Source organism: Dyella sp. NPDC103356 (genome assembly GCF_055584465.1).
In genome coordinates, this window is the sequence record NZ_JBVJLZ010000006.1 from 173015 (window position 1) to 230685 (window position 57671).

Consider the following 57671-nt stretch of genomic DNA (forward strand, 5'->3'; position numbering starts at 1 on the left):
ATCCATCGCCGCGGAGACGATTGGAATATTGAGCCGGAGGTTACGGGTCAAACGGGTGGAAGTGTCTACGTCGCGGGGAAGGACGGCCGAATGGGCCGGTACGAGGTAGACGTCGTCGTAGGTGAGAGCCTCGGCGAGGATGCGCATGCGAAAAGTCCCGCTGCAAAGAGAGGATTATACGCGCCATCCCGATGGTGCGCCACACCATCGGTGCCAGGCTGCGTCAATCCGTCCGCGCTTCGGCAGCCTCGAGGGTATTTTCCATCAGCGTAGCCACGGTCATCGGGCCGACGCCGCCGGGAACGGGCGTGATCCAGCTGGCGCGCTCGGCGGCGGGCTCGAATTCCACATCGCCGATCAGGCGGCCATCGTCCAGCCGGTTGATGCCGACGTCGATCACCACCGCACCGGGCTTGATCCATTCGCCCTTGACCAGACCGGGGCGGCCGACGGCGACGATCACGATATCCGCCTGCCGGACAAACCCTTCCAGATCCTGGGTGAATTTGTGGCAGGTGGTGGTGGTGCAGCCGGCAATGAGCAGTTCCAGCACCAGCGGTCGACCGACATGGTTGGACACGCCCACAACCACGGCATGCTGGCCGCGCACCGGCCGATCGGTATGCCCCAGCAAGGTCATCACCCCTTTGGGGGTACACGGGCGCAGACCGAAGCGGCGCAACGCCAGGCGACCGAGGTTGACGGCCTGGAAACCGTCCACGTCCTTGTTGGGGTCGATGCGGTCGACCAGCGCGTCTTCGTCGATATGGTCGGGCAGCGGCGACTGCACCAGGATGCCGTGCACCGCCGGGTCGGCATTGAGCCGGTCGATCAGGGCGAAGAGTTCTTCCTGGCTGGTACTGGCCGGCAGGTCGAAGTCGAAGGAGCGGAACCCGACCTGATGGCAGGCCTTGCGCTTGTTGCGCACATAGACCGACGAACTGGCGTCGCTGCCGACCAGCACCACGGCCAGCCCCGGCTCGGCCAGCCCCTTGGCTTTGCGCTCGGCTACACGCTTGGCAATGCGGTCCAGCAGTTCCTGGGCTATCCGCTTACCGTCGAGGATGCGAGCGCTCATGGCATTTTCCTTATCCTGCAAAGCGCGACATTATCCTGACTCGACCTTGGCCGCACAAACGATGTCGGCTATTTACCAACAAGAGTCATCATGGCCACTGTTTCCGTACCCGTCCCCACCCCGTTGCATGCACCGCCGCTGCTGTTACGTCCCTGGCAGGACGACGATGCGCCGGCACTGTACGAAGCCATTCGCGAGTCGATCGAGAGCGTCGGGCGCTTCATGCCCTGGTGCCATCCCGAGTACCGCCTGGACGAAGCCCAGGCATGGACGGCCCATTGCCGCGCCAGCTGGCTCGAAGGCAGCATGCACGACTTTGCGATCCTGACGACGGAAGGCCGCCTGCTCGGTGCGGTCGGGCTCAACCAGCTCGACTATCGCAATTTTCGCGCGAACCTGGGCTACTGGATCCGCGATTCGGCCCGCGGCCAGGGCTATACGGCACTGGCTGCACGCACGGTGGCGGCGTTTGGCTTCGGGTCGCTTGCGCTACAGCGCATCGAAATTGTTGCCGCCGTGGACAACCTGGCCAGCCAGCGATGCGCCGAGAAGATCGGCGGTCAACGCGAAGGGATCGCACGTCGGCGAATCTGGATGCACGACGAGGCGCACAACGCCGTGGTCTACGGACTCGTTCCCGACGACCTGATTCAGCCGGCCGCGGCGCACCAGCGCACGATATCTTCGTAGCCTTCGAAGATTGCCTGCGGTCCGCAGCCCGGGCATTCCGGATCGCGACGCAAGCGGGTTTCGCGAAAACGCATGCCCAGGGCATCGAACGACAACAAGCGTCCGACCAGGGGTTCGCCGAGCGCCAGGATCAGTTTGAATGCCTCGGTTGCCTGTAGCAGACCGACAATGCCTGGCAGCACGCCAAGCACGCCCGCCTCGCTGCAATTGGGCGCATCGGCTGCGGCGGGTGGCTCGGGGAACAGGCAGCGATAGCACGGCGAATCGGCACGGCGTGGATCGAATACGCTGACCTGGCCGGTGAAGCGTTCGACTGCGCCGTAGATCATCGGCATTTTCAGACGCTGGACGGCGGCGGCAATCAGGTACCGCGCGGGAAAGTTGTCCGCGCCATCGATGACCAGATCGTGGCCTTGCAGCAGACGTTCGACACTATCGGCCTGCAGGCGCTCGCTATGCAGATGCACTTTGACGCGCGGGTTGAGCGCTGCCAGCGTCAGTTGTGCCGACTCGGTTTTCAGCATGCCCACGCGCGCGTCGGCATGGATGACCTGGCGATGCAGATTGGAACGCTCGACGCGGTCGTCGTCGATCAACGTGATTTCGCCCACACCAGCCGCTGCCAGGTAAAGCGCCGCGGGAGCACCCAGGCCACCGGCGCCTAGCAGCGCGACTTTCGCCTTGCCGAGCTTGGACTGCCCTGCTTCGCCCACCTGCGGCAAACGCAGTTGGCGGGCATAGCGCTCGGCCGCGTCGCTATCGATCGTGCCGGCCGTGACCGGCAAGCCCTCGGTTTTCCAGCGCGTGAAACCACCGGCGATCGAGGCAACCTTGGCGTAGCCCATGCGTTGCAGGGCTTCGGCTGCCAGCAGCGAGCGTTGTCCACTGCCGCAGATCAGCAGGATCGGTCGATCACGATCGGCCTCCTGCTGTTCGATGCGCAATTCGAGAAAGCCGCGTGAGATGCCCAGCGCGCCGGTGGCGATACCACTGGCGCGTTCATCGTCTTCGCGTACGTCGATCAGCAGAGCCCCATGCGCTTGGCGCCCCAAGGCTTGGGCAGGGGTGATTTCTTCGACTTGCTGACGGAGGGCGGCAAGCCAGCTGTCGCGATTGAGGGCGTCGGTCATGGGCTTAGTTTACGCCGTTGATCGAAGAGCGCCTGGCGCCAGCGCTTACTTGCGCTTCTTCATCTCGCGAATCATGCGCTGGCGCTTGCGCATCTGACCTTCCGTCAGCACGTTCTTCTTGCCGGCATACGGATTCTCGCCATCGCGGAAGCTGATGCGGATCGGCGTGCCTTCCAGCTTGAAACGCTGGCGGAAGAAGTTTTCCAGATAGCGCCGATACGCCGGTGCAATGTGCTTGGTGCGGCTACCGTGAATGACGATGGTCGGCGGATTGCTGCCACCCGGATGCGCAAAACGCAGTTTGGGCGCATGACCGCGCACCAACGGCGGCTGATAGCCTTCGTAGGCGCGCTCGAGCGTCTTGGTCAACTCGGACGAGCCCAACTCCTTGGTCGCCGCAGCATGCGCACGCACCACGGCGCGCATCAGTTCGCGCAAACCCGAACCATGCAAAGCAGAAATGAATACGCGCTTGGACCACTCGACGAACTGCAGACGGCGCTCTAATGCACGCTCGCACTGTTCGCGCTGATACGCATCCATGCCGTCCCACTTGTTGACGGCAATGACGAGCGCCCTGCCCTCATCGATGGCATGGCCGATCAGGGTGAGATCCTGGTCCGCAAGATTTTCGCGCGCATCGACCATTACCACGACTACTTGCGCGGCGGCCATCGATTGCAGCGTCTTGATCACGCTGAACTTCTCTACCGCTTCCTCGACGCGCGCCTTGCGGCGCACGCCGGCGGTATCGATCAGGGTGTAACGTTTGCCGTCGCGCTCGACCGGCACGCGAATCGGATCGCGCGTCGTGCCGGCGACATCGGAAACGATCAGGCGATCTTCGCCGAGCAGGCGGTTGATCAAGGTCGACTTGCCGGCATTCGGACGACCGACGATGGCGACGCGAATACTGCCGTCTTCGCCTTCGACCGCTTCTTCCAACTCCGGCGGCAGCAGCGGCAATGTTGCCGCGATCAGGTCTTCCGTACCGCGGTTATGCGCAGCGGACAAAGGCAACGTAGTGCCAATGCCAAAGACCGAGAACTCGGCCAGCGAGGTCTCGATATCCAGGCCATCGGTCTTGTTGACCGCGGCAATGATCGGCTTGCCGCTGCGGCGCAGCTCGTCGAGGATGCTGCGATCCTGCGGCAGCAAGCCGTCGCGCGCGTCTACCACGAACACGAGCACGTTCGCCTCGGCGATGGCCAGGCGAACTTGTTGCGCAGTCAGACCTTCGAGACCTTCTTCGGTACCGGACAAACCACCGGTATCCACCACCACGAAGGGCCTCTCGCCAGTACGGCAGATACCGTAGTGGCGATCGCGGGTGACGCCTGGCATATCAGCTACCAGGGCATCACGGCTGCGCGTCAGCGCGTTGAACAGGGTCGATTTACCGACGTTGGGGCGACCGACCAGAGCGACGACGGGCAGCATGGGAATTCATCGGCCTCGGGGGATCAATGTCCGCCGAGACGATAGGCGCCAATACGGCCCTTCACGTCTTCGACGTACACGATATCGCCCACGACCAGCGGCTGAGCGCGGATGGCCTTCTTGGACAGGCGCTCGCGAGCGGCCAATGCACCGTCGCCGGTCTGCAGCCAGTGCACGTAGCCCTCCATATCGCCAGCGACGATATAGTCGGCCTGCACGGCCGGCGCAGTCAGCCAGCGGTACTTGAGCTTGTCGTTCTTCCAGATGTCGGCGCCACCGCTCTTGTCGAAACTCCACACCTGCGAGTCGTCGCCGACGCCGTAAAGCGCGTTGCCTTTGACGTCGATCGAGGTGAAGGTGGAGAACGGGCGCGACCACAATGGGCGACCGCTGGGGCCGTCTACGGCCACCAGGTTGCCGTGAAACGCGGCGCCATACAGCGTGTTGCCGTCGATCAGGATGGCACCGTCGGCATCGTTCAGGCGGTCGATTTCGGTACGGCCTTCACCGCTGGCGAGCGACTGCTCCCACAGCTTGTCGCCGTTATCCATGCGCAGCGCCACCAGCTTGCCGGCATCGCTACCGAAGAACACCACGCCGTTGGCGCCCAGCAGCGGGCCGTTGCCGCGCAGGCTGAGCAGCGGCACGGTGCTCTGGTCGTAGGCCCAGCGACGCTCGCCGGTACCGCTGTCGAAGCCATACAGGCGGCCGTCACCGGTACGGGCAACCACCAGGTTGCCGACGATGGTCGGCGCGGTCAGCACTTCGGAATTGATCGTGGCCGACCAGCGCTCGCTGCCGTCCTTTGCATTCAGGCCATAGACGTGACCGTCGAGGGTGCCCACGACCAGCAGGTCGCCGGAAACCGCCGGACCGCCGGCATAGTACGAATCGTAGCGCTGCTTCTTGGTGTCGCCCCAGCCGAACCAGCCATGCTGGCGCGAGCTCTTGCTCCAGAGGGTCTTGCCGGTCTGCGCGTCGAACGCGGCCAGATGACCATCCGTGCTGGCGGCGTAAAGCACGCCATCGGCATAGGCAGGACGCAGGCGCAGGCCGCTGTCGCCCGCTCCCTTGCCGACGCTGCTGCGCCACAGGCGCGTGACCTGCACGGACGCCTTGAAGCCCTTTTCAAGCGGTGTGGGCGGCTGAACGTTCTCTTTCTTGAAAGAGTGGCAGCCAGCGAGCGCTACCAAAGACGTCAGCGCGATCAGCAAAAAACGACGGTTCATGCACCCTGCTTCCCGGCCACTGCCAGATCATCGATTTTGTTCTGCAACAAGGCACCGCCCTGTGGCGCGTTTTGACCCAGGATCGCTTTGGCGGCCTCATAGGCCTTGCGCGCTTCCTCGGGGTGACCAAGCTTGACCTGCGCATCGCCGCGTAGTTCCTGGCTGATGCCTTCGTAGCTCTTTGCGGGCATGCGACCCAGGGTGGCGATGGCGTCATCGGCCTTGCCCTGCGCCAGCTGCACCTGTGCGGTACGGAACTGCATCAGCGCCTTCAACTGCGCGTCGCCGGCGTATTTTTCGGCATCGCCGAGCGCGGCCACGGCCTTGTCTAGCTGATTGGCCTGCACCAGGCGCTGCGCACGCTCGCTGGCGGCAAAGCTGGCGTAGGCGGTATCGCTATAGTCCTTGAGCAGGCTATCGGTCAGCGTTTCGGCCAGATCGTTCTTTTTGGTCAGCACCGCCATCTGCATCTGCTGATAAAGCTCGGAGGCCTGCTCCTGGTGGCCGACGCGATGCGCGCGCCACTGCTGCCAACCGAAGATGCCCACCAGGCCGATGGCAATACCGACGATGATCGACAAGCCGTTCTGGCGCAGCCACTTCTGTACGCGTTCGCTCTGTTCGTAATCGTCGTACGCTTCAAATGCCATGCTTAAAGTTCACCGTTGAAAAGACCACGCAGGACCAGCGCCGGCAGACAGCGCCTATTGCGGAAAAAGTCGAGCCTCGCCCGGCGGAAGGCCGGCGGGCGGACAATGCCCAAGCATAACGTAACTTGCCCCCGGCCGCGTAGCCGGCGGGCAAGCGGGAGCCGATCAGAAGTTGGCGGGACTGGCCTTGCCGTCCTGCACTTCGATGCGGAAATGCGCCACATTGGCGCGGCGATAGCTGTCCAGCGGCATCGGCTGGCCATCGAGCGTCACCTGCGCGCCGTTGGCATTGCCGATACGCACATCCAGCGGCTGATCGCTCTGGTAGGTCTTGCTGGTGCCCGCACGCAGCAGGCCGTATTCGAGCTTTGAGCCATCCTTGCGGATGATCTCCACCCAGCTGTCGCTGGGCAGGCTCAGCACGAGGCTGTGCGCACCGGAACCGGCGACCTGCGGCGCGGCGATCTCCGGCTTGGCGGTCGCGTTGTCGTTACTCAGGTTCGGGAACGGCGCCATGGATGCCAACAGCGGCTGCTGGTCGTCCTGGCGCTGAGGCTGCGCTGCCGCCGCCGGCGTGGTTGCCGTGCTGCTGGATGCGGGATTGGCCGACGCCAGAGTGGACGCCGTCGTGATGGCGCTGCTACCCGATGCGGTCGGCAGCACCTGCTCCTGCTGCGCCACCGGCGTTGCATCGAGCGGGGCCAGATGGCTGACATCGCGATCGAACGCCCCGCGCATGCCCAGCCAGATCGCCGGCACGGCGATCACGCCGGTCAACACCACGTAGGTCGCCGCGCGAAGGTAGTTTTCAAGCAGATAGCGCGAATGCGAAATGCCGCCGGTCGCCACCAGCGTCGGCTGGACCTGGCTCGGCTTCAGGCGCTGGATTTCAGCCTGGATCGCCGATTCTTCGACACCTACGTGCTGACCGTATTTGGTCAGGTAGCCGGCCAGATAAACCTGATAGTCGATGCCGCTGTAATCGCCGCTTTCGAGTTGGCGAACAACCCGAATAGGCAGACGCAGCGTGTGAGCGCAAGCTTCTACGCTCAGGCCACGTGCTTCGCGGGCCGCGCGCAGGCGTGCACCAAAGGATTCAGTCGCTTCATGCGTCGTCGATGTGCCCACGCCCGTCGCGGACGTGTTGAACAGATCAATGTCGCCCTGAGCGTGTTCGGCCGGTTGTGACGGATTGGAAGTCATGGGCTAGCAGTAGTATCGAGGGCACGCGCCTGTTCCGAGTCCGGGAACTGGGTCTGAAGTCGCCTGCTGTAATTAAGGGCCGCATCCCTGTTGCCCAGGCGGGATTCGATGTCGTGACCGAGCTTGAGTGCCTGCGGGCTGCTGCTGGATGGCCCAAGGGCATCGTAGCGCTGCATGAAAGCACGTGCACGGAACGCATCGTTACGCTGGTAAAGCATGTTGGCGAGCTGATAGAGCGCCTCGCCATTGTTCGGATCGATCGCCAATGCCTTGCGGAAAGACTCTTCCGCACCGGCAACATCGCCATTGCGCGATTGACAGCTACCGGCGTTCGTCCAGGCCAGCGATGGCGTCTGGTAGAACGGATCGGCAACGGCTTTCTGGAAATACGGCATGGCTTCGGCCGTGCGACCGGAGTTGCACAGGAACACACCCAGATTGTTGTTCGGACCGCCACGAGCCGGATCGATTTCCAGCGCCTTGCGGTAGTGCAGCTCGGCGTTGGGTTGATCCTTGATGCGCTCGTAAACCACGGCGATGACGGTTTGCGCCGGCTCGTAGTTGGGGTTGTACTTGAGCGCCTTGTTGAGCTGCTCCAACGCGCCCTGCAGATCGTTGTTCTGCATGTACTGCTGGCCGAGTTGGGTCAGGATGCGCGCCCCGTCCTCGTTCTTGTTGGACTTGGTTTCACGCAAACGGCTTTCGGGTGTGTCAGGGCCGGTCGTCACGCAACCGGCAAGCGCCAGCATCAGTCCTACGGACAGAGCCGCACGATCAAGCCGCATGGGCGGACCCCTCATCCAGACGCTTGCGGAATTCGGCCTGGCGACGCGTGCGATCGAGCACCTGCCCCTTCAACTGACCGCAAGCCGCATCGATGTCGTCGCCGCGCGTGCGACGCAGCATCGTCAGGATGCCGGCATTGAGCAACTGGGTCTGGAAAGCGCGAATGACTTCGACGTCCGAACGCTCGAAACGCGTGCCGGGAAATGGATTGAAGGGAATCAGGTTGACCTTGCAGTTGGGCAGGCGACGCATCAGCTTGATCAACTGGCGTGCATGCTCGGGCTGGTCGTTGATGCCCTTCATCAAGGTGTATTCGAAGGTGATCGACGTACGCGGCTTGCGTGCCAGCCAACGCAGACAGGAAGCCACGAGTTCGGCGATCGGGTACCGCTTGTTGAGCGGCACCAGTTCAGTGCGCAGTTCGTCGTTGGCCGCGTGCAGCGACACCGCCAGCGAGACATCGATGGATTCGGACAGCTTGTCGATCATCGGCACCAGGCCCGCGGTCGACAGGGTCACGCGCTTGGACGCCAGGCCAAAGCCGAAGTCGTCGCGCATCAGGCTCATCGCCTTGACCACGTTGTCGAAGTTCAGCAGCGGCTCGCCCATGCCCATCATCACCACATTGGTGATGCGACGGTTCTGATGCGTGACATTGCCCAGGTGCTTGGCCGCCACCCACATCTGACCGATGATCTCGGACGTGGCGAGGTTGCGGTTGAAGCCCTGCGTCGCGGTAGAACAGAACTGGCAGTTGAGGCCGCAGCCAACCTGCGAGGACACGCACAGCGTGCCGCGCGTGGGCTCGGGAATATAGACCGCTTCGACGGCATTGCCGCCGTCCATGCCCAACAGCCATTTGTGCGTGCCGTCGGCCGCGCCCTTGTCGAACATCGTCTTGGGCGGCCCGACATAGCAGGTCGCTTCGAGCTTGGCTCGAAGCGCCTTGCCTACATCGGTCATGTTTTCGAAGTTGTCTTCCAGGCGGTGGTAGATCCACTTCATCACCTGATCGGCGCGATACGGCTTCTCGCCGATACCGGCGAAGAAATCGCGCAGGCCCTGTCGATCGAAATCGAGCAGATTGACCTTGTCGTTGGGGGTGACTTCTACCTGGTTCACTTGCGTCATGACCTCAGCGCGAAAAGACTTCCGTCTCGGCGAAGAAATAAGCGATTTCGACCTTGGCCGTCTCGGCCGCGTCCGAACCGTGCACCGCATTGGCGTCGATCGAATCGGCGAAATCGGCGCGGATCGTACCCGGCGCAGCGTCCTTCGGATTGGTCGCACCCATCAGCTCACGATGCTTCAGGATCGCGTTCTCGCCTTCCAACGCCTGGATGATCACCGGACCGGAGATCATGAACTCGACCAACGCATTGAAGAACGGACGCTCGCGATGCACCGCGTAGAAGCCTTCGGCTTCACGACGCGACAGATGCTTCATCTTCGCAGCCACGACCTTCAGGCCGGCCTTTTCGAAGCGTGCGTAGATTTCACCGATCACGTTCTTGGCAACGGCGTCGGGCTTGATAATGGAAAGGGTGCGCTCCAGCGCCATAGTCGATCTGCTCCGGGAAACGGTTTTTGAGTTTTTGTGCTTGGGCGGTGCCGACCCCCCGGCCGGCGGATTTTGGCCAAATCCGTCAAGAAATATGGATTTAGCGCGGGAAAGTCTGACAGATTCTAGCGGATACGCAAGTTGTACACATACGAGGGCACATGCTCTGTATGAAAGGTCTCAAACAAACGTTTGACGGAAGCGTTCGACCGATATAATCTTAAACGATCGTTTGACTCCTACCGCCCAGGCCAGAACGTGCAGACATCACAGCAATCGACCAAAGAACGCATCCTCAGTGCCGCCGAAGTGTTGTTTGCAAGGCACGGATTCGACGGCGCTTCGCTGCGCCAACTCACCGCCGCCGCCGGGGTCAACCTCGCCGCGGTCAATTACCACTTCGGCTCGAAGGACCGCCTCGTCGAAGAGGTCTTCCGGCGCCGACTGGACGAGCTCAACAGCCGCCGCCTGAAGGCGCTGTCGCGCATTTCCGGCGACCCCGGCACGACCCTCGAAGACGTGCTGGCTGCCTTTATCAAGCCCGCACTGGAGCTCTCGCACGATGGCAGCGGCACGCTGTTCATGCGCGTGCTGGCCCGCGCCTTCGCCGAGCACGACGACACCCTGCGCAAGTTCCTGTCGGAGAACTACGGCCATGTCATGCGCCAGTTCACCGCCGAATTCGCCCGCCTGCTCCCGCACCTGAGCAAGGAAGAGCTCTATTGGCGCGTCGACCTTGTCACCGGCGCCCTCACCCACGCCATGTCGGGCTTCGGCATGATCCAGCGCAAGAGCGATGTCACCGAAACGGTCCATCGTGAGCAGACTGCCGCCCATCTGATTCGTTTTGCCGCCGCCGGCCTCAGCCATCCCTGAGTCGAGCCAGGCACCCGTCTTTAACGCAAGCACCTTCAGTGTCCGTACTTCGTCGGAGATCCCAATGACTGCTCCATCTTCATCAACGTCCGCCCTACGAATTCGCAAAGCCGCGGTACTCGGCGCCGGTGTCATGGGCGCGCAGATTGCCGCGCACCTGACCAACGCCGGTGTCGAAACCGTGCTGTTCGACCTGCCCGCCAAGGAAGGGCCCAAGAGCGGTATCGCCCTGAAGGCGATCGAGAACCTCAAGAAGTTGTCGCCTGCCCCGCTCGCCGAGAAGAACCTGGCCGCCGCGATCATCCCGGCCAACTATGACGAGGACATGGAACATCTGAAGGATGTCGACCTGGTGATCGAAGCGATCGCCGAACGGATGGACTGGAAGCTGGATCTCTATACGAAGATCGCGCCGCATCTGTCCAAGACCGCGATCATCGCGTCCAACACCTCGGGCCTGTCGATCAACGGCCTGGCCGAAGCGCTGCCCGAAGACATGCGCCATCGTTTCAGCGGCGTGCATTTCTTCAATCCGCCGCGCTACATGCATCTGGTCGAGCTGATCCCGACCAAGCTGACCGACAAGAACGTATTGGACGGCCTCGAAGCCTTCCTCACCACCACCGTCGGCAAGGGCGTGGTCATCGCCAAGGACACGCCGAACTTCATCGGCAACCGCATCGGCGTGTTCTCGATGCTGTCGACGATGTATCACACCGAACAGTTCAAGCTCGGCTTCGACACCGTCGATGCGCTGACTGGTCCGGCCGTGGGCCGTCCCAAGAGTGCGACCTACCGCACCGCCGACGTCGTCGGCCTGGACACCATGGCGCACGTGATCAAGACCATGGCCGATACGCTGGCCGACGATCCGTGGCACGAGTTCTTCAAGGCACCGGCATGGCTGCAGGGCCTGATCGAGCAAGGTGCGCTCGGCCAGAAGACCGGCGCCGGTTTCTATCGCAAGGCGGGCAAGGACATCGTGGTGCTCGATGTCGCCAAGAAAGACTACCGCCCCTCCGAGCAGAAAGCCTCGGACGAAGTGACCGCCATCCTCGCCATCAAGGACCCGGCCGAGAAGTTCGGCAAGCTGCGCGCGTCCAGCGATGCGCAAGCACAGTTCTTGTGGGCGACGTTCCGTGACCTGTTCCACTACACCGCCTATCACCTGGCCGATATTGCCGACACCGCACGCGATGTCGATTTCGCCATTCGCTGGGGTTACGGCTGGAAGCTCGGTCCGTTCGAAACCTGGCAGGCCGCCGGCTGGCAGCAGGTGGCCAAGTGGATCGAGGAAGACATCGCCGCCGGCAAGACCATGAGCAAGGCACCGCTGCCCAAGTGGGTGACCGACGGCCGCACTGGCGTGCACGGCAAGAGCGGCTCGTACTCGGCCAGCGCCAACGCCGACAAGCCGCGTTCGCAGCATCCGGTGTACCAGCGCCAGCTGTTCCCCGATCCGATCCTCGGCGAGAAATTCGATCAGGGCACGACCGTGTGGGAAAACGACGGCGTTCGTTTGTGGACGCTGGGCGATGACGGCATCGGCATCATCTCGTTCAAGACCAAGATGAACACGGTCAACGATTTCGTGCTCGACGGTATCCAGCATGCGATCGGCATTGCCGAGGAAAAGCTCAAGGGCGTGGTGATCTGGCAGACCGGCGAGCCGTTCTCGGCCGGTGCCGATCTGAAGGGCGCGCTGGGCTTGCTGCAGGCTGGCAAGTTCGACGACTTCGACAAGATGGTCGCCAACTTCCAGCGCACCAGCATGCGCATCAAGCATTCGCTGGTGCCGGTCGTGTCGGCCGTGCGCGGCCTTGCCCTCGGTGGCGGCTGCGAATTCCAGATGCATTCGGCGCGCACCGTTGCCGCACTGGAAAGCTATATCGGTCTGGTTGAAGCCGGCGTCGGCCTGCTGCCGGCCGGCGGTGGTCTGCATGAGCTGGCCGTACGCGCCGCACAGCAGAATCCGAGCGACCCGTTCGAAGCCTTGAAGAAGGTGTTCGAAACCATCGCGATGGCCAAGGTGGCTGGCAGCGCGCTGGAAGCGAAGGAGATGGGCCTGATGCGCGACAGCGACGTGGTCGTGTTCAATGCCTATGAGCTGCTCTACGTCGCCAAGAAGGTCGCGGCCTCACTGGCCGAAAGCGGCTATCGCCCGCCGTTGCCGGCACGTGCGATTCCGGTCGCCGGCGATGTCGGCACGGCCACGTTCAAGGCGTCGCTGGCAAACATGCAGGCCGGTTACTTCGCGTCGGAGCACGACGTGGAGATCGCCTCGCGCATTGCCGACACCTTGTGCGGCGGTGTGATCGAGCGCGGCTCGCTGGTGGACGAGGAATGGCTGCTGGCGCTGGAGCGCAAGCATTTCGTCGAACTGGCGAAAACGGAAAAGACCCAGGCACGCATCGCGCACACGATGACGACCGGCAAGCCGCTGCGTAACTAAAAGCTCGTCGCTCCTGCTGACGCGGGAGCCCAGCGACTTCGTATTACTGCAAAGACACTGGATTCCGGCCCACACCGGGATGACGAACAAAAAACCTAGCGCGTCGCAGCCTCGAAGCGCGACGCAACGGAGCAAATCCATGAGCAAGCAAGTGCAAGACGCTTATATCGTTGCCGCCACCCGTACACCCGTCGGCAAAGCACCGCGCGGTGTCTTCCGCAACACCCGCCCGGACGACATGCTCGCCCACGTGATCCGTGCCGTGATGGCACAGGCACCGGGTATCGATCCGCACGAAATCGGCGATGCCATCATCGGCTGCGCCATGCCCGAAGCCGAGCAAGGCATGAACGTGGCGCGCATCGGCGTGCTGCTGGCGGGCCTGCCGGACACTGTGCCGGGTGTCACCATCAATCGCTTCTGTTCGTCGGGCGTGCAGGCCATCGCGATGGCCGCCGATCGCATTCGCCTGGGCGAAGCGGACCTGATGATTGCCGGCGGCACCGAAAGCATGAGCATGGTGCCGATGATGGGCCATAAGGTCGCGATGAACCCGGCGATCTTCAACAACGAGAACATCGGCATCGCCTACGGCATGGGCATCACCGCCGAAAACGTCGCCAAGCAGTGGAAGGTCAGCCGCGAAGAACAGGACACCTTCTCCGCAGCCAGCCACGACAAGGCCCTGGCCGCGATCAAGGCCGGCGAATTCAAGGACGAAATCACGCCGTTCAAGCTCGACGATCACTACCCGGATCTGAAGTCGCGCGGCATCAAGACCGATAGCCGCGTGATCGATACCGACGAAGGTCCGCGTCCGGGCAGCACGGTCGAAGTGCTGGGCAAGCTCAAGCCGGTATTCCGCAATGGTCAGTTCGGCGGTTCGGTGACCGCGGGTAATTCGTCGCAGACCTCCGACGGCGCCGGTGCCTTGCTGCTGGCCAGCGAAGCGGCGATCAAGAAGTACAACCTGCAGCCGCTGGCGCGCTTTGTCGGCTTCTCGGTTGCCGGCGTCAAGCCGGAGATCATGGGTATCGGCCCGAAGGAAGCGATTCCGAAGGCGCTCAAGCAGTGCGGCATGACCCAGGATCAATTGGACTGGATCGAGCTCAACGAAGCGTTTGCCGCGCAGTCGCTGGCGGTGATCAAGGACCTGGGCCTGGATCCCTCCAAGGTCAACCCGCTCGGTGGTGCGATCGCACTTGGCCACCCGCTCGGCGCGACCGGTGCGATCCGTGCCGCCACGCTGATCCACGGTCTGCGTCGCCGCAAGCAGAAGTACGGCATGGTGACGATGTGCATCGGTACCGGCATGGGCGCGGCGGGGATCTTCGAAGCGCTTTGATCCTTCGTTAGACGATGCTTCAAGTCCAGCGGCGGTGCGCAAGCATCGCCGCTTTTTATTGCGTCGCGTTTGGGCGCGTGCTTTGACATTTCTGGAAGATGTCATCGTTCAAAATAACCGCCTTGCCGTTTGTCCAAGGAGCTATTCCGTGTCGTCCATGCAAGCCATCGAAATAAGCCAGCCCGGTCCGCCGGAGAACCTTCGTCTGACGACGCGGCCTCGTCCGCAACCTGGCAAAGGCGAGGTGTTGATCAAGGTGGCGGCATCCGGTGTGAATCGTCCGGATGTCTTTCAACGACAAGGCGCCTACCCGCCCCCACCCGGTGCCTCGGACTTGCCTGGCCTCGAAGTCGCCGGCGTCATCGTCGAGGGCGATACCGATCACGACAATCCGTTTGGGCTGAAGATCGGCGACGAGGTCTGTGCATTGCTTGCCGGCGGTGGTTATGCGGAATATGTCGTTGCACCGCTTCCACAATGTCTTCCGGTGCCACAAGGCTTTTCGGCGATCGAGGCGGCGGCCTTGCCGGAGAACTACTTTACGGTGTGGAGCAATGTCTTCGACCGTGGACGCCTGGGACAGGGCGAAGGCGGCGAGCATGAAAGCCTGTTGGTGCAAGGCGGCTCCAGCGGCATCGGTGTTACTGCGATCCAGCTTGCGCATGCGTTCGGGCATCGTGTGTTTGCTACGGCCGGCAGCGAAGAGAAATGCCGTGCCTGCGAAAAGCTGGGTGCCGAGAAAGCGATCAACTACAAGTCCGATGACTTCGTCAGCGCGATCCATGCATTGACCGACGGCCGTGGTGTCGACGTGATCCTGGATATGGTGGCCGGCGACTATGTGCCGCGCGAACTCGATGTACTGGCCGAAGGCGGCCGGTTGGTGGCCATCGCAACGCTGGGCGGCAACAAGGCGAATATCGATATCGCCAAGATCATGCGTCGGCGCATCACGATTACTGGCTCGACCTTGCGACCGCGTCCGGTGGCATTCAAAGGTGGCATTGCGCGTAGTTTGTACGAAAAGGTTTGGCCGCTACTCGCTGCAGGCACGGTTCGCCCGGTGATCCATCAAGTGTTTCCCGCCGCGCAGGCGGCGGATGCGCATGCCTTGATGGAGAGCAGCTCGCATATCGGGAAGATCATGCTGCGTTGGTAACTCGCGCCTATAAAAATCCTTCCTAGCCGTCATCCCGGCGTAGGCCGGGATCAAGTGGCGTCGATTTCAGGTTTTCGCGATAGAGCAGAGGCTTGTTGTCCCTCGCGATAACCCATCACAAAGTCACTGGATCCCGGCCTGCGCCGGGATGACGACTAGGGTGTTCGAGGTTCCTCACGTCCCACGAAAGCTCCGTCGATAAGAAGCCGGCGACGTGGCAAACGCCGCAACAAAATGCTGCCGCAGCGATACGGTGGAACCAAAACCGCTCGACTCCGCGATACGGTCCACGGTTTGATCGGTGGTCTCCAGCAACCGCTGCGCATGCGCCAGGCGCTGCGACAGCAGCCATTGCGTCACACTCGTTCCCGTCGTGCGCTTGAAACGCCGGGTAAAGGTACGCCGGCTCATGGCGGCACGGTCGGCCAGTGCATCCAGGCAAAGCGGTTCACGCAGATTCGCCAGCGCCCACTCCAGGGTGCTGTTCAGGCGGTCGGCATGATCCATCTTCGGTACGGGTTGTTCGATGTATTGCGCTTGCCCGCCATGACGATGCGGCGCCACCACCATGCGTCGAGCGACTCGATTGGCCACCTCGGCGCCATGGTCGCGACGCAATAGATACAGACAACAATCGATCGCCGCGGCGGTACCGGCCGAGGTGATGATGTCGCCATCGTCCACGTACAGCACATCGCGCTTCAACAGCACCTGCGGATAGCGCTCGGCAAAATCCTCCATCCACACCCAATGCGTCGACGCGCTGCGTCCGTCGAGCAGCCCGGCTTCGGCCAGTACAAATGCCCCCAGGCACAAACCCACGATGCGTGCGCCACGCGCATGGGCTGCCTGCAGCGCATCGAGCAAGGCTTGCGGCGGACGCTCTGTCGGATCGCGCCAGGCCGGGACAATGATCGTGTCAGCGTCAGCCAGCCGTTCCAGGCCATGCGGCGCATCGATCGAAAACCCCGCCAAGGTCTGCAGAGGCCCAGGTTCGGCTGCGCAGACCACCAGCTCGTAGCGCGGCGCACCCAGCCGGGCCAGATCCTCGCCAAACACCATGCAGGGCACGGCCAGATGGAACGGGCTGATCTGGTGGTAGGCGATCACCGCCACCGTGTTTTGTGGGCGCTCAGGGGACATGGCCCGATTCTATCACTGAGTGTCCTGCGAGCCACTTCTGGGCGCTCCGCGATCGGCGAACAATGCACACCAAGCCGCCAGCTCGGCGGCATGGGCTTCTCAGTACATATCAACTTGTGCTCGCAAACCTTTGATTAAGGAAATCAATATGAAAAACGCTTTGTTCGCTTCATTGGCCGCCATGACGGTCACCGGCCCGGTTTCCGCAGCAACCAACGATCACCCCACCCTGCGCGCCATCGGCGGTGCCACTGCACCGACGTCGCTCGACGCCAGGACAACGGCCCTGCTGGTGATCGACTTCCAGAATGAGTATTTCTCGGGCAAGTTGCCGGTTCCCGATGGCCGCAAGGCGCTCGACCAGGCCAGGAAGCTGGTGGGCTTCGCCGACCAGCACGGCATCGACGTGATCCACGTGCGTCACATCACGCCGGCCGGCTCTCCGATCTTTGCCGAAGGCAGTAACGGCGCCGAGATTGTCGATGGCATCAAGCCGGGCGAGAGGCACACTCTGCTGACCAAGAACCAGGTGAGCGTGTTCGCCAGCACGGACATCGATGCACGCCTGCGCGCCAAGGGCATCAAGACCCTGATCATCTCCGGCTTGATGACCCATGCCTGCGTTGCCGGCGCAGCGCGTGACGCGGTACCGCTGGGCTACAACGTGATCGTCGCGTCCGACGCGGTGGCTACGCGTCCGATCAACGCGTTCGACGGCAAGGGCGTGGTCTCCGCGCAGGATCTCCATCGCGCGGCGCTGACGGAAATCTCCGACGCGTTCGCCACGGTGGAACCGACCGGCGACATTCTCGCCCTGCCGGTGAACTAAGGCCGGCTACGCCAGACGAGCTCCGTTGGGAACGCCGCGTTCAACCGTCGTCACCACGATGCCTTCGTCGGTATGAAAACCGGTCAGCAAAAACTGGGAACGGAACGGACCGATCTGCTTTTCGGGAAAGTTGATCACCCCGACGATCTGTCGTCCAAGCAGATCGTCGGGCTTGTAGATGCCGGCGATCTGCGCGCTGGTTTTCTTTTCGCCATACGGGCCGAAATCCACCCACACTTTCAATGCCGGCTTGCGTGCCTCGGGGAACGGTTCCACGCGCACCACGGTGCCGGCCACGATCAATACCTTTTCGAAATCGCCCCAGCTGATGGAATCGACTTCTTGTGCGATAACGTTGCTCATCCTTCCAGTCTCGTCTTGAACCAGTCTTTGCCCTGCTGCCACCAATAGCCGGCCTGCGCCGCCAGGTAACCGATGGGGCGATAGGTATTGTCCAGGCCGTAGTGCGCGAACGGTTTCCACGCCTCGCTGCCTTCGGCCAGCGCAGCCGCCAGCAGCTCGCCAGCGGCACAGGTCGGTGCCAGGCCGTGACCGCCAAAGGCCTGCGCCCACCATAGGCCATCGCCACGCGTGCCGATCTGCGGCATCTGATGACGTGCATAGCTCATCAGACCCGACCAAGCATAGTCGACGCGTGTACCTTTGAGCGACGGGAACACGCGCAGCAGATCGTTCATCAACAACCGCTGCACCCCTCGCGCGGAACGATCGCGCACCGAGATGCGTCCACCCCACAACAAACGCGAGTCCGACAGCGGCCGGTAGTAGTCGAACGCAAACCGCGAGTCGTAGATGGCAGCGCGTGTGCGAAGGATGTCGCCCATCCGCTCGCCCAAGGGCTCGGTAACCATCACGTATGTAGCAATCGGCAGGATGGCGCGATCGATCTGCCGATGCAGGCCGCCGAGATAACCGCCGCAGGCCAGCACGACCTGGTCGGCCAGGACTTCTCCATGCGCCGCACTGACGCACCAGCGTGCGCCCTCGCGCCGCACACGCCACACATCGGTTTCTTCATGAATGCGCACACCCTGCTCGCTCGCCGCCTTGGCCAGACCAATGGCGAAATTGAGCGGATGCAGATGCAGCGCGTTGCGCTCGTACAGGCCGTCGAAATAACGTTCGCTGCGTACCAGCTCGCGCAACCGGTCGCGTTCGAGCCAGGTCCAGTCCACGCCATAGTGTTCGGCCAGCAACTGCTGCCGTTGGCGCAAGACACCCGGATCGCGGAACCAGTTCGCCCAGATGACGCCTTCATCGACCACGTCGCACGCGATGGCGTAGCGCCGGGTCAGCTGCCGGATACGTTCTACTGCATCGGTCGTGCGCTGGAACATGGCTCGCGCCAGCTCCGCGCCATGTGCATCGAGCAGGGCCTGTTCGCCCAACGAATAGCCGGCGAATACGAAACCGCCGTTGCGACCCGACGCGCCAAACCCGACCTGCTCGCGCTCCAGCAGAACCACATCGTGCACGCCACGCTCGGCCAGTCCCAATGCCGTATGCAGCCCGGCGAAACCGCCCCCGATGATGACCACCTTGGCTTCGCTACGGCCTTGCAACGGCGCGTACGCGGGATACGCGTTGGCCGTGGCGCGGTAGTAGGAAGCGGGGGACGTGTTTTTCATTCGTGTCTGGGATGCGTGGTGTAACGATAAGGTTGGAAGGATAGCGGCAAGAGCGCCCCCTCACCCCAACCCTCTCCCCCGGCAAGCCAAGGGAGAGGGAGCTAAAGCCGGCACGTTTCGATCTTGCCTCAAGTTGCTCCCTCTCCCCTGGCTTGCCGGGGGAGAGGGCTGGGGTGAGGGGGGCTCTTACTCCACCAAACTCACACCAAGCGCCCGCTGATCGCTCTGCCCCCGATCATCTACCACACGCACCGAATAATTCCCCGCCCCCGGCGCATCCCAGAACAGCAACTCACCGGGCGCGCTATGCCCGATATAGGCATCGTTGACGAACCAATAAAGCTGACGCACGGCCGCATCGCCATTGGCACTGAAACCGATGCGATCGTCGCCCTGCTTTTTCAGCCGCATGGTGTAGATGCTTCCACGCAAGGGCGAGGTGATTCTTGGCGGCTCTCCTTCGGCCGCGCCGCCATCGATACAGGCATCGTTCTGCGGCGGCTTCCGTCGCGGCATGCCCGCCTGCACGAAAACCCGTTGCAATTCCGACGGCCAGTATTCATAGACTTCGATATGCGTGCGCTTGCCTGCATAGGGCGGGCACGCCGGCTTGCCCGTCGCATCGTCGATCACCACCGGCCTGTGTACCTGACTGACACGAATCGGCGACTTGCCGGGGATGAACCAGGTGTAGCCCTTTTGCGGACACCACTGGTTGGGCAGATCGCCGCTGGCCAGACAGATCTGCTCGCGTTTCAGATTGGCCGGCATGTGGTGGATGGGCTCGGACATGCCCGGCCATTGCGCACGCATCGCGTCGACGATCTGAAAGAACAAGGGTGCCGCAGCTTCCACGCCGACAAAGGCCGGATTGCCGCTGCCGTCGAAATTGCCGACCCACACGATCAATACATAAGGACCAAAACTGCCAGACGTCCAGGCATCTCGAAACGCCCATGACGTGCCTGTTTTCCAGTAGACAGGCACACGCGATGGATTCGCACCGGACGCCTCGTCCGGGCGCGGGTTCTGCCGCAGCATGTCCATCACCATGAAGCTGGCTTCTTCACTGATCAGTCGCGTGCCGGTGGAGGCTGGATCGGAAGCAAGCCAGCGCAGCGGCTTCAGCTCGCCGCGGTTGGCCAGCATCGCGTAGAGACCCGCCTCTTCCTGCATGGTCACCTCGCCACCACCGAGCACCAGCGCCAGCCCATAGTGTTTTTCGCTGGCCATGCGGCTGATGCCGGCCCCACGCAGGAACTGATACAGGCTGGGCTGCTGCAGCTGCGACGCGACCCAGACAGCGGGAATGTTGCGACTGCGAATCAAGGCATCGGTTGCGGTGATCGGCCCTAGGAAATGGCCGTCGAAATTTTCCGGCGTATACGGGCCGAACGAGGTCGGCACGTCGCGCAATACTGTCTGCGGATGCAGCACGCCCTGGTCGAAGCCCAACGCGTAGATGAAAGGTTTCAAGGTCGAGCCAGGCGAACGCTTGGCCTGTGTCCCGTTGACCTGCCCCTGGATGCCCGCGTCGGCATAGTTGGCCGAACCGACCAATGCCTTGACGCTCATATCGCGCGTATCGACCAGGATGGCTGCTGCGTTACGTATGCCTTGCGCATCGCCACGCTGGACAAAATGAGCGACCTGGCGCTCCAGCGTATGCTGCATATCCAGGTCCAGCGTCATGGCGATGCGGCTGTCTACGACATCGCCTTCGACACGCCGCGTTGCCAGTATCTGTTCGACCGCGTGCGGTGCTTCGAATGGCAACTGCGATAACGGGCGTAGATTGAGTGGCAGCGAAAACAGTGGCTTCAATGCGGCGTCGTTGGGATGCCCATGCAGCCAGCGTTCGTACAGTCGGTTACGCGAGTCGGCCAGGTACTTGCTGATGATGCCGATCGGCGCATCGCTATCGAGCGATGGCGCACGCAGGCGTCGACTCGGATCCTGCGGTATCACCGCCAGCGTCAGCGCCTCGGGTAGATTCAATGCCGCTGGCGATTTGTCGAAATACGCGAGACTGGCCGCACCTACACCTTCGACATTGCGGCCGTAGGGTGCGTAATTCAGATACGCCTCGAGGATCTGCTGCTTGGAGTAGAACATCTCCAATCGCACTGCAAGACCAACCTGGCGCAGCTTGCCCCATGGCGAACGGGTGTTGAGGCGATACAGCAGGCGCGCGAGCTGCATGGTGATGGTCGAACCACCTTGCGGGTTGCCGTGGCGCACATAGGTCACCCAGGCACCGCGCAACAGACCATACGGATTGAAACCCGGATGCCAGCGAAACCAGCGGTCCTCGTGCAATTGCACGGCATCGACCAGTGCCGGCGACATGTCTTTCAGCGGCACCCACAGACGATAGCGATCATCGTCGGCCAGGGTTAGACGCATCAATCGGCCGCGATCGTCATAGACCGCGGTCGATGACGGCAGGTAATCGCGCAACGACTGATGCGGCCACACACGGATGCCGACCAGCACGCACACGATCAACCCCGCGCCGACCAGCCAGTTCTGCCAGCGTTTGATCCAGCGGATAAACGCCTGGGTTATCGAGTACGGCAACTTAGCTCACGCTCATTCGATGCCGCTCTCCCAGGACGGGAGAGCGGCGCTGTCGCTTACGGTTTGCGTACGACGGTCAGGATGGCGCCACCGGGTGCGCGTGCCTGAATCTTGCGGTCGTACAAGGACTCGCCAAAGGCCGGCGGCACGATGAACTTGCCGGCATTGGTCGCCTTGATGCGATAGACGAACTCGCCCACATTGGGTGTGGCCTCGCCATAGAGCACGACGCGATCTTCGCGCACGTCCGCGTACTGCAAGGTCCAGCTCGATTGACCCACGCCGATCGGCGAACGCCATGCGCTGGCCGCTACGGTGCTGTCACCGCCCTGGTCGTTTTCGCTGTCGTCCGCGGCCTGTTGATCGGCGACGGGCGGTGGCGGCTGGATGACCGGCTCGAAGCCACCCGGCAGCAGGTCGACGATCGCCAGATCACCCACATAGGCGTTGGTGGTCGAGCGTATCTTCAAATGAACGTCGATTTCCTGGCCAATCGTGATCTGATCCAGCGCCTTGCCGTTGGTGTCGGTGTAGTCGCGGGTAATCTCCACGCCCTCACGCTCGGCCTTGGTCGGAGCGTCACGATCGTAGCCGCCCTGACTGACCACATACCATGCCGGCAAGGTGGTGCCGTTGGTGAAGCGCAGGCGTGCATCGGACGGTGTCCAGCTACCGTTCTGCAGCATGCCCTCGACCTTGCCGATGGACCTTACGTTGCCATCGGCCTTGACCGCAGCGATATCCAGCTTCGCCACTTCGCCTTGCGCCTGATCGGCGTAGGCATCGAGGGCCAGGATCGTCACCGACGAGGAATAGGTGTTGAACCACCCGTTCTGCAGCGGACGCACGATGTTCTCGAACGCCTGCGGCGGCAGGCTCTTGAGCTGGTCGGGGAAATGCTTGGCCACCAGATAGAGCGTGATCGAATCGCGAGTCAGCGGATCGTAGTAGTAGTGATAACCCCAGGGCTCACGATCGCCTGGGCTCGACAACATCTTCAGCGGACCGGCAAGCATCTGCCCGGCCAGCTTGTCCTGCTTGAGCAGCTTGTAGGACGCAGCAATCCACGCCGCCGTCAGATCGTCCTTCCATTCCTTCGGCTGTGTTTCGCTCAGGCGCTTCTGCAACGACGCCAGATAGTTGGTGGTGACATTGCCCTGGCGAGTCAGCAGATAGATGGCATAGGCACGCTGGCGCAAGGCTTCGATCGAGTCGCCACTATCGTCGGCAGCGATCTGCTTCAGGAAACCATTGCCGGCGTCGAACATATCGCGCGGCACGGCCAGACCACGGTCGCGCGCTTCGAGCATGAAGTGCATCGCATAGTCGGTCAGGAAGGCATCGCCATCCGGCGTTGCCGTCCACAGGCTGAAGCCGCCCTGCCCGTTCTGACGCGTATGCAGCGCGTCGTACAGATTTGCCAGCGCCTCGGCCTGCGTCTTGCCGCCGGTCTTCTGCGACGCCATCAACACCTGCTTGAACTCAGGCCGCTGGCCGAAGATCAGCGCCGGCATCGCGCCGCTGATGATCTGCTCGGTGCAGTAGTGCTCGAAGTCGACCAGATAGGACGTCAGGCCCTGGGCCAGCACGAGCGGCAGGTTCGACATCGCCACATTGCGTTTGGCATAGGCGTCGTACAACTTGCGCACGCCGGTGAAATCCGCCTTGTTGCCCGCGTCGACCTTGCCGATGCCGACCGTGGTGCGGAACGCGGCCGCCGGACGTACCGACAGGTCCACGCTCTGCTTGGCCGACTTGTCGCCGTAGGCTGCACTGAAGGTCAGGTTGCCCGAGCCCAGCTGATCGGTCGCCTTGACCCGGAACAGCGCCACGCCTTCGCGCATTTCGCCCAGACTGATGCTCTGCGTCGCATTGCCGACCAACTGCAATTGCGGGCCGGTCTTCAAGGTCACCGATACCGGTACCTGCTTGCCGCCCAGCCCGGTGAGATTGTTTGCCACGCCGACGCTTACTTCGACTTCGTCGCCCGGCGCCAACGTGGTCGGCACGTTCGGCGACAGCACGAAGTCGCCGCGTACCGTGGTGGCACCTTCGAAGGTACCGATCTTTTCCGGCGAGACCGCCACGGCCATCACACGCAGCTTGCCGTTGAAGTAATCGGGTACGTGATAGGTCACGTCCTTCTCGCCATCGACATCGACGATGCCGGACCAGTAGGCCACCGGCTTGTCGCGTTTGCGCTTGAACGGGTTGAGCTGACGACCGATCGCACCATCCGCATCGCCGCCGGGAGCGGCCATCGCCATCAGTTTCTCGAAGTCCGGCAGGATCAGGTCGAGAATCTGCGAGGTGCCCACTTCCAGCATGCGCTTGCGGAAGAAGTACTTCAGCGGATCGCCCAGCTTGTAGCGCGCGACCTGCAGGATGCCTTCGTCCACGGCGAAGATCACCGCCTTGGTCGGCTGGGTCGAGGTCAGCTTCAAGGTGACGTCCTGTCCCGGCTTCACCATGGCAGGCGCATCGACCTTGATGTCGTTGCGACGGGCATCGAGGTTGACCGAGAACGGCACCACGCCATAGCTCAACGGGCTCATGAAGATTTCATCCGACGACGGATCGCGGATGTACTGCACATTGATGTAACCGTTGCCTTCGAAATCCGCCGGCACCGTGATGTGCTGGACCGAGCTGGTGGTATCGGCGTGGAACCATGCGTGCGCATAAACCTTGTCACGCTCGATGGTGATCAGGCCGCTGCCGGCATAGGGCGCACGCACCGCGATCTCGACCGACTCACCCTGCGCGTAGTCCTTCTTGCTGAGATTCAACTGCAACTCGGCATTGCGGTCGAGCGAACGCGATACATTGGCGTCACCGGCCACGCTGTATTCGACGCGATTCACCTCGGTGCGATCCGCGCGGCGGATCACCAGGGCATAGTTACCCGGCTTGTCCGTCGGCAGCGCGTAGTCAGAGCCACCGGCAGGAATGCTTAGCGGCTGTTCGCTGACCGGCACTTCCTTGAGTTTGGACTCGTACTTGTAGACACCCGAATCCTGCTTGGTCAGCACCGAGATGTAACGACGCTCGATCAGCTGGGCTTTCAGATCGCCCAGGGCCATCGACTTGGCCTGCGGATTGATCGCTACCAGATGCACCGTACGGCTTGCATTACGGCTGACGTAATCAAGGTTGTCATCGGACTTGTAGCCCACCAGCCACTCGTTGCTCGACACCAGGGTCTGCGTGGCAGCGGCAACATTGCGACCGCCCTCAGCCTCGTACGCCTTGGCCAGGAAATACAGCTGGTAGGTCGCATCGGCGTATTTTTTCAGGTCCAGGTCGAACTCGGCGTGGCCCTTGTCGTCGGTCTTGCCGTCCTGGAGATTCTCCTCGTAACCCTCTTTGGCGCGCTTCACATCATAGAAGTGATAGTCGGGCCAGCTACGAAAAGCCGGGAAAGCCGGACGCAGCGTCAACGACGCTTCGACACGACGATCGGCGGCGGGCGTACCGAACAAGTTCTGCGCGTCGACTTCGCCCTTCAATTGATCCGGCTTGACCCAGCCTTCGGCCACCTGCTGCGACAGCTTTGCGTCGACCTTCATGCGATCGGGGAGGAACTCCTTGACCTGCACGGTGGTGTTGCCGACCTGCGCGTTCGCCTTGCCGTCCTTGACGATGTAGAGATTGACCGTCCAGGTACCGGTCGGTGCGGTTTCAGCCGGCGCGTATTCCAGTTCGCCGAAGCCGGACGCATCCATCGACAACGGAATCTGTTTCACCGCCACGCCGCGCGGGTCGACGATTTCTGCCTGCAACGGAATACCCGCAACGCTGCGCGTCCACGTCGCCGCACGAACGATCAGACCGATGTGGAAGGTATCGCCCGGGCGATAGATACCGCGATCGGAAAACAGATAGCCCGACAACTGACCCTGGTTGATCGCATTGCGCTCGCCGCCGATATCGAAGCGCGAGAAGTCAAGCTGACGATCATAGGTGCCGATCGGCAGGAACGACAGGTCATCGCCTTTCTTGACCAGGTACAGCGTCGGCTTCTTGTCGCGGTCCAGACCCTTGAAGGTCGGGAAATGCACAACGCCGTCGGCGCTGGTGGTCTGTGTATAAAGCGTCTGGCCGTTGATCGCCATGACCGACACGCTAGCGCCACCGACTGGCTGACCATTGCCGATCGACTGCACAAACACGTCCTGGCTGCCATCGACAGCTTTCTTTACCAACATGCCCAGATCGGTGACAACGACCAGACGGGTGTCCTGCGGCGTTACGCCGGTGTCCTCACTCGCCTCACCACTGCCGTCGCCGTCGGCGGCGCTATCGGGTTCGTCCCCGGATTCTTCATCGCCTTCATGGGCGTTATCCGGCGCATAACCCTTTTCTGCATCCGCCGCGGCCTGTTTCTGCGCTTTTTCGCGCTTGGCTTCGGCCGCGGCATCGTAGGAAGACAGATGCAGCATGAACACGCCGCGCTTGCCTTCCTTCAGATACTGGCCGAGGTCCACGCCTTCGTAATGTGCCTTGCCCGGATCGCCCTTGGGGAAGCTGCGCTTCACCTCGTAACGCTCGACGATGTGGTCTTCGCTGAAGCCATAGGTCAGCTCGGGTTTGGTGTAGTTACCCTGGTTGAGGCTGACCAGGTGCTGGATCTGATCGGGCAGCACGCGGCCGACTTCCACACGCATACCCGGCAGATTGCGCGACACGACCGAAATGCGCTTACTGCCGCTCATCGACAGCAACGAACCGTCCGCCATGAAGCGCAGCAGCTTCGGATAGTCAGGCACGGTGACAGCTTGCGCCGTCGCCTGCCCCGACAGATAGCCGCCGAACGATTTCAACCCTTTTTCGACACGCACATAAATGCGCTGGCCGGGTTCAGCGTGAAACTTGAAGCTTTGCAGCGACGCGTATTCGTTTTCCGTCGGCACCAGCTCCAGCTTCAGCGGCTGGGATTTTTTCAACAGCGATTCGCTGATTTCCGACGGCTGCCACTCGTACGGTGCCGCGTCGTCATCCTCGCTGAATTTCGGATTGCGCTTGGGCAATACCCAGGCCTTGGTCAGGCCCGCGACTTCGCTGTCGCGCACGTTATCGCTGACATCGACCAGCAGCACCTGTTCGGGCTCGTACTTGTCGTTGTCTACCAGGGTCGGCTCGATACTGGTGATGGCAAGGCTGTACAAGCCAGGCACGGCGATGCTGGCTTCTTTCTTGTCGGCCGTGGCATCGCCACCACGCGAACTGCGCACGCCCTTGTCGATCGTGTAGGCCACCGCGCCGGCAGCGCTCGGCAAGGCCAGCGGCTGCGAATGAATCCAGGCGTGCAGCTTGTATTGATCGTAGGTGACGGTGTACTTCAGATCGCCGCCTTTGCTACCTGGCTGGTTCAACTCCAGCCCGATGCGCTTTTCAAACTGCGCAGCATCCACCGGGTAATTGAAATCCACCGGCAGAATGGTTTTCTTGGCGGTAGCGTCCTGGGGATCCTGATAGAACTCGCCACGACCCACGGTCATGTCGAACGCCACGGTGTCGAACTCCACGTGGTCGTCGGCCATCAATACATGGCCGGCAAACGCCTTGGGTACGTCAAAGCGGACCTCGAAGTGCTTGCCAACCGGCCAGTCTTCGGCGGGAACGAAGCGCAGGTTTCGATCGTCGACCCAGCTCCACTGACCTTTGACGACCGGCTGCATGCTGATGCCCGTCGTCACCGTCTTGCCGACCTGTTCGATCGGCGCGGCAGACTTGGAGAAGCGTATATCCAGCGGCGAGATGACGATCGGCTGCTTGGTGTAGTCGGTCAGCAGCGGCGCATGCGCGGTGATCGCGATCTTGACCGGTTCCTCGGGCTTGGGCCGGTTCTTGTACCACTGCCACCCGTACCAGCCGCCAAAGCCAACCAGCAGTACGGCAATCAGCGCTCCTGCCGACTGCAACGGCCGGCGACGCACGGCGCCGGCCGTCGCGGGCGCCCAGGCAGGCGCGGACCAGGACACGTTGCCGATCAGCGGCTTGAGGATCAAGCCGATAAGGCCAAACAGGCCGCGCACAAGGCGCACAGGCAACAAGAGCAAAAACCGCAGCAGATCCATAGTGCTTTCCTGAGCTCATCCGATGAAACAAACGGCGGGGATCAGCCAAGCACATGCCAAAGCCGCCCGAACCACGGACGGCCAATGATCAAGCCAGCTTCCCCAATGCGAATCCTGCGCCCGAAAAATGGCAGGTTCGGGCGCAGATTGTGACATGTTGCCGCCTTCGGCGGAAACGGGGCAAAGCACGCCACGAGCCTCTGGCGCCCCTCGAAAACCTCAGTTCTCATCGTCGCCCCGGCGAAGGCCGGGGCCCAGCGTCTTTAGTACATTGACGCGAAAGGCACTGGGTCCCGGCCTTCGCCGGGACGACGTGTAGGAGAGGCTTCTTTAGAGGTTTTGCGAAGCGGTTTCTACGGAATGTCAGGTGGCTGCTACCGCCAACGACATCAAAGCCCCTTGATAAAGTCGCGCACGGTCGGCGCGAGCTTGGGGTCTTGCATCGCCATATGCATGGTGGCGCGCACCAGGCCGGCCTTGTTGCCGCAGTCGAAACGCGTGCCTTCGAAGCGGTAGGCCAGGACCTTGCCCTGCTCCTTCAGCAACGCGTCGATGGCATCAGTCAGCTGAATCTCGCCACCGGCACCAGGCGTGGTCTGCTCCAGCAACTGGAAGATGCGACCGGGCAATACATAACGGCCGACCACGGCCAGATTCGACGGCGCGTCGGCAGGCTTGGGCTTTTCCACCATATGGCGGATCTGCGCACTGCGCTCGTCGATCGGCGTGGCGTCGACAATGCCGTACTTGTCGGTGTCGTTCTGCGGTACTTCTTCCACCGCGATCACACCGGCACCCTGTGCCTGCGCAAGCTCGGCCATCTGGCGCAGTGCGCCCTTGCCCTTATTCCAGATCAGGTCGTCAGGCAGGATGATGCCGAACGGCTCATCGCCAACTACCGGCTTGGCGCACAGCACCGCATGCCCGAGGCCGAGGGCCTCCGGCTGCGTGACGAAGATCGCGCGAACATGCCGCGGCAAGGTGCCCTGCACCAGCGCAAGTAGTTCGTCCTTGCCTTTCTCTTCGAGTTTCGCTTCCAGCTCGTAGGCCTTGTCGAAATAATCGGCAATGGCGTGTTTATAACGATTGGTGACAAACACCAGTGTATCGGCACCTGCATCGACCGCCTCGTCGACGGCGTACTGAATCAACGGGCGATCCAGTACCGGAAGCATTTCCTTGGCGACAACCTTGGTCGCGGGCAAAAAGCGTGTTCCCAAACCAGCAACGGGAAAAACCACCTTACGCAACGGCTTGCTCACTCACTTCTCTCCAGATTCAACGCGACGAATCGACACCACGTTTTCCGGCTGGCCAATATCGCTCCAGCGGAACGAAGGCAACAAGCCGGAGACACACGCACGAAGATTTTCTTCGTCGAAGGCGATGGTAGCGTCCGTCGCCTTGGTCAGCTGAACCTGCAACAGATCCCACGAGACCTGACGATGCTGTGCCAGGAAGATCTTCGCGTGCGTGGTGGCGCTATAGTTTTCCAACGGATGAAACAGCTCTTCGAACAGCTTCTCACCCGAACGTAAGCCGGTATACACGATCGGTACTTCGGTGCCCGGTTTCTTGCCGGCAAGACGGATCATCTGCTCGGCGAGATCGCGAATCTTCACCGGCTCGCCCATGTCGAGCGCAAAGATCTCGCCGCCATGACCCAGGCTCGCCGCCTGCAGAATCAGCTGGCAAGCTTCGGGAATGGTCATAAAGTAACGCGAGATTTCCGGGTGCGTGATGGTCACCGGCCCGCCGTTGCGAATCTGCTGGCGGAACAGCGGCACGACCGAGCCGGCCGAATCCAGTACGTTGCCGAAACGCACCGTGATGTAGCGCGTATTCGACTTGGCGTTGAGATTCTGGCACCAGATTTCGGCGATGCGCTTGCAGGCGCCCATGACGCTGGTCGGATTGACCGCCTTGTCCGTCGAGATCAGTACGAAGCATTCGACCTTGTGCTGATCGGCCAGGTCGGCAATGTTGCGCGTGACCAGCACATTGTTGCGGAAGGCCTGACGCAACTGACCTTGCAGCATCGGCACATGCTTATAGGCTGCCGCGTGGAAAACCACCTGCGGCTGATTTTCAGAAAACAGCTTGCGCATGGCAGCCGCATCGCCAGCGTCGGCCAGAATGCCTTCAAAAATCAGCTCCGGATATTCCGCGCGCAGTTCCTGGGAAATCTGATAGAGATTGAATTCGCTGTGATCGACAACTGCCAGCGAATGCGCGCCCAGACGTGCCACTTGTCGGCACAGCTCCGAACCGATCGAACCACCGCCGCCCGTCACCAGCACACGGCGACCCGTCAGCGTTTCGCGAATGGCCGTCCAATCCAGTTCGACCGGATCGCGGCCAAGCAGGTCTTCGATGGCCACTTCCTTGATCTCGTTGAACTGCGCGCGACCGGCGACGACGTCCTCCAGCTTGGGAACGGTGCGATACGGCAAGCCGGTGAGATCGCACAGCTCCACGATGCGGCGCATTTCCGTGGTGGTCGCACCAGGCATGGCGATCAGCAGCATCTGCACCGCCGCTTCGCGGGTCAACTCCGGCAACTGATCGATACGGCCCAAGACGGGACGTCCATTGATGCTGGCGCCGCGCAGGCTTTCCTTGTCGTCGACAAAGCCGACCACATTGAAACGCGCATCGCGATGCAGGTCGCGCGAGAGCGCTTCACCCGCTCGGTCAGCACCCACGATCAATACGCGCTGCGCACCTTCGGCCGGAAACATGTCCAGGCGACTGTCCTTCCAGAAGCGGTAGGCGAGTCGGGGGGCACCGAGCAAAATCGACAACACCACCGGATACAGCAGAAGCACCGAACGCGGAACATCGTTGAGGCGGTTGTACAAAAACAGCGCCAGGCCGATGGCTAAAGCGCCAATGATGGTTGCGCGCAGAATATTCCAAAGATCGGGCAGGCTGGCGAAACGCCACACGCCACGATAAAGACCGGTCCAGCTGAGCACCGCCGCCTGCACCAGCAGCACCAGCGGAAACTCCAATGGATGAAAGGCGTAATTCCCGTCATTGATCAGGTCGTAGCGCAGTGTCTTTGCGATCCACCAGGCCAATGCGGCCATCAGCAGATCGTGCAGCACGACCGCCGTACGTGGATGAATGACACCGATTAATTTACGTAACGACATGACGGGCCTTGTGCGAAATGCGCCTCAGGCGTTGGCGCTTGACTAGCATCCATGCTGCGCTCGCAGCAAGGTAGACGAAAACGCAGATCGGGAATGCCAGCCGGGGATAAACCCATGCCAGTACTACCGAGGGCGCCACGACTAACGCATTCCAGATCAGATACCACATGCCCCCTGCTGCATGGGATAACCCGCTGCGAACCAACCATTGGTAGAGATGTTCGCGGTGCGCAGTGTACCAGCGCTTTCCTGCCAACATCCTGCTCAAAAGGGTAAGCGCAGCATCCACGACAAAAGATGAACTCAAGGTCAAAGCAGGCCAAACCAGCCCCGTTTCGACGCGCCACAGCATGACCGTGAGCACAAAAATCAGCAATCCTACGGTGCCGCTACCGACGTCCCCCATGAAAATGCGAGCACGGGGCCGATTGAAGAACCAGAAGCCCAGACTGGCCGAGGCCAGGCAAGCCCCCGCCCCCGCCAGCGCCGACTGCCCTGCGGCCCAGGCCAGCCAGGACAGCCCCAGGCCGACGAAAATCGCTTGTTGCGCCAACAAGCCGTCGATCCCATCCATGAAATTGTGCAGGTTGATGCTCCATGCGCCAGCCAGCATAAGCACCGGCAGCCACAGCATGGACAGGCTGCCATCGAACAAAATTACGACGGCGAACAGTGCACTGGCTAGAAGCTGAACGCCCAGCCTGGGAAGGATCGGTAAAGGGCGGTGATCGTCCCACCAGCCCACCCCCGCCGTGAGCAAGGTGGCCGCAGCCAGGGCCGCAGCTACCTGCCAGGACCACGCCGCGGGCAAAAGCAGCAGCGCGGCTGGCATGGTCAGCACCGCCGAAATGATCAGACCTATGCCGCCACCGCGAGGCGTAGGGATGGTATGCGAACGGCGCTGGCCCGGCTGGTCGAACATGCCGCGCCGATGGGCATAAGCGATCGCGCTGCGCACCAGCACAACCGATATCAGCAAGGCCGCCAATGCCAGAACGAGAAGGCGCACGAAACTCGGCATGAAACTCACTCGTTGGCTACGCCGTGGATCGGGCGAATCGTGCTCCAACTCTTGCAGCTCGGACACTGCCAATGATGTGCCTTGGCGCCGAAGCCACAACGGCTGCAGCGATACATCGCCTGGCCTTCGAGCAACTTCTTGGTGAGGTCGCGCAGGATCAGGAAATTCTCCCTCGCCTCACCGTCGATCTTGTCCATGGTCGCATCGATCAAGGCCATCAGCCCACGTACCGACGGACGCTGACGCAACTGCGAGGTCAGGAAATCAATCGCCGTGCGTTCGCCATCGCGTTGCTGATAAAGCTTGGTCAGCGCCAGCACCGGCGAGATACCGTGATAACGGCCAAGCATGTCGCGCAGGAAATGCTCGGCGCGTTCCATCTGCTGCGAACGTGCATAGCTATTGAGCAAAGGCGGCAGGATTTCCGGCACAAAAGCGATATCCGCTTCGATCGCTTCTTCGTACACCTTGACCGCTTGTGCATGCTCGCCTTCGTCGGCGAACAGACGCCCGGTCAGCATGAAAGCGCGCACGCTACTGGGCTGACTGGCGAATGCCTGCTGCAGATACTCACGTGCTTCCTGACGCGCACCGTGCTGACGTGACTGCTCGGCCAACTCGCAGTAGAACTGCGCGATCATGCCCGACTCGTCTTCGCCGATCATTGCCTCGAGCCGGCGCGCATGCTCGATGGCTTTATGCCAGTCGCGTTCGTGCTGATAGATCGCAATCAGATGACGCAAGGCCGATGGCGCATGTGCATCCATGGCCACCAGATCGGAAAACAGCGTTTCGGCGCGATCGAGCAGACCGGCGCGCATATAGTCTTCGCCCAGCTCCAGCAGCGCGACGGTCTTCATCGCATCGGACAGGCCGGGACGCGATACCAGATGCTGATGCAACCGAATGGCGCGATCGACCTCGCCCCGGCGGCGGAACAGATTACCCAGCGCGAGATGGGTTTCGACCGTGTCGCGGTTGTATTCGGCCAGGCGCAGGAAAACTTCGATCGCCTTGTCCTGCTCCTCGTTGAGCAGGTAGTTCAGGCCGCGGAAGTAATCGGACGACAGCTCGCTGACTTGTGCCCCCGAGCGCCGGGCGCCCGATCGACGGGCACTCCACCACCCACTGGCAAAAGCCAAGGGAACCAGCAGAGCAAGCACATAAAGCCCCGTCATGTGCCGACCGTCTGCCCCGTCTTGTCCGTAGCCTTGCGCTCCCGACGGAGACGACTGCGATGTTTCATGCTCACGCCGAGCCATGCGGTCAGACCGCCGAGCAACCAGCCGATCACCAGGGCAGTCAGCAGCGCCGCCCCCTTGGGTAACTGCACGTGGGCAAAAGCCAGGTCGTAGCTGACGAAGTCGGCGTTGAGCGCCCCCAGGACAATGCCGGCGGCGACGAAGAACAGAAGGATCAGGATGACAAGCAGTCGCATCGCGTGACTTTAGCTGATTGACCGGCCCGGGCACAGCCGGGCAAGGAAGCGATGTTGTGATCGATGGCATACATATGCGCCCGGCCCATGCCCACCATGAGTGCCCTGGCAACGCAGGAAGGTTTAGTCGGGACCAAAAAAAACGGCCGGCTTGCGCCGACCGCTTCTTGCTTTATAGCCACTGGACTCGACGGGCTCAGGCCGCGCCGGCTTGCTCCAGCAACATATTGACTCGCTCGCGCAATTCCTTGCCCGGCTTGAAATGCGGCACGTGCTTGCCCGGCAGCGCAACGGCGTCGCCAGTCTTGGGGTTGCGACCCATACGCGGCGGCCGATAGTGCAGCGCGAAGCTGCCAAAGCCGCGAACTTCGATCCTCTCACCATGAGCCAGCGCGTGGCTCATCTGTTCGATCACGCTTTTCACCGCGAGTTCGACGTCACCAAACGCAAGATGGGTTTGGCGCCGAGCCAGCGCTTCGATCAGTTCGGATTTGGTCATGGGTCCCCAATGTCCGTGACATGAAAACACAACTATACCGTTGGAGCGGCGCAATGCCGCTCCAACGCCAGGCCTGATTAGTCAGCCTTGTTCAACTGCTCTTTCAGCAACGCACCGAGCTTGGTCGTACCGCCGGAAGCGGACGAGTATTCGGCCATTGCGTCCTGCAGATCTTCCTCGTCCTTCGCGCGGATCGACAGCTGCAGCTGGCGGCCCTTACGGTCCATGCCAGTGAACTTGGCTTCGACCTTGTCGCCCACCTTCAGATGCTGGGTAGCGTCGTCGATGCGCTCCTTGGCGATGTCGTTGGCGCGCAGGTAACCCTCGACGCCTTCGCCCAGGTCAATGACTGCACCCTTGGCGTCGACTTCCTTGACCACACCGTTGACGATGGTGCCGCGCGGGTTGGTCGCCATGAACTGACCAAACGGATCCTGCTCCATCTGCTTGATGCCGAGGGAGATGCGCTCGCGCTCCGGATCGACCGCCAGAACCACGGCTTCGATCTCGTCGCCCTTCTTGAAGTTGCGAACGAGGTCTTCGCCCGATGCCTGCCAGGAGATATCGGACAGGTGAACCAGGCCGTCGATGCCGCCGTCCAGACCGATGAAGATGCCGAAATCGGTGATCGACTTGATCTGACCGGACACCTTGTCGTTCTTCTTGTGCATCGCTGCGAAGGCTTCCCACGGGTTCGAGCGGGTCTGCTTGATACCCAGCGAGATGCGGCGACGCTCTTCATCGACGTCCAGCACCATCACTTCGGTCTCGTCACCAACCTGCACGACCTTGGCCGGGTTGACGTTCTTGTTGGTCCAATCCATTTCGGAAACGTGGACCAGACCTTCGACGCCCGGCTCGATCTCGACGAAGCAGCCGTAATCGGTGACGTTGGAGACCTTGCCGAACAGACGGCTGCCGACCGGGTAGCGGCGAGCGATGGCGACCCACGGGTCGTCGCCCAGCTGCTTCAGGCCCAGCGACACGCGGTTACGCTCGCGGTCGTACTTCAGCACGCGGACGTCCAGCTCGTCGCCGACGTTGACGACTTCGGACGGATGACGCACGCGCTTCCACGCCATGTCGGTGATGTGCAGCAGGCCGTCGATACCGCCCAGGTCCACGAATGCGCCGTAGTCGGTGAGGTTCTTGACCGTACCCTTGACCACTGCACCTTCGGTCAGGCGCTCCAACAGCTTCTCGCGCTCCTCGGAGAACTCGGTCTCGACGACGGCGCGGCGGCTGACCACAACGTTGTTACGCTTGCGGTCGAGCTTGATGATCTTGAACTCGAGGTCCTTGCCTTCCAGGTAAACCGGATCGCGGACCGGACGCACGTCGACCAGCGAGCCCGGCAGGAATGCGCGGACGTCCTTGATGTCGACGGTGAAACCGCCCTTGACCTTGCCGGAGATCTTGCCGGTGATGGTCTCTTCCTTGTCGAACGCCTGCTCGAGGTCGTCCCACACCATCGAACGCTTGGCCTTCTCACGGGAGAGCTTGGTCTCGCCGAAACCGTCTTCCAGTGCGTCGAGGGCAACCTTCACCTCGTCGCCCACCTGCACTTCCAACTCTCCGCTCTCGTCCTTGAACTGCTCGATCGGGACGATGCCTTCGCTCTTCAGGCCAGCGTTGATCACGACGACGTCGTTGCGGATTTCCACAACGATACCGGTGACGATCGCGCCCGGCTTCAGCTTGGAGATGGCCTGTTGGCTCTGTTCAAACAGTTCGGCAAAACTTTCAGTCATGTTGATTCCAGAAATGGGAAAAGGCCGTAGACCCTCGTGCGTTATGACGAACGCTCGAGCATCTCATCGGCCCACCGGCTGTGGGTGTCTTTCGGATTGGCTACCGTCGAACACCGTTGACCAAAACTCCATGCCGTAGCACGGAGCACGAATGCCATCGGCAGCCTTATGGCTGCACGACGGCGAGTACTTTAGCGACCACGTCCCCGATGCTTAAGCCGGTGCTATCCACCAGAATCGCATCTTCGGCGGGCTTGAGCGGCGCGACGGCCCTCGATGCATCCCGGGCGTCACGCGCTTCAATTTCGCGCTGAAGGCTTGTAAGTGTAACGCTGAGTCCCTTTTCCTTCAACTGCTTATAGCGTCTTTTCGCGCGTTCGGCGGCACTGGCGGTCAGGAACACCTTGAACGGGGCATCCGGGAAGATCACCGTCCCCATGTCCCGGCCATCGGCCACCAGTCCCGGCGCCTTGCGGAAACCCAGCTGCATGGCAACCAGGGCCTCCCGGACCGAGGGTACGGAGGCGATGGCCGAGGCTGCAGCGCCGGCTGTCTCGGTCCGCAGCTCATCGGTAGCGTCATGCCCGTTCACGATGACCCGGGTGTCCTGCCCGTCGGGAGCGGCCCGAAACTGGATCTTGGTGGTCTGCGCACAGCGGGTGACCGCTTCCACGTCCGACAGGTCCAGCCCGCCCGCGCCCGCGGCATAGCCCACGGCCCGGTACAAGGCACCCGAATCGAGCAGGCGCCAGCCCAGATGCTCGGCGACCAGGCGACTGATCGTGCCCTTGCCCGACCCGGACGGCCCATCAATGGTAAGTACGGGAACGGGGGTGGCAGGGGTCATGACGGCTCCGGTCGGGCTAAACCACTTATGATATCGCGTTGACCCCCACGCCGAGCGCGTGGTATCAAGCCGCGCACCTTTCCGCAAGCTTTCCTAAAGTACAGACCCCATGACCGATCTTCGTCCCGAGTTCGAACAGGCAGCCGAAGACATCCAGAAACTGGGGGAAAGGCCGGACAACGACACCCTGCTCAAGCTCTACGCCCTTTACAAGCAGGGCTCCGAGGGCGACGTCCACGGCCAGCAGCCTGGGTTCTTCGATTTTATCGGCACCGCCAAGTACGAAGCGTGGGCGAAGCTGCGTGGCGTGGATGGGGAAGAGGCTCGGCGGCGGTATATCGCTTTGGTGCGCGAGTTGCTGGGTTAGTCGTAGGCCGATGCGCTCCTGAAGGCGCTGGGTCCCGGCGTTCGCCGGGACGACGGGATGTGGCGCACGGCTTCATCGACCAGGCTGTGGCATTCCCACCCTCCTATAGCCCACCTCAAAGAAACATCAGTCCGTCGTCCCGGCGAACGCCGGGACCCAGCGCCTTTACGCCTCGTCAAAAAAGCCACGCCCCTTGCGCTAAGCCTCCCCTTTCCGGCACATTCATACGATCGTTTGAACGAGCCGCCGCCGCCCCATGTCCTACCCACACCTGTTCGCCCCGCTCGACCTGGGCCATGTGACCCTGCCCAACCGCATCCTGATGGGCTCGATGCACACCGGCCTGGAGGACAAGGCGGCGGATTTCGACAAGCTGGCCGCTTATTTCGCCGAACGCGCACGCGGCGGCGTTGGCCTGATGGTCACCGGCGGCATCGCGCCGAGCATCCAGGGCTGGCTCAAACCCTTCGGCGGTCGGTTGAGCATGCCCTGGCATGTCGCACGCCATAAAAAGGTCACCGAGGCCGTACATAAGGAAGGCGGGCTGATCTGCATGCAGATCCTGCACGCCGGCCGTTACGGTTATCACCCTCTATCGGTCGCACCCTCGAAAATCAAATCGCCGATCACCCCATTTACGCCACGCGCACTTTCCGCAGGCGGCGTGGAACGCAGCATCCGCGACTTCGCCCATTGCGCAAAGCTCGCACGCGACGCCGGTTACGACGGCGTTGAAGTAATGGGTTCGGAAGGCTATCTGATCAACCAGTTCCTGGCCGAACGCAGCAATCACCGCAACGACAAATACGGCGGCGATGCCACACGACGCATGCGCTTTGCGCTGGAAGTGGTCGAGCGCACGCGCGAAGCGGTGGGCCGCGATTTCATCATCATCTATCGCCTGTCGATGCTCGACCTTGTCGAAGGCGGCCAGGACTGGAAAGAAATCGTGACGCTGGCCAAGGGCATCGAAAAAGCCGGCGCAAGCATCATCAATACCGGTATCGGCTGGCACGAAGCGCGCATCCCCACCATTGTCACCAGCGTGCCGCGCGCAGGGTTTTCGTGGGTCACGGCCAAGCTCAAGGGCGAAGTAGCCATTCCACTGATCACCACCAATCGCATCAACATGCCCGACGTGGCCGAGCGGATTCTTGCTGCCGGCGAAGCGGACATGGTGTCGATGGCGCGTCCGCTGCTGGCCGACCCGCAATGGGCACGCAAGGCACAGGCAGGACAAGGCGATCGCATCAACACCTGCATTGCCTGTAACCAGGCCTGTCTCGATCATGTGTTTTCGCAACGCCGCGCCAGTTGCATGGTCAACCCGCGTGCTTGCCATGAAACCGAACTGACCATCGCGCCCGCGACGGCAAAAAAACGCATCGCCATTATCGGTGCGGGACCGGCCGGCATGGCCAGCGCGGCCACGCTGGCCGAGCGTGGCCATGCCGTCACGCTGATCGATCAGGAAAGCCGTATAGGCGGCCAATTCAATTATGCCAAACGCATTCCCGGCAAAGAGGAATTCGAGGAAACGCTGCGCTATTTCCGCTATCGCCTGGACGATCTTGGCGTGACGCTGCAGCTCGGCCAGCGCGTCGACGCCGCAGCCGTCAAGAACGGCGGCTATGACGAAGTGATCGTGGCCACCGGCATCACGCCACGCAAGGCGCAGTTCCCCGGCAGCGACGATCCGCGCGTGCTCAGCTACATCGATGTGCTCGCGCATAACGCGACGGTGGGCGCACGTGTCGCGATTATTGGCGCCGGCGGCATCGGCTTCGATGTCGCCGAGTTTCTGGCCGAATCGGCACCCTCGCCCACCACCGATGTCGTGCGCTGGACGCGCGAATGGGGCGTGGATCGTCAACTGGAAACGCGCGGCGGCCTGGTCAAGGCGCAGCCGGAAGCACCCGAACGCCAGATCTGGTTGCTACAGCGCAGTGAGGGCCGCCCCGGCGCACGCTTGAACAAGACCACCGGCTGGGTGCACCGCGCGACATTGAAAGCCAAGCAGGTGGCGATGCTCGGCGGCGTCAGCTATGACCGTTTCGACGCCGAAGGCCTGCATATCACCATGGACGGCAAATCCCAGGTACTGCCGGTCGACAACATCATTGTATGCGCCGGCCAGGAGCCGAACCGCCACCTCGCCGACGAATTGCTGGCAGCAGGCATCAAGGCTCATGTGATCGGCGGCGCGGATGTCGCTGCCGAGCTGGATGCCAAACGCGCCATCGATCAAGGTACGCGCTTGGCAGCGAACCTTTGAACGATAGCGAGGGGCGGAAAAAGAAAGCGCCCCGCTAGACGACGCGTCGATATCGGTTCGGGGGGAGAGAGACCGAGTATCGCGGGGATATAGCGTCGCTGCGGAGCGGGGGTCACCGCCACCTGGGGGGAGGGGAAGGTAGCGGGACGATGCGTAGGATAGGATCGATCCAGGTCGTCGGCAAATATATATTTAGCGCTCCACTTATTCGTTTTGCGTATAAGATCACGCCCAACCGGCGAAAAAGCCGCTATCCACCTCTGCCCGGATCGCTCTCATGTTCGATTTTCGCCAGCTGCGTTACTTCATCGCGGTCGCGGAAGAGCTGAGCTTCAGCCGTGCAGCCCAGCGCCTGCACCTCTCGCAGCCCCCTTTATCCCAGCAGATTCAAGCGCTTGAGCGTGATCTTGGGGTGCTTTTATTCAATCGGGACAAGCGCAACGTCGCACTGACCGAGCCTGGGCGGGTGTTTTTGGAACAGGCGCGACAGATCCTGGGGAAGGCAGAAGAAGCCCGCGGCCAAGTCGCTGAGGCCGCTGCCGGCTTTACCGGGCTCCTGCGGCTGGCCTACACCGTCTCGGTCACCTTTCATCCGGCCCTGCCTCATGCCCTACTCCAGCATCGCCAGATCGCTCCCAATGTGCGGGTCGCGCTGAGCGAGATGTACACCGAGCCCCAATTTGCCGCCTTGCTGACCGGTCAGATCGATGTCGGCTTTGTCCGCGACGAACCCAAGCATGAAGGCGACCGCGAGGCTTTGCAGCTGGACATCATCGACCGAGAGCCGCTGGTACTTGCCCTGCCCGCCGGGCACCGCCTTGCGGGCCGTACCAGCGTCAGGCTGCAAGAGGTGGCGCGCGAATCCTTTGTGGTGCAGCCGCGCGAGTTGGCCGCCACGCTTTACGATCGCCTGGTACAGCTGGCGATGAAAGCCGATTTTCACCCGCAGATCCGCCAGCACGCGCAGCAGATCAACGGCCTGCTGGTGCTGGTAGCCGCCGGCATGGGCCTGGCCCTGGTACCCGCTTCGATGCGTGCCGTCGGCCTGGCTGGGGTAAGCTATGCGTCGCTGGACGACCCGGACGCCACCATGCTCCTGGCCGTCGCGACCCGCCGCAACGATCCCTCGCCGGTACTGGCCAAATTCCTGTCCACGGTGGCTGAATCCAAAGCTACTGTGGGCTTGTGATAGGCGATTCAACCGGTTACACTTGCGTGCTCAATTTTTCGTATTCTTCTTTTTCTGTTTCAGGAGCTGGCCGTGAAGGTGCTTTCCTCTTTGAAGTCCGCCAAGCAGCGGCACCGTGACTGCAAGGTTGTGCGCCGTCGCGGCAAAGTGTTCGTGATCTGCAAGAGCAACCCGCGTTTCAAGGCTCGTCAGCGCTGAGTTTCGCGCCGGGTCGTAAAAAAGCCGCATTTTATGCGGCTTTTTTTATGCCTGAAAAAAGGCTTTTAGTTACCTGACCGATTCATCTCCCCTCATCGTCATCCCGGCGCAGGCCGGGATCCAGTGGCTTCGGTTTCCGATTTTCGCGACAGAACAAATGCTTGATGGCTCTGGCGACAACCGACCACAAAGCCACTGGGTCCCGGCCTGCGCCGGGATGACGAATTAGGAGAGGTTTTTCGGGGTTTCTGGAAATCGCTTCTACAAAGGAAATCAGGCGGGCCACTGATTCTCAAACACGCACTCGCTCAACGGCAGCCGCTTCGCCCAACGCTCCGTTTCCAACATGGGCCGCGGGTAAAACGCCTCCACATGCCCCAGGCAGAGAATCGCCACCGGTCGCGCGCCCTCCGGCATCCCAAGCAATTGCCGCACTTCGTCGACATCGAACAGCGAAACCCAGCCCATCCCGAGGCCTTCGGCGCGAGCCGCGAGCCACATGTTCTGGATCGCACAGGCCACTGACGCCAGATCCATATCGGGCATGGTGCGACGGCCAAAGACATGGCGTTCGCGCCCGTCCATCAATGCCATCACCAGCAGCTCGCCGCATTCGAGCATGCCCTCGACCTTGAGCTTCATAAACTCGTCGCTGCGTTCGCCCAATGCATCGGCGGTGAGCACGCGCTCGCGTTCGACGCAGGCATGCAGCGATAGACGTAGCGCAGGCTCGGTGACCCGCACCATGCGCCAAGGCTGCATGAAGCCAACGCTCGGAGCGTGATGGGCGGCATCCAGCAGGCGACGCAGAACCTTCGGCTCCACCGGATCGGGCGTGAAATGGCGCATATCGCGACGCTCGTGAATGGCGCGATAGACCGCTGCGCGCGCTGTCTCGTCAAAAGCCTGAGTCATCGATATCGCCGTGTTGGGGTGTACAAGAAAAAAGCCCGCCAAAGCGGGCCTTCTTCATCGCAAAACCAATGCCGTCACTCGTACCGAACGCCAGTGATTTCGTAGTGCTTTACGCCGTTGGGCGCCGTGAACTCGAAGCTGTCGCCTGAGCTCTTGCCGATCAACGCACGCGCGATCGGCGACGACACGGCGATCAGGCGCTGCTTGATGTCGGCTTCGAGGTCGCCCACGATCTGGTAGGTCACCGCTTCGCCGCTGTCTTCGTCTTCCAGGTCGACCGTAGCACCGAACACCACGCGGGTGCCGGCAGCCAGACGCGAGATGTCGATCACCTCGGCGGTGGACAACGCACCTTCCAGCTCGGCGATACGGCCTTCGGTAAAGCTCTGCTGCTCGCGCGCAGCGTGATACTCGGCATTTTCTTTCAGATCGCCATGCGCACGCGCTTCGGCAATCGCCGCGATGATCCTCGGGCGATCGACCGATTTCAGTCTCTCCAGTTCGCCACGCAGCCGCTCGGAACCGGCTTTTGTAATGGGGGCGCGACTCATGCCTTCAGCTCCTTGTGCAACTCTTGCAGGCTGTGCACCTCGCCGGCACCGTGGAAATCCAACGAGTGCACCAGCGCGCGCGCTCCTGCGACGGTGGTGGAATAGGTAACGCGATGCTGCAGGGCCTCGCGCCGGATCGAGAACGAATCGGCGATGGCCTGCTTGCCCTCGGTCGTGTTCACGATATAAACGATTTCGCCGTTCTTGATAAGGTCGACGACGTGCGGGCGGCCCTCGAGCACCTTGTTGATGCGCTCGCAGACCACGCCATGCTCGGCCAGGTAAGCCGCCGTACCGGCGGTCGCCACCAGGCTGAAACCACGCGCCAGGGCGTCCTTTGCCACCGGCAGCAGGCGATCCTTGTCGGCATCGCGCACCGACACGAACACCTTGCCCTTCGGCGGCGTCTTGATACCGGCAGCGTCGTGGCCGCGTGCGAAGGCGGCGCCGAAGCTGCGGCCCACACCCATCACTTCGCCGGTCGAACGCATTTCCGGACCGAGGATCGGATCGACGTTCTGGAACTTCAGGAACGGGAAGATCGCTTCCTTGACCGAGTAGTACTCGGGGATCACTTCACGCGTGGCGTTCTGGTCTTTCAGCGAACGGCCGGCCATCGCGCGTGCGGCGATCTTGGCCAGCGGCACGCCGGTGGCCTTGGACACGAACGGCACGGTGCGCGATGCACGCGGGTTGACCTCGAGAATGAACACGGTGTCGCCCTGGATCGCGAACTGCGTGTTCATCAGGCCGATGACCTTCAGTTCCTTCGCCATCAACGTGACCTGACGGCGCATCTCGTCCTGGATCTCCTGCGAGAGCGAATACGGCGGCAGCGAGCAGGACGAATCGCCCGAATGCACGCCGGCCTCCTCGATATGCTCCATGATGCCGCCGACCAGCACGTTGCCTTCCTGGTCGGCGATGATGTCGACGTCCACCTCGACTGCGTGATCGAGGAAGCGGTCGAGCAGCACCGGCGAATCGTTCGACACCTGCACGGCTTCACGGATGTAGCGCGACAGATCGGCATCGTCGTAGACCACTTCCATCGCACGACCGCCCAGCACGTAGCTCGGGCGCACCACCAACGGATAACCGATCTCGCGGGCCAGCGCCAAGGCCTCGTCGGCATTGCGCGCGGTGCGGTTCGGCGGCTGCTTCAGGCCGATCTTTTCGATCATCTGCTGGAAGCGCTCGCGGTCTTCGGCCAGGTCGATCGAGTCGGGCGACGTACCGATGATCGGCACGCCGGCGGCTTCGAGCGCGCGCGCCAGCTTCAGCGGGGTCTGGCCGCCGTACTGCACGATCACGCCCTTGGGCTTTTCCAGCGCGACGATTTCCAGCACGTCTTCGAGCGTCAGCGGCTCGAAGTACAGGCGGTCGGACGTGTCGTAGTCGGTCGACACGGTTTCCGGGTTGCAGTTGACCATAATGGTTTCAAAACCATCCTCGCGCAGGGCGAGCGCCGCGTGCACGCAGCAGTAGTCGAACTCGATGCCCTGACCGATACGGTTCGGGCCGCCACCGAGCACGATGATCTTTTCGCGATCGGTCGGCTGCGCCTCGCACTCTTCCTCGTAGGTCGAGTACATATAGGCCGTGGTGGTGGCAAATTCCGCCGCGCAGGAGTCCACGCGCTTGTACACCGGGCGTACGCCCAGCGTATGGCGCAGATGGCGCAAGGCCGCTTCGTCGCTGCCGAGCAATTCGGCCAGACGCGCATCGGCAAAACCCATGCGCTTGAGTTCGCGCATGCGCGGCGCGTCGAGCTTGGTGATGCCCTGCGCGGTGACCATCGCCTCTTCCAGCACGATGTCTTCGAACGCGGCCAGGAACCAGGGGTCGACGCGGCTGAGGTTGTGTACCTCTTCGAGCGACAGCCCGGCGCGGAACGCATCGGCCAGATGAAACACGCGGTCGGGGCGCGGCTCGCGCAGCTCGCGCTTGAGGATCGCCAGGCCATCGTCGTTGCTCAGGTCCAGCCCGGTCGGGTTCAGGCCAGTCTTGCCGATCTCCAGGCCGCGCAGCGCTTTCTGCAGCGACTCGTGGAAGGTACGGCCCATCGCCATCACTTCGCCGACCGACTTCATCTGCGTGGTCAGGCGAGCATCGGCGGACGGGAATTTCTCGAACGCGAAGCGTGGAATCTTGGTAACGACGTAATCGATGCTCGGCTCGAACGAGGCCGGGGTCAAGCCGCCGGTGATGTCGTTCTTGAGTTCGTCCAGCGTGTAGCCCACCGCCAGCTTGGCGGCGATCTTGGCGATCGGGAAGCCGGTGGCCTTGGAGGCCAGCGCCGACGAACGCGACACGCGCGGGTTCATTTCGATCACCACGACGCGGCCGGTCTCGGCATTGATGCCGAACTGCACGTTGGAGCCGCCGGTGTCGACGCCGATCTTGCGCAGCACGGCGATGGAGGCATCGCGCAGGCGCTGGTATTCCTTGTCGGTGAGCGTCTGCGCCGGCGCGACCGTGATCGAGTCGCCGGTGTGCACGCCCATCGGATCGAGGTTTTCGATCGAGCACACGATGATGCAGTTGTCCGCCTTGTCGCGGACCACTTCCATCTCGAATTCCTTCCAGCCGAGTACGGATTCCTCGACCAGCACTTCGTGCACGGGCGAGAGATCCAGGCCGCGCTTGACGATCTCTTCGAACTCTTCGACGTTGTAGGCGATGCCGCCACCCGAGCCGCCCAGCGTGAAGCTCGGGCGGATGATGGTCGGAAAACCGACCTTGGCCTGCGTGGCCACGGCCTGCTCATACGTGCGAGCGACTTCTGCCTTCGGGCAGTCCAGGCCGATCTCGGCCATGGCGACGCGGAACAGCTCGCGATCTTCGGCCATGCGGATGGCTTCGCGCGAGGCGCCGATCAGCTCGACGTTGTACTTCTCCAGCACGCCGTTGTCGGCCAGATCGAGCGCGCAATTGAGGCCGGTCTGGCCACCCATCGTCGGCAGCACCGCGTCCGGGCGCTCCTTGGCGATGATGCGCTCGACCGTCTGCCAGTTGATCGGCTCGATATAGACCGCGTCGGCGGTCTCCGGGTCGGTCATGATCGTGGCGGGGTTGGAGTTCACCAGGATGACCCGGTAGCCCTCTTCCTTCAGCGCCTTGCAGGCCTGCGCGCCGGAGTAGTCGAACTCGCAGGCCTGGCCGATGACGATCGGGCCGGCGCCGATGATGAGGACGCTCTTGATATCGGTACGCTTAGCCATCGTTAGCGGGCCTCCTGCATCAGTTTGGCAAACCGGTCGAACAGATAACCGATGTCGTGGGGGCCGGGACTGGCTTCCGGGTGACCCTGGAAGCAGAACGCCGGGCGGTCGGTCAGCGCAAAACCTTGCAGCGAACCATCGAACAGCGAGCTGTGCGTGATGCGCACATTGGCCGGCAGCGTGGCCGGGTCGACCGCAAAGCCGTGGTTCTGCGAGGTGATCAGCACCCGGCCGTCATCCAGGTCTTTCACCGGATGGTTGGCGCCGTGGTGGCCGAACTTCATCTTCAGCGTCTTGGCGCCCAGGGCCAGGCCCATGATCTGGTGGCCCAGGCAGATGCCGAACAGCGGAATCCTGGCGTCGAGCAGCTCGCGCGTGGCAGCCACCGCGTAATCGCAGGCGGCCGGGTCGCCCGGGCCATTGGAGAGGAACACGCCGTCCGGCTTCATCGCCAGCACCTCGGCGGCAGGCGTCTGCGCCGGTACCACCGTGATGTCGCAACCCTGCTCGGCCAGCAGGCGCAAGATATTGAGCTTCACGCCGTAATCGTAGGCCACGACCTTGAAGCGTTTGGACGGCTGATTGAAGCTGGTGCTGTCGAGGTCGTAGACGCCCTCGTTCCAGCTGTAGCTCTTGCTGACGCTGACCACCTTGGCCAGGTCCATGCCGTTGAGGCCAGGAAAGGCGCGCGCCTTGGCCAGCGCCGCGTCGACGTCGATCTCCGCGCCGGCCACGATGCAGCCGTTCAGGGCGCCCTTGTCGCGCAGGATGCGGGTCAGGCGGCGGGTATCGATGCCGGCAATGGCCACGATCCCGTGCTTTTTCAGGTACTCGGGCAGGCTCATCGTGCTGCGCCAGTTGCTGGCAAGGCGCGGCACGTCGCGCACGATCAGGCCGGCGGCGTGCACCGCGTCGGACTCGGCATCCTCGGCGTTCACGCCGGTATTACCGATATGGGGATATGTCAGGGTCACGATTTGGCGGGCATAGGAGGGATCGGTGAGGATCTCCTGGTAGCCGGTCATCGCGGTGTTGAAAACCACCTCGCCGACGGTTTCACCGGTAGCGCCCACGGTGTGGCCGTGAAATACGCTGCCGTCTTCGAGGGCAAGCAGAGCGGGAATAGGCATGGAGGCCGCCTTTTAGGTGCAGCAAAGTCCGCAAGCCGCGCTATAGCTGGCTTGAGGACCTTGGTAATGGAAAGTCTCAGGGCGGGTCGAAATGATAGGTGCAGGAGGCCTTTCTGTCCACCGGATAAAGCGTGAATGCGTTGCCAGAAGACCCCTTGCAAATTCATATGCGGCGCTACACTAGCGCGACTCTAGGAGATTGACCGTCATGAATGCCGCCGTCCTGCTCGATCCTGCCCGCCTTGACCGCCCGGACACGGATATTCGGCTGGAGCCGTTCCCCTTCATGATTGCGCACGGCCAGCTGCCGGACGATGCCCGTAACGACATCGAGCGCGATTTCCCGCGCTACGCGAGCGCCGGCTTCTTCCCCTACGACTCCAGCGACTGCGGCCCCACGGTCAACACCCTGGTGCAGAACCTGACCACCCCGGAATTTGCCAGCGCCGTCGGCCGCCGGCTGGGCATCGAGAATCTGGGCCAGTATCCGACCCTGGTGACCCTGTGTCGCTCGCTCAACAAGCGCCACGGCACGATCCACACCGACAGCAAGTCCAAGGTGGCCACCGCCCTGCTCTACCTCAACACGCAATGGCCGGACACCAGCGACGGCTGCCTGCGGTTTCTGAGCAAGATCGACGATATCGACGATATGGTCGCCCCGGAACTCACCCCGCTCTACGGTGAGTTCGCGGTGTTCAAGCGCTGCGACAACTCCTTCCACGGCCATCTGCCGTTCGAGGGCGAGCGCCGGGTGATCCAGGTGGCCTGGCTGACCAGCGAAGAGGAGAAACTGCGCAAGACCAAGCGCGGCAAGTTCTCCCGCGTCTTCAAGCGGATGTTCGGCTCGCTGGACCGCAAGCTCGGCTCCGACCGCGATCGCAGCGCGGCGCATCGCGACTGATCGGTTAAGCTTCACGCATTGACGCGTGCTTCTTTTGGGGAAAAGGCATGTCCCTCGTTTTTATCGTTTCGGTGCTGTTGCAGCTCGGCTGCGCCGTGCATGTCGTGCGCAGCGGTCGCCCGCTGTACTGGATTTGGCTGCTGCTGATCGGCTCGTATCTCGCCGTCGCCGTCTACATACTCGTCGCGGTCATTCCGGACATGCGCCACGATCCACGTGGACGTCAAGTGACCAGCAAGGCATTACAAGCGATCGACCCGAAGCGTCGCCGCCGCGAGCTGCAGCGCAAGCTCGATATTGCCAATACGGTCGAAAATCGCCGCAGGCTTGCCGAGGAAAGCCTGCAAGTGGGCGACTATGTCAACGCGCAGGAGCTGTACCAAAGCTTGCTGTCGGGCATGTACGAAACCGATCCCAACTTCATGCTTGGACTGGCGCAATCGCAAGCAGGCAACAACGACTTTGTCGCCGCACGCGACACGCTGGAACGCCTGATCGCCGCCAACCCGACATTCCGCTCGCCCGACGGGCATCTGCTCTACGCGCGCTGCCTGGAAGAAGTCGGCGAAACGGATAAGGCGCTGGAGGAATATCACGTCCTCGCCGACAGCTATCCGGGTGAGGAAGGTCGCTATCGCTACGCGCGGTTGTTGCGGCAAGTGCAACGCGCCGAAGAAGCCCGTGACGTTTTGCAATCGCAGCTGCGCCGCGCAAAGGCGATGCCTGGCTACTACCGCCGCAAAGAGCAGGCCTGGCTGAAAGCGGCCAAGCTCGAACTGGCCCAGATCGGCGAGTCGTAAAGCCACCCGCGATGACACCCGTCGTCCTGCACACGGTGTTCGAGATACTGGCATATGCGGTCGGTTTTCGTACCTTCCTTTGGACACGCAAGCGTCTGGCCCCCTCGGCCTTTGCGCACGAGGACGAAGTGGCCTGGGTCGGCGTCGGCGCGATCGTCGGCGCGGCCCTGGGCGCGAAGCTGTCGTACTGGCTGGACGACCCGCTGACCGCGTTCCAGAACTTTCCCGACCTGCGCCATCTGCTCGAAGGCAAGTCCATCATCGGCGCACTGCTGGGCGGCCTTCTCGGTGTGGAGCTGTGCAAGAAGATCGCCGGCGTGCGGCAATCCACCGGCGACGCTTTCGTGCTGCCATTGACGGTGGGTATGTGCATCGGGCGCGTTGGCTGCTATCTGGCCGGCTTGAACGATCACACCTATGGCATTGCCACCACCTTGCCGTGGGGCGTGGATTTTGGGGACGGCATCGCAAGGCATCCTACTCAGCTCTACGAGATCGCGTTTCTGCTCGTGCAGTACGCGTGGATCCACGCCCGTCGCGCCGCCTTCGAACGACCTGGCGACCGCTTCCGCGCCTTCATGATCGGCTATCTCGGTTTCCGCCTGCTGGTGGAATTCATCAAGCCGGTTTTCTACACCTACCCAGGGCATGTCTCCGGCTTGCAGCTACTGTGCGTGGCCGGCCTGCTCTACTACCATCGGGACATACCGCCAATTGCGCGGCTTTTGCTCAGGGGACGAAGCAAGGTATGGGAGCCAAGGTAAGGCCGTATCTGTTTTACGACAGCGCCATTTCCATCTGCAGCACCTGCCTGCGCCGGGTGGAAGCGAAAATCCTGATCAAGGACGAGCGCGTCTATCTCGAAAAATGGTGCCCGCATCATGGCCGCGAACGCGTTCTGGTCGCCGACGATGCTGCCTACTACCGCCAGTGTCGCGAGCTCTACATCAAGCCGCCAGAGCTTCCGCAGCGTTTCAATACGCCGCAGCACTATGGCTGTCCGTACGATTGCGGCCTGTGTCCGGAACACATGCAGCATTCGTGTCTGACCCTGGTCGAGATTACCGATCACTGCAATCTGCGCTGTCCCATCTGCTACGCCGAAAGCGGCCCGCACCGACCGGGGTTTCGTGATCTGGCCACGGTCGAACGCATGCTCGACGCGGTCGTAGCCAACGAAGGCGAGCCGGACGTGGTGCAGCTTTCCGGTGGCGAACCGACCTTGCATCCGGATTTCTTTGCCATTCTCGATGCCGCGCGGCAACGGCCGATTCGCCATCTGATGGTCAATACCAACGGGCTGCGCATCGCCAAGGAACCCGATTTCGCCGCACGTCTCGCCGAGTATCAGCCAGGCTTCGAGCTGTACCTGCAGTTCGATTCGTTGCGCGACGAAGTACACAAGGACCTGCGCGGCGCCAAGCTGCGCGACGTGCGGCTCAAGGCGCTGGAACACCTCAACCGCCATGACATCTCAACCACGCTGGTCGTGACGGTCAAGAAAGGACTCAACGACGGCGAACTCGGCGAGATCATCGATTTCGCACTGACCCAACCCTGCGTGCGCGGCGTAACGTTCCAGCCGATCCAGGCCGCCGGACGGCTGGAAGGCTATGACGTCGAGCACAACCGCCTGACCTTGAGCGAAGTGCGCCGCCGCATTCTCGAACAAAGCACGCTGTTTCAACCGGACGACCTGATTCCCGTGCCATGCAATCCCGATTGCCTGGCCATGGCCTACGCACTGAAACTCGGCGACCAGATACTGCCGCTGACTCGTTTCGTATCGCCGGAAACACTGGTCAGCAAGGGTCGCAATACGATCGTGGTCGAGCGCGACGAAGAGCTGCGCGCGCACGTGTTCGAGCTGTTTGCGACCAATCACTCGCCCGAGTCGCAGGCCTGTTCGCTGTCGGACCTGCTGTGCTGTCTGCCACAGGTGCAGGCACCGGCCGATCTGTCCTACCGTAACGTCTTTCGCGTGCTGATCATGCAGTTCATCGATGCCCACGGTTTCGATCTGCGCGCAGTGAAAAAATCCTGCGTGCATATCGCCCAGCCTGACGGACGCATCATTCCGTTCGACACCTTCAACCTGTTCTACCGCGACGACAAGGCCAAAAAACTTGCCGCGCTACGACAGGAAATCGATCAATTGCGCGCCATCGAGAGCACGATGCCATGAGCGACGAACGCATCCCCGATCCCTATCGACCGCCGCTGTCTCCCGAGCCAGGCATCGAGCCCGAGCCTCCCAAAATTGAAGGCTCGCTCGCCGCCGGCATCGGGCTTGCGTGGGTCGTCATGGTGCTGGGAGAGATCGTACTCGGCGGCCTCGGTGTATCGGCCCATCCCCTCTTCCTGGGAGGCTGGTTCATTCCGCCGCTGGTCGTGGTGGTCTGGGCGATTTCACTGATCAGGCGCGGCGTGCGGCGAACCGGCAAGGGCATGCTGCTCGGACTGGCTTCCGTCGTTGCAGTCGTGCTGTTGCTGGTCGCCGCGTGCTTCGGCTTGTTGATGATGGGCGGCGGGTTGCACGGCCTATGAACCGGGCAACTCACCCTGCCGTGAAATGCCAGACGACATAACCGGCAAACACCCCGTACAGCAAGCCAACCGGCATCAGCAAGCGCCCGTCCACGTTGCCACGACGGAACAGCCACCACAGGAAGATCACCGCGATACCGGTCAACACGCCGGCTACCATCAGCGGCGCATCGAACAGCCATGGCGTGCCAAACAGCGCCAGCGAACTGGGAATGGTCGCCTGGATCATCATCGCGCCGGAGATATTGGCCAACGCCAGACGCTCCTTGCCCTGACGTACCCAGATAAGCGCATTGAGTGTTTCCGGCAGTTCGGTGGCGACCGGGCTCAGCACCAACGCGACAAGGTGCGGCGATAGCTGAAATGCTTCACCGATCGCCTCGATCTGCTTGACGAAGGTGTGCGAGGCGATCGCGATGACGGCCAGCGCGAGCACGGTTTGCAAGGCGATCATCGACATCGCCGGGTTTTCGGCGCGTGGTTGGAATTTCAGCGGTTCAAGCGCATCTTCATCGTCCGGCACACTGTCGTCGTGCTTGAGTTCGCGCCAGACATAGAGCCCATAGGCGGCGATGAACAGCACACCGAGCCAGGGTTTGATCGCGAACGCCACCAGACCCAAACCGCACTTCACTACGAAGATCGCCAGGAACCAGGATTGGTCGCGAGCGAGACGTCCGTGGTTGACGCGAACCAGATTATCCTTGCGCTGCAAGCGCTTTCGGTTGCTCCACAACGCGATGCCGACCACCGCATAGGCAATCGTTGCCAGCACCAACGGGCCACCCAGCGCGGCACCGACGCCGATATCCTTTTGCTCGGGTGTGCGGCCGAATACCACCGCGACAAAAGTCACCGCGCTTTCGGGCAAGGCCGTACCGAACGCAGCAAGCACGGTACCGGTAGCGGTCGCGCCGAGGCTGAGCTTTTGCCCGAACCATTCGACGCCGTTGACGAAATACTCGCAGGCGAGATAGATCGCACCGGCCGACAGCAGGAACAACAAGGCGATAAGCATATGAATCCTTGGCCGGGCGAGCGAACGTAAACCAATGGCACAACGACCCCGCTCGCCCGGCTAAAGGTGAGCTAAGTCGTGGCCAAAGGTCTCGCCGGGCCGGCGCAATCCTGAAGCACAAGATCGCGGGCCATCCGCACCATGAAGCATGCGCTTCAAGTCTGTTGACGCGGATTCCTCTGGGTAGGAAAGCCGTGAGGCCTTCCGGGAGCGAGGATGGCTACTCCCCAATGACTAACGGGCGCCATGGTAATGGCGCCCGTCGCTATCGGCAAGCTTGGGAGGCTTTAAGCGCCGCTGCGCTCGGCCAGCATGGCATCCAGGTCATAAGCGCCGGCGGGCTTGCCTGCAAGCCAGTGGGCCGCCTCGATGGCGCCCCGGGCGAAGATGGAGCGGTCGGTGGCGCGATGCCCCAATTCCACGCGCTCGCCCTGCCCGATCAGCATCGCGCTGTGCTCGCCGACGATATCGCCGCCACGAACGACGGCAAAGCCGATCGTGCCGGCCTTGCGTGGGCCGGGGCGGCCTTCGCGGGTGTACACGGCGTCCTGTTCCAGGGTGGTGCCGCGCGCCTGCGCAGCCGCCTTGCCGAGCGAAAGCGCGGTGCCCGATGGTGCGTCTTCCTTGCGGTTGTGGTGCGCCTCGACGATCTCAAGGTCCCAGTCGCGCAAAGCTGCCGATGCCTGGCGCAGGAGGCGTGTCAGTACCGCTACGCCGAGACTGAAGTTGGTGGCGTGCAGGTGGGCGATCGGTGCTGCGTTTAAACGCCGGGCAAGTTCATCATTGATGCCGGTAGTGCCGGTGACGAGTGCGACCTTGTTCGCTTCGCAGTAATCCAGCGCGGCGACCAGACCTGCAGGACCGCTGAAATCGATCACGACGTCGAGGTTTTCGGGCCATGCGGTGGTGTATGAAAGCGCTTCGTTACCGGGGAATACGGGCTTGCCTGCATGGCGCTCGCTGCTTATCGCCGCGCACAACTCGAAGCGCTTGTCGTCACGAAGCAATCCCAGCAATGCCTGCCCCATGCGACCGGTGGCTCCGTTGACGGCGAGGCGGATGGGGGACGGCATGAGGTGTTTCCTTGGAACGTTGAGGGTGCCGATGCTACTGGGGCGACGCGGAGAAAGACACCAAAGCCACTCGTCCGCAACGCGGCTCGGATGATGCTCGCCAAGACCTCCCCTACATCGTCATTCCGGCGTAGGCCGGAATCCACGCCTCAGCGCTTCTGCTTGCGAAACTCTAACAATCAGGCGGAAGACTGAGCGAATAGATTCCGGCCTGCGCCGGAATGACGGATCAGGAGGAATGTGGCGGAAAAAGGAGACGCGCGCACTTACCCACGGCTCACTTCTCTTCACTCACTCCTCAAGACGTCACCCGCGACCAAAACTGCTTCACCCCATCCACCCACGACTTCTCGCGCGGCGTGTGCTTGTGCGCTTCGCCGTTGTTGAACGTCGCCTCGAGCTGCGCAAGCAGGTCGCGCTGCTCCTTGGTCAAACGCACCGGCGTCTCGACCACGACGCGGCAGATCAGATCACCCGCGCGCCCGCTGCGCACCGACTTCACGCCGCGCCCGCGCAAGCGGAACTGCTGACCCGTCTGCGTCTCCGGCGGAATCGAAATCGGCACTTCGCCATCGAGCGTGGGTACCGGCAATTCGGCGCCAAGCGCAGCCTGCGAAAAACGAATCGGCAATTCGCAATGCAGATCGTTGCCGTCACGCTGGAAGATCTCGTGCTCGCGCACGCGCATCTCGACATAAAGATCGCCGGCTTCACCACCGGCCGGACCGGCTTCGCCCTGTCCGGTCAAACGAATGCGATCGCCATTGTCGACGCCCGCCGGAATGCGTACGGACAAGGTGCGTGTTTCTTCCAGACGACCCTCGCCACGGCACTGCCTGCACGGCTTTTCGATCGCCTGGCCGCTGCCGCCGCAATGCGGACAGGCCTGCTGGATCGAGAAGATGCCGTTCTGCATACGCACGCGGCCATGGCCCTGGCAGGTCTTGCATTGCGCCACCTTGCCGTCTTCCGAACCGGAGCCGTTGCAATGCTGGCAATTGACCTGGGTCGGTACGTCGATCTTCTTTTCGATGCCGAATACGGCCTCTTCCAGATCGAGCTCCATGATGTAGCGAAGATCGGCACCACGACGCGAACGACTGCCACCACGGCCTCCGCCCATACCGAAAATGTCGCCGAAGATATCGCCGAAGATATCGCCCATGTCGCCAAAACCACCGGCGCCACCGCGACCACCGCCTGCCCCGCCCTCGAACGCCGCATGGCCGTACTGGTCATACATCTGGCGCTTCTGCGCATCGGCGAGAATCTCGTAAGCCTCCTTGGCTTCCTTGAACTTCTCCTGCGCATGCGGATCGTCCGGGCAACGGTCCGGGTGGTATTTCATCGCCAGGCGACGAAACGACTTCTTCAGTTCGACCTCGGTAACCGTCCGTTCGACACCGAGGACTTCGTAGTAATCACGCTTGCTCATGGGCAGGAAGTCCGGCTTGCAGCCTGTGAAGCCGGCGGCTGCGCCGCCTGTAAATGGTCAATGGAAAGAGCGAAGCGAATCATGTGGCAGTACGTGTCCGTTGAACTTTAATGAGAGACCCAAGCGTGACCTGCAGTCTTTCCATTTCAGAAATGAGCAACCCGGCATCTCGAATGAACCCTAGATTTTCAGCAATACGCACCTGAGTATCCAGCTCGGAAAGCGAGCCTCGGGCAATAAGAAGAAAACGGACAAACTCCCTCCCGCTTCCTCTACTCGCGCCTTCAGCTATGTTGGAAGGCACGCTTACCGCAGCTCGGCGGATCTGAGAGACAAGACCAAAAAGCTCGTCTTTCGGAAACTCACCTGTGATCTCGTAAAGATGTGTAACCAAGCGCATGGCATCCTGCCATACCCGCAAGTCGTGATGTGGCCGCGACATGCTCTTCCCTGTTTACCATTTACAGCATAACGGGGCCAACGGCCCCGTTATGCGAATTTACCGCCTTACTTCTTGTCGTCTTTGACTTCGGTGAACTCGGCATCGACCACGTCGTCCGGCTGAGCCGAACCGTGCGGACCCGGGCCCGGCTGCGCGCCAGCGTCCGGCTGCGCACCGCCCTGAGCGGCCGCGTAAAGCGACTGCGCGGACTGCTCCAGCTTCTCGATCTTCGACTCGATCGCGCCCTTGTCGTCGCTGTCCTTGACCTTTTCCAGATCCGACAACGCACCTTCGATCGTGCTCAGCTGGTCGGCCGGAATCTTGCCGCCGTGTTCCTTGAGCGCGCTACGCGTCGCATGAACCAGCTGATCCGCCTTGTTGCGCGTGGCGACGAGCTCGTGGAATTTCTTGTCTTCTTCCTTGTTCGCCTCGGCGTCGGCGACCATGCGCTGAATCTCTTCCTCGGACAGACCCGAGCCGGCCTTGACCTCGATCTTCTGTTCCTTGCCGGTCTTCTTGTCCTTGGCCGACACGTGCAGGATGCCGTTGGCGTCGATGTCGAAGGTGACTTCGATCTGCGGCATGCCGCGCGGCGCGGCGTCGATGCCGGAGAGGTCGAACTTGCCCAGCGACTTGTTCGCGCTGGCGCGGTCGCGCTCACCCTGCAGCACATGCACGGTCACGGCGGTCTGGTTGTCGTCGGCGGTCGAGAAGACCTGCGAGGCCTTGGTCGGCACCGTGGTGTTCTTTTCGATCAGCTTGGTCATCACGCCACCCATCGTCTCGATACCGAGCGACAGCGGGGTAACGTCGAGCAGCAGCACGTCCTTGACCGAACCGCCCAGCACGCCGCCCTGGATGGCCGCGCCGACAGCGACGGCTTCGTCCGGGTTGACGTCCTTGCGCGGCTCCTTGCCAAAGAAATCCTTCACCGACTCCTGCACCTTCGGCATACGGGTCTGACCGCCGACCAGGATCACCTCGTCGACGTCGGACACGCGCAGGCCAGCGTCGTTCAACGCGGTGCGGCACGGATCGATGGTGCGCTTGACCAGATCTTCGACCAGCGCTTCGAGCTTGGCGCGGGTCAGCTTGATGTTCAGATGCTTCGGACCGGAGGCATCGGCCGTGACGTACGGCAGATTTACCTCAGTCTGGTGCGAGGACGACAGCTCGATCTTGGCGCGCTCGGCGGCGTCCTTCAGGCGCTGCAGCGCGAGCGGATCCTTGCGCAGATCGATGCCCTGGTCCTTCTGGAATTCTTCGACGAGATAATCGATGACGCGCATGTCGAAGTCTTCGCCGCCCAGGAACGTGTCGCCGTTCGTGGCCAGCACTTCGAACTGCTTCTCGCCGTCGACTTCGGCGATCTCGATGATCGATACGTCGAACGTACCGCCACCCAGGTCGTACACGGCAATCTTGCGGTCACCGCCCTTCTTGTCCAGACCGTAAGCCAGCGCAGCGGCGGTCGGCTCGTTGATGATGCGCTTGACCTCGAGACCGGCAATGCGGCCGGCGTCCTTGGTCGCCTGGCGCTGGCTGTCGTTGAAGTAGGCCGGCACGGTGATGACCGCTTCGGTCACCGTCTCGCCGAGATAGTCTTCGGCGGTCTTCTTCATCTTCGCCAGCACCTTGGCGGAGATTTCCTGCGGCGCCATCTTCTTGCCGTCGGCAGTCTGCACCCAGGCGTCGCCATTCTCATGCGCGACGATGCCGTACGGCACGATGTGCAGGTCTTTCTGTACTTCCGCGTCGGTGAACTTGCGGCCGATCAGGCGCTTCACCGCGTAGAAGGTGTTCTTCGGGTTGGTCACGCCCTGGCGCTTGGCCGGCGCACCCACCAGGACTTCGCCGTCCTTGGTAAAGGCGACGATGGACGGCGTCGTGCGATCGCCTTCCGAATTCTCGATGACCCGGGTGGTGCTGCCATCCATGACGGATACGCAGGAATTGGTCGTGCCCAGATCGATACCAATGATCTTGCCCATATGCTCTGACTCCAAAAATTTCTAAGCGGCCCCCGCGGCCGCGACTGGTTTCTAAGTGGGGCTTGGCCTTGGCGATTCAATCGCGTCAAGATTTCCGAACCCCGGGTTCGTCGCTACCGTCACCGGTGATTCAGGTGCCGGCCGCGCCGTGTGTGCTCGATCAATCCTTGGCGACGGCGACCAGCGCCGGGCGCAACAAGCGATCGTTCAGCACATAGCCTTTCTGCAACACACTCACCACGGTACCCGGCGCCTGCTCAGGCGCTTCGACCATGCTCACCGCGTGATGGCGCTCCGGATCCAGCGGCTGGCCGAGCGGATCGACCGGCACCAGACCGTTGTTCTGCGCAATGCGCAGCAGTTCCTTCAGGGTGAGATTGATGCCTTCGCGAACGGTAGCGATATCGCCGCTTTCCACCGCCAAGCCGCGCTCCAGACCGTCGTAGATCGGCAGCAGCTCGTTGAGCAATTTTTCGTTGGCAAAGCGGCGCGCCTGATCCAGATCGCGCTGCAAACGACGACGCTGATTTTCCAGCTCCGCACGCTCGCGCAATACACCATCGCGCAATTCCGCATTGCCTGCTTCCAATTCAGCGACACGCTGTTTCAGTGCGTCGAGATCGGCCTGCATGGCTTCACTCGCCGCGGTGGCTTCCGGCGTATTTTCCGGCGCCTGCGAATCGTTGTTCTGCATGAAAAACTCCAAGCCTCATCCAGGGCCGGCATGATTTTGCATACCGACCAGTAAACTTAATGCGGGTGAATCCCGCCTCCCAAACGGCTTTATGAGGCCGTTGCCGCCCGATTCAAGGCATCGCTGAGCAGCCCGGCCGTGGCTTGTACCACAGGGATGACCCTTTCGTACGCCATTCGGGTCGGACCGATCACACCGACCGCCCCAAGCACACGCCCTTGCGCCCCATAACTGGCGGTAACGACGCTGCAACCGTCCAGCGCCGTAAAGCCCGATTCCTCGCCGATAAACAGCCGGACACCCGGCGCCCTGGCGCACACTTCC

At 62.1% G+C, this 57671-nt stretch carries 49 protein-coding genes and 1 riboswitch (2 of these 50 running past the window's edge); of the genes, 15 read left to right on the forward strand and 34 right to left on the reverse strand.

The genetic code is table 11. From position 1 onward, the window contains the following. Window positions 1-147: the start of an IMP dehydrogenase gene (guaB, locus tag ACZ6WW_RS15260; protein ID WP_281849053.1), read on the reverse strand. It extends 1311 nt beyond the left edge of the window; only the first 147 of its 1458 coding nucleotides appear in the window; its start codon is at window positions 145-147; the stop codon falls past the left edge of the window. 76 nt (window positions 148-223) lie between these two features. Then, a complete protein-coding gene (gene folD / locus ACZ6WW_RS15265; protein WP_281849054.1) occupies window positions 224-1078 on the reverse strand; it encodes a bifunctional methylenetetrahydrofolate dehydrogenase/methenyltetrahydrofolate cyclohydrolase FolD in 855 nt (284 codons plus the stop codon). Between the two features lie 90 nt (window positions 1079-1168). Between folD and ACZ6WW_RS15270 the strand changes: the two genes are divergently transcribed. Next, window positions 1169-1768, forward strand: a complete 600-nt coding sequence (locus ACZ6WW_RS15270) for a GNAT family N-acetyltransferase (RefSeq protein ID WP_465274961.1) — start codon at window positions 1169-1171, stop codon at window positions 1766-1768. Here ACZ6WW_RS15270 and moeB read toward each other — a convergent pair. The 8 genes from moeB to ndk form a co-directional block, all read right to left on the reverse strand. After that, a complete protein-coding gene (gene moeB / locus ACZ6WW_RS15275) occupies window positions 1729-2898 on the reverse strand; it encodes a molybdopterin-synthase adenylyltransferase MoeB (protein WP_465274962.1) in 1170 nt (389 codons plus the stop codon). The two genes, ACZ6WW_RS15270 and moeB, sit on opposite strands and share 40 nt — an antisense overlap. 45 nt (window positions 2899-2943) lie before the next feature. Further along, window positions 2944-4338: a ribosome biogenesis GTPase Der gene (gene der, locus ACZ6WW_RS15280; RefSeq protein ID WP_465274963.1), complete on the reverse strand. Its 1395-nt coding sequence runs from the start codon at window positions 4336-4338 to the stop codon at window positions 2944-2946. A 23-nt stretch (window positions 4339-4361) separates the two neighbouring features. Next, window positions 4362-5567: an outer membrane protein assembly factor BamB gene (bamB, locus tag ACZ6WW_RS15285; protein ID WP_465274964.1), complete on the reverse strand. Its 1206-nt coding sequence runs from the start codon at window positions 5565-5567 to the stop codon at window positions 4362-4364. After that, a complete protein-coding gene (locus ACZ6WW_RS15290; RefSeq protein WP_281849059.1) occupies window positions 5564-6217 on the reverse strand; it encodes a YfgM family protein in 654 nt (217 codons plus the stop codon). Before ACZ6WW_RS15290 ends, bamB begins: the two co-directional genes overlap by 4 nt. Before the next feature lie 165 nt (window positions 6218-6382). Then, on the reverse strand, window positions 6383-7420 hold the full coding sequence (locus ACZ6WW_RS15295; protein ID WP_465274965.1) for a RodZ domain-containing protein: 1038 nt from the start codon (window positions 7418-7420) through the stop codon (window positions 6383-6385). Beyond that, complete coding sequence (pilW, locus tag ACZ6WW_RS15300) at window positions 7417-8205, reverse strand: type IV pilus biogenesis/stability protein PilW (protein WP_465274966.1); 789 nt, start codon at window positions 8203-8205, stop codon at window positions 7417-7419. Before pilW ends, ACZ6WW_RS15295 begins: the two co-directional genes overlap by 4 nt. Further along, on the reverse strand, window positions 8195-9337 hold the full coding sequence (gene rlmN, locus ACZ6WW_RS15305; protein WP_465274967.1) for a dual-specificity RNA methyltransferase RlmN: 1143 nt from the start codon (window positions 9335-9337) through the stop codon (window positions 8195-8197). Before rlmN ends, pilW begins: the two co-directional genes overlap by 11 nt. Before the next feature lie 4 nt (window positions 9338-9341). Beyond that, complete coding sequence (gene ndk, locus ACZ6WW_RS15310; protein ID WP_281849063.1) at window positions 9342-9767, reverse strand: nucleoside-diphosphate kinase; 426 nt, start codon at window positions 9765-9767, stop codon at window positions 9342-9344. Between the two features lie 258 nt (window positions 9768-10025). Here ndk and ACZ6WW_RS15315 point away from each other — a divergent pair, with 258 nt between their 5' ends. From ACZ6WW_RS15315 to ACZ6WW_RS15330, 4 genes are all read left to right on the forward strand, one after another. Continuing rightward, complete coding sequence (locus tag ACZ6WW_RS15315; RefSeq protein WP_281852916.1) at window positions 10026-10643, forward strand: TetR/AcrR family transcriptional regulator; 618 nt, start codon at window positions 10026-10028, stop codon at window positions 10641-10643. Between the two features lie 64 nt (window positions 10644-10707). Then, a complete protein-coding gene (locus ACZ6WW_RS15320; RefSeq protein WP_465274968.1) occupies window positions 10708-13095 on the forward strand; it encodes a 3-hydroxyacyl-CoA dehydrogenase/enoyl-CoA hydratase family protein in 2388 nt (795 codons plus the stop codon). A gap of 139 nt (window positions 13096-13234) precedes the next feature. Beyond that, complete coding sequence (locus ACZ6WW_RS15325) at window positions 13235-14440, forward strand: acetyl-CoA C-acyltransferase (RefSeq protein WP_465274969.1); 1206 nt, start codon at window positions 13235-13237, stop codon at window positions 14438-14440. A gap of 157 nt (window positions 14441-14597) precedes the next feature. Next, window positions 14598-15599 (forward strand): NAD(P)H-quinone oxidoreductase, encoded by a 1002-nt coding sequence (locus ACZ6WW_RS15330; RefSeq protein ID WP_465275175.1) that lies wholly within the window; start codon window positions 14598-14600, stop codon window positions 15597-15599. Between the two features lie 174 nt (window positions 15600-15773). On the opposite strand, the gene ACZ6WW_RS15335 is transcribed toward ACZ6WW_RS15330, so the two are convergent. Further along, complete coding sequence (locus ACZ6WW_RS15335; protein ID WP_465274970.1) at window positions 15774-16742, reverse strand: helix-turn-helix domain-containing protein; 969 nt, start codon at window positions 16740-16742, stop codon at window positions 15774-15776. Window positions 16743-16890: 148 nt separating this feature from the next. Between ACZ6WW_RS15335 and ACZ6WW_RS15340 the strand changes: the two genes are divergently transcribed. Continuing rightward, window positions 16891-17571 (forward strand): cysteine hydrolase family protein, encoded by a 681-nt coding sequence (locus ACZ6WW_RS15340; RefSeq protein WP_465274971.1) that lies wholly within the window; start codon window positions 16891-16893, stop codon window positions 17569-17571. 6 nt (window positions 17572-17577) lie between these two features. Here the strand turns inward: ACZ6WW_RS15340 and ACZ6WW_RS15345 are convergent, their stop codons facing one another. From ACZ6WW_RS15345 to cmk, 12 genes are all read right to left on the reverse strand, one after another. Next, a complete protein-coding gene (locus ACZ6WW_RS15345) occupies window positions 17578-17934 on the reverse strand; it encodes a tRNA-binding protein (protein ID WP_465274972.1) in 357 nt (118 codons plus the stop codon). Next, window positions 17931-19220: an NAD(P)/FAD-dependent oxidoreductase gene (locus tag ACZ6WW_RS15350; RefSeq protein WP_465274973.1), complete on the reverse strand. Its 1290-nt coding sequence runs from the start codon at window positions 19218-19220 to the stop codon at window positions 17931-17933. The genes ACZ6WW_RS15345 and ACZ6WW_RS15350 overlap by 4 nt, the downstream gene beginning before the upstream one ends. A 186-nt stretch (window positions 19221-19406) precedes the next feature. After that, complete coding sequence (gene pbpC, locus ACZ6WW_RS15355; RefSeq protein WP_465274974.1) at window positions 19407-21800, reverse strand: penicillin-binding protein 1C; 2394 nt, start codon at window positions 21798-21800, stop codon at window positions 19407-19409. A 56-nt stretch (window positions 21801-21856) separates the two neighbouring features. Further along, on the reverse strand, window positions 21857-27880 hold the full coding sequence (locus ACZ6WW_RS15360; RefSeq protein WP_465274975.1) for an alpha-2-macroglobulin: 6024 nt from the start codon (window positions 27878-27880) through the stop codon (window positions 21857-21859). A 389-nt stretch (window positions 27881-28269) separates the two neighbouring features. Continuing rightward, window positions 28270-29142, reverse strand: coding sequence for a UTP--glucose-1-phosphate uridylyltransferase GalU (gene galU / locus ACZ6WW_RS15365; RefSeq protein WP_465274976.1), 873 nt, complete (start codon window positions 29140-29142; stop codon window positions 28270-28272). After that, window positions 29143-31038 carry a polysaccharide biosynthesis protein gene (locus tag ACZ6WW_RS15370; RefSeq protein ID WP_281849073.1) on the reverse strand — a complete coding sequence of 632 codons (1896 nt, stop codon included), beginning with the start codon at window positions 31036-31038 and terminating at the stop codon, window positions 29143-29145. Beyond that, entirely contained in the window at window positions 31025-32059 is a 1035-nt protein-coding gene (locus ACZ6WW_RS15375) for an MraY family glycosyltransferase (protein WP_465274977.1), read from the reverse strand. The genes ACZ6WW_RS15370 and ACZ6WW_RS15375 overlap by 14 nt, the downstream gene beginning before the upstream one ends. A gap of 5 nt (window positions 32060-32064) precedes the next feature. Then, entirely contained in the window at window positions 32065-33237 is a 1173-nt protein-coding gene (gene lapB, locus ACZ6WW_RS15380) for a lipopolysaccharide assembly protein LapB (RefSeq protein WP_465274978.1), read from the reverse strand. Further along, complete coding sequence (locus tag ACZ6WW_RS15385) at window positions 33234-33497, reverse strand: LapA family protein (protein ID WP_465274979.1); 264 nt, start codon at window positions 33495-33497, stop codon at window positions 33234-33236. Before ACZ6WW_RS15385 ends, lapB begins: the two co-directional genes overlap by 4 nt. A gap of 196 nt (window positions 33498-33693) precedes the next feature. Further along, a complete protein-coding gene (locus ACZ6WW_RS15390) occupies window positions 33694-33996 on the reverse strand; it encodes an integration host factor subunit beta (RefSeq protein ID WP_281849077.1) in 303 nt (100 codons plus the stop codon). A 77-nt stretch (window positions 33997-34073) separates the two neighbouring features. After that, complete coding sequence (rpsA, locus tag ACZ6WW_RS15395) at window positions 34074-35747, reverse strand: 30S ribosomal protein S1 (protein ID WP_281849078.1); 1674 nt, start codon at window positions 35745-35747, stop codon at window positions 34074-34076. Between the two features lie 166 nt (window positions 35748-35913). After that, the gene (gene cmk / locus ACZ6WW_RS15400) at window positions 35914-36594 is read right to left on the reverse strand and encodes a (d)CMP kinase (protein ID WP_281849079.1); all 681 of its coding nucleotides are present in this window, start codon (window positions 36592-36594) and stop codon (window positions 35914-35916) included. A gap of 109 nt (window positions 36595-36703) precedes the next feature. Between cmk and ACZ6WW_RS15405 the strand changes: the two genes are divergently transcribed. The 4 genes from ACZ6WW_RS15405 (at window position 36704) to ykgO (ending at window position 40623) form a co-directional block, all read left to right on the forward strand. Continuing rightward, window positions 36704-36961, forward strand: coding sequence for an acyl-CoA-binding protein (locus tag ACZ6WW_RS15405; RefSeq protein ID WP_465274980.1), 258 nt, complete (start codon window positions 36704-36706; stop codon window positions 36959-36961). Window positions 36962-37217: 256 nt separating this feature from the next. After that, complete coding sequence (locus ACZ6WW_RS15410) at window positions 37218-39236, forward strand: FAD-dependent oxidoreductase (protein ID WP_465274981.1); 2019 nt, start codon at window positions 37218-37220, stop codon at window positions 39234-39236. A gap of 277 nt (window positions 39237-39513) precedes the next feature. Then, window positions 39514-40425, forward strand: coding sequence for a LysR family transcriptional regulator (locus ACZ6WW_RS15415; RefSeq protein WP_281849082.1), 912 nt, complete (start codon window positions 39514-39516; stop codon window positions 40423-40425). A gap of 72 nt (window positions 40426-40497) precedes the next feature. Next, window positions 40498-40623, forward strand: a complete 126-nt coding sequence (gene ykgO / locus ACZ6WW_RS15420) for a type B 50S ribosomal protein L36 (protein WP_008215056.1) — start codon at window positions 40498-40500, stop codon at window positions 40621-40623. 273 nt (window positions 40624-40896) lie between these two features. Here ykgO and bluB read toward each other — a convergent pair whose 3' ends face one another. The 4 genes from bluB to carA all read right to left on the reverse strand — a co-directional run bounded on the left by bluB (window position 40897) and on the right by carA (window position 46443). Further along, entirely contained in the window at window positions 40897-41538 is a 642-nt protein-coding gene (bluB, locus tag ACZ6WW_RS15425; protein WP_465274982.1) for a 5,6-dimethylbenzimidazole synthase, read from the reverse strand. A 74-nt stretch (window positions 41539-41612) separates the two neighbouring features. Then, on the reverse strand, window positions 41613-42089 hold the full coding sequence (gene greA, locus ACZ6WW_RS15430; RefSeq protein ID WP_281849084.1) for a transcription elongation factor GreA: 477 nt from the start codon (window positions 42087-42089) through the stop codon (window positions 41613-41615). Beyond that, window positions 42086-45313 carry a carbamoyl-phosphate synthase large subunit gene (gene carB / locus ACZ6WW_RS15435; RefSeq protein WP_465274983.1) on the reverse strand — a complete coding sequence of 1076 codons (3228 nt, stop codon included), beginning with the start codon at window positions 45311-45313 and terminating at the stop codon, window positions 42086-42088. The genes greA and carB overlap by 4 nt, the downstream gene beginning before the upstream one ends. Window positions 45314-45315: 2 nt before the next feature. After that, window positions 45316-46443: a glutamine-hydrolyzing carbamoyl-phosphate synthase small subunit gene (gene carA / locus ACZ6WW_RS15440; protein ID WP_465274984.1), complete on the reverse strand. Its 1128-nt coding sequence runs from the start codon at window positions 46441-46443 to the stop codon at window positions 45316-45318. A gap of 208 nt (window positions 46444-46651) precedes the next feature. On the opposite strand from carA, the gene ACZ6WW_RS15445 reads away from it, so the two are divergent. The 5 genes from ACZ6WW_RS15445 to ACZ6WW_RS15465 are packed head-to-tail and all read left to right on the forward strand — an operon-like array spanning window position 46652 to window position 50694. Continuing rightward, complete coding sequence (locus ACZ6WW_RS15445; protein ID WP_465274985.1) at window positions 46652-47347, forward strand: 2OG-Fe(II) oxygenase; 696 nt, start codon at window positions 46652-46654, stop codon at window positions 47345-47347. Window positions 47348-47394: 47 nt separating this feature from the next. Continuing rightward, window positions 47395-48147 carry a tetratricopeptide repeat protein gene (locus ACZ6WW_RS15450; RefSeq protein ID WP_465274986.1) on the forward strand — a complete coding sequence of 251 codons (753 nt, stop codon included), beginning with the start codon at window positions 47395-47397 and terminating at the stop codon, window positions 48145-48147. 11 nt (window positions 48148-48158) lie between these two features. Continuing rightward, entirely contained in the window at window positions 48159-48911 is a 753-nt protein-coding gene (locus ACZ6WW_RS15455; protein WP_281849090.1) for a prolipoprotein diacylglyceryl transferase, read from the forward strand. Next, on the forward strand, window positions 48896-50332 hold the full coding sequence (locus tag ACZ6WW_RS15460) for a radical SAM protein (RefSeq protein ID WP_281849091.1): 1437 nt from the start codon (window positions 48896-48898) through the stop codon (window positions 50330-50332). The genes ACZ6WW_RS15455 and ACZ6WW_RS15460 overlap by 16 nt, the downstream gene beginning before the upstream one ends. After that, a complete protein-coding gene (locus tag ACZ6WW_RS15465; protein WP_281849092.1) occupies window positions 50329-50694 on the forward strand; it encodes a hypothetical protein in 366 nt (121 codons plus the stop codon). Before ACZ6WW_RS15460 ends, ACZ6WW_RS15465 begins: the two co-directional genes overlap by 4 nt. A gap of 10 nt (window positions 50695-50704) precedes the next feature. Here the strand turns inward: ACZ6WW_RS15465 and ACZ6WW_RS15470 are convergent, their stop codons facing one another. The 7 genes from ACZ6WW_RS15470 to hrcA all read right to left on the reverse strand — a co-directional run. Then, complete coding sequence (locus ACZ6WW_RS15470) at window positions 50705-51712, reverse strand: sodium:calcium antiporter (RefSeq protein ID WP_465274987.1); 1008 nt, start codon at window positions 51710-51712, stop codon at window positions 50705-50707. 87 nt (window positions 51713-51799) lie between these two features. After that, window positions 51800-51953: riboswitch (yybP-ykoY riboswitch) on the reverse strand. A gap of 46 nt (window positions 51954-51999) precedes the next feature. Further along, window positions 52000-52785: a 4-hydroxy-tetrahydrodipicolinate reductase gene (gene dapB, locus ACZ6WW_RS15475; RefSeq protein ID WP_465274988.1), complete on the reverse strand. Its 786-nt coding sequence runs from the start codon at window positions 52783-52785 to the stop codon at window positions 52000-52002. 298 nt (window positions 52786-53083) lie between these two features. Further along, window positions 53084-54220: a molecular chaperone DnaJ gene (gene dnaJ, locus ACZ6WW_RS15480; protein ID WP_465274989.1), complete on the reverse strand. Its 1137-nt coding sequence runs from the start codon at window positions 54218-54220 to the stop codon at window positions 53084-53086. A 79-nt stretch (window positions 54221-54299) separates the two neighbouring features. Then, window positions 54300-54662 carry a four helix bundle protein gene (locus ACZ6WW_RS15485; protein WP_465274990.1) on the reverse strand — a complete coding sequence of 121 codons (363 nt, stop codon included), beginning with the start codon at window positions 54660-54662 and terminating at the stop codon, window positions 54300-54302. Window positions 54663-54727: 65 nt separating this feature from the next. After that, window positions 54728-56653 carry a molecular chaperone DnaK gene (gene dnaK / locus ACZ6WW_RS15490; RefSeq protein ID WP_465274991.1) on the reverse strand — a complete coding sequence of 642 codons (1926 nt, stop codon included), beginning with the start codon at window positions 56651-56653 and terminating at the stop codon, window positions 54728-54730. 160 nt (window positions 56654-56813) lie between these two features. Then, window positions 56814-57347: a nucleotide exchange factor GrpE gene (gene grpE / locus ACZ6WW_RS15495; protein WP_465274992.1), complete on the reverse strand. Its 534-nt coding sequence runs from the start codon at window positions 57345-57347 to the stop codon at window positions 56814-56816. Window positions 57348-57436: 89 nt separating this feature from the next. Beyond that, window positions 57437-57671 carry the end of a heat-inducible transcriptional repressor HrcA gene (gene hrcA, locus ACZ6WW_RS15500; RefSeq protein ID WP_281849098.1) on the reverse strand. It continues 827 nt past the right edge of the window, so 235 of the gene's 1062 nt are visible here — the last part of the coding sequence; the start codon falls outside the window, past its right edge — the gene reads right to left on this strand; its stop codon occupies window positions 57437-57439.

Excerpts from the sequence above, each read along its gene's own strand:
- dnaK (WP_465274991.1), bottom strand. The coding sequence starts at position 56,653 with ATGGGCAAGATCATTGGTATCGATCTGGGCACGACCAATTCCTGCGTA.
- ACZ6WW_RS15295 (WP_465274965.1), bottom strand. The coding sequence starts at position 7,420 with ATGACTTCCAATCCGTCACAACCGGCCGAACACGCTCAGGGCGACATT.
- ACZ6WW_RS15325 (WP_465274969.1), top strand. The coding sequence starts at position 13,235 with ATGAGCAAGCAAGTGCAAGACGCTTATATCGTTGCCGCCACCCGTACA.
- ACZ6WW_RS15470 (WP_465274987.1), bottom strand. The coding sequence starts at position 51,712 with ATGCTTATCGCCTTGTTGTTCCTGCTGTCGGCCGGTGCGATCTATCTC.
- ACZ6WW_RS15465 (WP_281849092.1), top strand. The coding sequence starts at position 50,329 with ATGAGCGACGAACGCATCCCCGATCCCTATCGACCGCCGCTGTCTCCC.
- ACZ6WW_RS15360 (WP_465274975.1), bottom strand. The coding sequence starts at position 27,880 with ATGGATCTGCTGCGGTTTTTGCTCTTGTTGCCTGTGCGCCTTGTGCGC.
- grpE (WP_465274992.1), bottom strand. The coding sequence starts at position 57,347 with ATGCAGAACAACGATTCGCAGGCGCCGGAAAATACGCCGGAAGCCACC.
- bamB (WP_465274964.1), bottom strand. The coding sequence starts at position 5,567 with ATGAACCGTCGTTTTTTGCTGATCGCGCTGACGTCTTTGGTAGCGCTC.
- ACZ6WW_RS15340 (WP_465274971.1), top strand. The coding sequence starts at position 16,891 with ATGAAAAACGCTTTGTTCGCTTCATTGGCCGCCATGACGGTCACCGGC.
- ACZ6WW_RS15445 (WP_465274985.1), top strand. The coding sequence starts at position 46,652 with ATGAATGCCGCCGTCCTGCTCGATCCTGCCCGCCTTGACCGCCCGGAC.
- ACZ6WW_RS15415 (WP_281849082.1), top strand. The coding sequence starts at position 39,514 with ATGTTCGATTTTCGCCAGCTGCGTTACTTCATCGCGGTCGCGGAAGAG.
- ACZ6WW_RS15350 (WP_465274973.1), bottom strand. The coding sequence starts at position 19,220 with ATGAAAAACACGTCCCCCGCTTCCTACTACCGCGCCACGGCCAACGCG.
- carA (WP_465274984.1), bottom strand. The coding sequence starts at position 46,443 with ATGCCTATTCCCGCTCTGCTTGCCCTCGAAGACGGCAGCGTATTTCAC.
- ACZ6WW_RS15450 (WP_465274986.1), top strand. The coding sequence starts at position 47,395 with ATGTCCCTCGTTTTTATCGTTTCGGTGCTGTTGCAGCTCGGCTGCGCC.
- ACZ6WW_RS15335 (WP_465274970.1), bottom strand. The coding sequence starts at position 16,742 with ATGTCCCCTGAGCGCCCACAAAACACGGTGGCGGTGATCGCCTACCAC.
- ACZ6WW_RS15345 (WP_465274972.1), bottom strand. The coding sequence starts at position 17,934 with ATGAGCAACGTTATCGCACAAGAAGTCGATTCCATCAGCTGGGGCGAT.
- carB (WP_465274983.1), bottom strand. The coding sequence starts at position 45,313 with ATGGCTAAGCGTACCGATATCAAGAGCGTCCTCATCATCGGCGCCGGC.
- ACZ6WW_RS15410 (WP_465274981.1), top strand. The coding sequence starts at position 37,218 with ATGTCCTACCCACACCTGTTCGCCCCGCTCGACCTGGGCCATGTGACC.
- ACZ6WW_RS15375 (WP_465274977.1), bottom strand. The coding sequence starts at position 32,059 with ATGCCGAGTTTCGTGCGCCTTCTCGTTCTGGCATTGGCGGCCTTGCTG.
- lapB (WP_465274978.1), bottom strand. The coding sequence starts at position 33,237 with ATGACGGGGCTTTATGTGCTTGCTCTGCTGGTTCCCTTGGCTTTTGCC.
- bluB (WP_465274982.1), bottom strand. The coding sequence starts at position 41,538 with ATGACTCAGGCTTTTGACGAGACAGCGCGCGCAGCGGTCTATCGCGCC.
- moeB (WP_465274962.1), bottom strand. The coding sequence starts at position 2,898 with ATGACCGACGCCCTCAATCGCGACAGCTGGCTTGCCGCCCTCCGTCAG.
- rlmN (WP_465274967.1), bottom strand. The coding sequence starts at position 9,337 with ATGACGCAAGTGAACCAGGTAGAAGTCACCCCCAACGACAAGGTCAAT.
- greA (WP_281849084.1), bottom strand. The coding sequence starts at position 42,089 with ATGAGTCGCGCCCCCATTACAAAAGCCGGTTCCGAGCGGCTGCGTGGC.
- ACZ6WW_RS15270 (WP_465274961.1), top strand. The coding sequence starts at position 1,169 with ATGGCCACTGTTTCCGTACCCGTCCCCACCCCGTTGCATGCACCGCCG.
- ACZ6WW_RS15320 (WP_465274968.1), top strand. The coding sequence starts at position 10,708 with ATGACTGCTCCATCTTCATCAACGTCCGCCCTACGAATTCGCAAAGCC.
- rpsA (WP_281849078.1), bottom strand. The coding sequence starts at position 35,747 with ATGACTGAAAGTTTTGCCGAACTGTTTGAACAGAGCCAACAGGCCATC.
- der (WP_465274963.1), bottom strand. The coding sequence starts at position 4,338 with ATGCTGCCCGTCGTCGCTCTGGTCGGTCGCCCCAACGTCGGTAAATCG.
- folD (WP_281849054.1), bottom strand. The coding sequence starts at position 1,078 with ATGAGCGCTCGCATCCTCGACGGTAAGCGGATAGCCCAGGAACTGCTG.
- ACZ6WW_RS15460 (WP_281849091.1), top strand. The coding sequence starts at position 48,896 with ATGGGAGCCAAGGTAAGGCCGTATCTGTTTTACGACAGCGCCATTTCC.
- ACZ6WW_RS15330 (WP_465275175.1), top strand. The coding sequence starts at position 14,598 with ATGCAAGCCATCGAAATAAGCCAGCCCGGTCCGCCGGAGAACCTTCGT.
- ACZ6WW_RS15455 (WP_281849090.1), top strand. The coding sequence starts at position 48,159 with ATGACACCCGTCGTCCTGCACACGGTGTTCGAGATACTGGCATATGCG.
- ACZ6WW_RS15385 (WP_465274979.1), bottom strand. The coding sequence starts at position 33,497 with ATGCGACTGCTTGTCATCCTGATCCTTCTGTTCTTCGTCGCCGCCGGC.
- ACZ6WW_RS15485 (WP_465274990.1), bottom strand. The coding sequence starts at position 54,662 with ATGTCGCGGCCACATCACGACTTGCGGGTATGGCAGGATGCCATGCGC.
- dnaJ (WP_465274989.1), bottom strand. The coding sequence starts at position 54,220 with ATGAGCAAGCGTGATTACTACGAAGTCCTCGGTGTCGAACGGACGGTT.
- ACZ6WW_RS15405 (WP_465274980.1), top strand. The coding sequence starts at position 36,704 with ATGACCGATCTTCGTCCCGAGTTCGAACAGGCAGCCGAAGACATCCAG.
- dapB (WP_465274988.1), bottom strand. The coding sequence starts at position 52,785 with ATGCCGTCCCCCATCCGCCTCGCCGTCAACGGAGCCACCGGTCGCATG.
- pilW (WP_465274966.1), bottom strand. The coding sequence starts at position 8,205 with ATGCGGCTTGATCGTGCGGCTCTGTCCGTAGGACTGATGCTGGCGCTT.
- cmk (WP_281849079.1), bottom strand. The coding sequence starts at position 36,594 with ATGACCCCTGCCACCCCCGTTCCCGTACTTACCATTGATGGGCCGTCC.
- ndk (WP_281849063.1), bottom strand. The coding sequence starts at position 9,767 with ATGGCGCTGGAGCGCACCCTTTCCATTATCAAGCCCGACGCCGTTGCC.
- ACZ6WW_RS15370 (WP_281849073.1), bottom strand. The coding sequence starts at position 31,038 with ATGTCGTTACGTAAATTAATCGGTGTCATTCATCCACGTACGGCGGTC.
- ACZ6WW_RS15390 (WP_281849077.1), bottom strand. The coding sequence starts at position 33,996 with ATGACCAAATCCGAACTGATCGAAGCGCTGGCTCGGCGCCAAACCCAT.
- ACZ6WW_RS15290 (WP_281849059.1), bottom strand. The coding sequence starts at position 6,217 with ATGGCATTTGAAGCGTACGACGATTACGAACAGAGCGAACGCGTACAG.